Genomic DNA, 56137 nt, shown 5'->3' with positions numbered 1-56137 from the left:
CCGCAGACGGGCACGGGACGCGTACGGGCCGCCGTGTTCGGGCTGCTCGCCGGGTTCACGACGATGGTGGCCAACGCCGGTGGCGCCGTCATGTCGGTCTACCTCCTGTCGGCGGGCTTCCGGAAGCTGGAGTTCCTCGGCACCGCGGCCTGGTTCTTCCTCGTCGTCAACGTCTTCAAGGTGCCGTTCAGCGCGGGGCTCGGCCTGATCGACGGCGACTCGCTCGGGCTGAACGCCGCGCTCGTCGGGGTGGTGGTCGTCGGCGCCGTGCTGGGGCGGGCGGCCATCAAACGCGTGGACCAGGGACGTTTCGAGAAGCTGGTGCTGCTGTTCACCGTCGTCTCCAGCCTCAACCTGCTGCGCTGACGTGCACATGGGCCGCCCACAGCGTGGGCGTGGCGCCGTACCGCTCGCGCAGCTCGCGTACGGCCTCGTGCAGGGCGCGCCCGGGATCGGCGCCCGCGTCCCACGCCAGGTAGAAGGCACGGGCCGCCTCGGGCGCGAGACGGTCGCTGACGGGCCACAGCGTGCCGACCACGTGCGGGTAGCCCGCGAGCTGGAAGGCGCCGGTGATGTGCACCGCCTCGTCCGCCAGGTCCGGCCGGGCCAGGGTCGTGGCGCAGGCCGAGAGGTACGCGAGCCGCGCGGACGGCAGGCGTAGCGCGGCGATGTCGGGGACGGTCAGCCTGCGTGTCCGGTGGTCGTGCAGCAGCACGGCGTCGGGGCTTTGCGCGTGGCATGCGAGGTGGACCCAGTCGTGCGCGGGCAGTGTGGCGAGCAGGGCGTCGCGTGTCGCGTCCTGACCGCTCAATACGCGGGCGCCGGGGCGCAGCGAGGTGAGGTGCGCCGCCTCCTCCGGCACGTACGGCAGGTCGGGCGCGCCGGGTGTCGTGGGCAGTGCGACGACCAGGGGATCGGCGCCTGCGGGAGTGACGTCGCGGGCGGCGGGGGCGCGCAGCAGGCTGCGCAGTGTGGGCGCGTAGCTGGAGATGACGCGGTCGAGTACGGCGCCGTCGGCGCGCTCCGCGGCCTCGGCGGCGTGCAGCGGCAGCGCGGTGAGCGGCCCGGTGGGCACCCAGCACAGGCGGGGCCACGCGTCCGCACCATCGGCGGGGGGCGCGGTGTGGCCCAGGGCGGAGAGGACGGGCTCGGCGAGGCCGTGCCACAGCCAGGCGAGGGTGTCGCGGATGGTCCGCTGGTGGGTGATGCGCGCGGCGCGGGACAGGCCGGAGTGGGCGGCGCCCGCCACGGCCGTGTGGAAGGCGTCGGCGCGCTCGGTGACGGTGGCCAGGTCCATGGCGGGCAGCGGCAGTGCCGTGACGCGCCCGTGGGCCAGCAGCAGGGCGTCGCTGCGCAGGCCGCTGATGTTGACGACGGCCACCACTGTGCGGTCCGGGAGCGCGGCGACCAGGTCGGCGGGCTCGGGCGGCAGGAGGAAGTCGGCGAAGCCGGGGCGTCGGCGGACGTCGGCGACCAAGGAGTCCCAGGCCTGGGCTGCGGCGTGGCGGTCGTCCGGAGTGTGCACGGAACCCGGTCCCGGCCCTGGCGCGGGGTCGAGGACGGCACGGAGCGCGGTGAGTTCCCGCGCGGCCTCGGGGTGGGCCTCACGCAGCCGCGTCAGGTCGCCCCGGGTGTCGAAGGTCTGGCCGAGCAGCACACCACGGCCCGCCTCCAGCAGCGCCAGGGCACGTGTCGGGTCGCCGCAGGCGACGGCGCACGCGGCGGCGTCCGACGCGAGACCGCCGAACGACGCGAGGTGCCGCTCCTGGTCGGCGCGCCCGATACGGCGCGGAGCCGTGCGCGCCAGCAGTTCGACGGCGAGGGCGAAGGGGCCGAGCGCCGCGTCGGGGCCGTGCCCGAGGTACGCGACGGCGGCCCACCTACGGGCGGCGGCCACGCGTTCGCGTATCGGTCCTGTCGGGTTGGTGGCGGCCTGCCGCAGCGTCTCCTCCGAGGCGGCGAGCAGGTCGTCGTCCCCGGCCTCGATGGCCTTGCGGGCGAGCGCCCAGGCGTGCAGCGAGCGGAGGTGGGTGTGGGAGATGTGGCCGCGCGGCGCGGCCTCCTCCGCCTGCCGGGCGGCGCGGATCAGGTCGTCGAGACCGGCAGGGGTGGGTGAGATCTCGTGCAGCAACGCACGGGAGGTGGCCAGGGAGCCGAGGCGGGTGACGCGGTTCGGGTGGTCGAGCGGGGTCACGGCGACGGCCTGCGCGGCGTGGCGGGCGGCCTCCTCGGCGTCGGCCGGGTCGCCGGTGAACGCGTGCCGGGAGCCGAGGCAGATGGCCAGGTTGGACAGGAACCGCGCGTGCAGGAGATGGCCGGGCGGGGTCGCCGTGACGGCGGCGCGCGCGAGCGTGACCGCCTCGTCCAGGTCGGCGTGGCTGACGCCGGGCCGCATCCGGAGACCGATCGCCAGGTTCGAGGCGACGCCGGGGCCGTGTGGCGAGGCCAGGCCCAACAGGTCGAGTGCCTGCCGTCGGTAGGTGAGCGCCTCTTCGAGCGCGGCCGTGTCGCCGTACGCCTCGTGGCGCGGTGTCAGCGCCGACGCCAGGGCGTCGAGGCGCAGCGCCCGCATGGGGTGGCCGGGCTTGGTCCGGGCGAGGGCGGCGCGCTGGTGGCGGACGGCGATGTCGAGGTCGTCGGGGTCGCCGACCTGCTCCCAGCGCAGCCGGTACAACGAACCGAGGGACGTGCGGGCGGTGCCCGCCAGCGGATCGGTGGCGGGCATCTCGGCCAGCAGTGCGGCGAAGAGGTTGAGCGCCTCGTCCAGGTCGGCGCGGGCGCCGGTGCGTTCGGCGAGGGACCACAGGGCGGTGGCGAGCTTGACGCCGATCTCGCGGCGTGCGGCGGGGTCGCGCGCGTCAGCGTGGGCGGCGCGGTAGATCCCCAGCGCGCGGTCGAGGTCGGCGGCGGCACCGGTCGTCTCGTAGCGGACGAGGAGTTGGTCGGCGGCGTCGGTGCCCGTCGTCGGCCGGGGCGGCGGCGTGTCCTGGAGGATTCCGGCGGTGCGGAGCGCGTCGAGGATCTGCTGGTCGGAGAACGGGTGCGCGAGCCCCGTTCCCGTCGCCTGGGGCGGGGACGGGGCGCTGCTGGTGGGACCGGCGGCGCGTAACGCGTCACGTGTCCGGTGGGCGAGCCGCCGGTTCGCCTCGATCCCCGCGCGTGACGGATGGCCCGCGGGAAGGGCGCGCAGCGCGCGGTCGTACGTGGCGGCGGCCTCGTCGGCGATGACCTGACTGGGACGCGCGCGCAGCAGCGTGAGCAGCCCTGCGGCGAGGTTCACCAGGTAGGAGGCGCGGCGCGGGTGGCCCTCGGGTGTGGCGCCCACCACCTCGCGGCTGGCGAGGACGGACTCGGTGAGCAGGTCCTCGTCGGGTGGTCCGTCACCGGCGGTGGCGCGTGCCAGCAGGGCGTTGGCCAGGTTGGACTGCGTGGGGACGCGCTCGCTGTGCTCGTCGGGCAGGAGGTCGAGGGCGCGCCGCTGGAGGGCGACGGCCTCGTCTATGGAGAACAGCTGCCGCGTGCGGGTGTATTCGTCGTACAGCGTGTTGCCCAGGCTGGAGAGGTGCGAGGCGAAGGCGGGGTCCGTGGGCCGGGAGTACGAGATGGCGGCGCGGCCCGCTGTGATGGCCGCCTGGAGATCGGCGGGGTGGGCGTCGCGCTCGTAGCGCGTGCGCAGCAGTACGCCGTGCAGGGTGAAGGCGTCGGCGCGTTCGGTGCGGGGCAGATCGGTGCGCAGCAGTTCGGTCACCATGCCGATGCCCATGGCGAGGAACCTGGGGTCGCCGGTGGACAGATAGCGGTCCTGGGCCTGGAGGGCGCTGGCGAGCGGTGTGGCGGGGTCCAGCGTGAGGGGGGCGGCGGGCTCGGGCGGGGGTGTACGGGCGGGCGCCCGGAGCAAGGGCGCACGAGAAGGGGGCACTCGGTTCGGGGCGTCCTTTTTCGGGCGCCCGCGCGGGGCGCCCGCGTCCTTCCGCACCGACTCGGCCATCACCCCGCCCAGCGGATGCCCGGCGCGTTCCGCCGCGCGGAACCACTTGAACGCCGCGACACGGTCGCCGTCGGCCAGGCGCAGCGTCCCCGCGTTCATCATCCCGTCCACGTGCCCGGCGGTCGCCGCCTTCTCGTACCAGGGCAGTGCCTCGTCCAAGCGGCCGCTCTGGTGCAGGAGCCGCGCGTAGGTGTGGGTCGCGTCGAGGTCGCCCTGCGCGGCGGCGGCGCGCAGCCAGCCACCCGCCTCCGCGAACAGGCCGAGCTGCTTCAGGACGACGCCGAGGTTGTTCATCGCGTCCACGTGCCCGGCCAGGGCGGCGGGCCTGTAGTAGACCTGCGCGAGGTCGAGGTCGCCGACACGTGTGTGGAACGCGTGCCCGACCAGGTAGGACGTGCGCGGGTCGGCCGTCGCGTCCCCCGCCCGGCGCAGCCAGCGCCGCGCCCGCCCCGCCTTCCCCCGCGCGAGCAGCTCCGCCGCCTTCTCCAGCGCGCGCCGCGCCGTCACCTCGTCACCGGTCGCCATACGACCACCCCCGTCCAGTGTGTCGCCACGGCTGTCGCCAGGTACAGGGCTTCACCGCATCAACGCACCACCCCCGCAGCTGACTTGACGTCGTATCGGCCGCGGTGAGCGCCCGAGCCCGTAGGAAGGGTCTCTCCGGCGTCCCGCCGAGCGGCGGCCGTCTGCCGATCGAGTTGGAAGGGGGCCGGAGCAGGCGTGTCCGAGGGGGAGAGGGGCAGGGTCTCCTGAACCATCGCCTTGCCTTCGTGACACCGCCGCGCGAAGTCCGGAACGTCTCGCCTCCCCAAGGACTCGCCATGACCGACATCGCGTACCGCACAGCCGATATCGACGGCCTGACGGTGGCCTACCGGGAGGCCGGTCCCCCCGAGGCGCCGACGCTGCTCCTGCTGCACGGGTTCCCGTCCGCGGGCCACATGTTCCGGGACCTGATCCCGCTGCTCGCCGACCGGTTCCACCTCGTCGCCCCCGACCTGCCGGGCTTCGGCCGCTCGGACATGCCCGCGCGCGGCGAGTTCGTGTACACCTTCGAGAACATCACCGACGTCATCGACCGTTTCACACAGACGCTGGGACTGGAGCGCTTCGCCCTGTACGTCTTCGACTACGGCGCCCCTGTCGGCTTCCGTATCGCCACCCGGCACCCCGAGCGGATCAGCGCGATCGTCACGCAGAACGGCAACGCCTACGAGGAAGGCCTGAGCGAGGGCTGGAACCCCGTCCGCGCCTACTGGGACGACCCGACGCAGGAGAACCGCGACGCGATCCGCACCCTGATTCAGCCGGAGACGACGGTCTGGCAGTACACCCACGGCGTGCCCGACACGACGCGGGTCGGCCCGGACGGCTACGGGCTGGACACCTTCTACCTCGCGCGCGAGGGCGCGGACGAGATCCAGCTCGACCTGTTCCTCGACTACGCGAGCAACGTCGCCCTGTACCCGACGTTCCACGAGTACTTCCGCACGAGCGGACCGCCGCTGCTCGCCGTGTGGGGGAGGAACGACCCGTTCTTCCTGCCCGCGGGCGCCGAGGCGTTCCGGCGGGACCTCCCGGACGCCGACGTCCGTTTCCTGGACACGGGCCACTTCGCCTTGGAGACCCACGCCGCCGAGATCGCGTCCGCGATCCGCGCGTTCCTCGCCGCCTGACGCGCCGAGGTGCAACGTTCTACCCGGCCGACGACGGCGCGGGGGCGAAGCTCATCGGTCGCACCGGGACTCCTCCGCACCGTCCGGTGGGACCGCCACACCCCGGCGCCGCGCCTCGCGGACCAAGAGGCCGGACTCGTGGACGACGACGTACCAGGGGACGGGATGCACCGATCCGCCCACGCGCCCTCCCGCCAAGGCGGCCACGCCTTCCGCAGGTTGCGGGGCGGCACGCGCCGGTGACCAGTGGGCGACGGTGACCATGGTCAGGCGCAGCTGGGTGCGCGCCCCGACCGGCCGGGGGAGGACGGCGGATGTCCGCGCCGCCGACCGATGTCTGCCGCGCGGGGGCACGAGTCGGCCCAGCAGCGCGAGGCACCACCCGTGGACGCGGGGCCGGGCACCGTCCGCCCGCACCCTCAGCACGGCTCACCCGCGTCCCGGCGGCCTTTCCTCCGGAGGCGGTTCGCGTCGCCCTGCTTGCGAAGGGCGACGCGCCATTCGATGAGTCGTGAGCGCAGGAAAGGCGTCGAGACATGCAATTCCTTGGCCAGTTCGGCGAGACTCGTGGTGGCGTAACGGCGCACCACCTCATCCCGATTCGCTTTCACCCACCGTCGTGCCCGCGCCCGGATCTCCCTCTCGTCCATCGGTGGGAATGACCTCCTTCTCGACAATCGACTTCGCATACAGAAGCGCGCCGCAGGACGCGCAGCAGGTTCCCCGGTCGGTCACCCGCAGATCACCCAGATGCACACAGGGCATGGCCGTTCACTTTCCGCGGACGCCGCGGCTCCCCCGGGTTCGGCCGGAGGGCTCCCGTGGCCGGGGAACCGCGCGGGTCAGAGCGGACCTCACGGATGCCCCTTCGCACGGGCGTTCTGACCTCAGTCCCGCTGCGTCCCGGTCCTCGCGCCGTGGAGCACGGCGGTAGCGTCCGAACTGAAGAACTACGAATCCTGGGACTTCTCCAGACAGAGGCACACGCGGGTGCCGTCGTACAAGGCACACTTCCGCTCGCCTCGCCGAGCGAGGTGGAGGTGCGCGTCCGCGCGCGCATAGAGCGTCAGACCGTCATCACGAGGACCGATCCGGTCCGCCTGCGCGCGGCGATGGACGAGGCGGCGCTGTGCCGTCCGGTCGGCGGTGCCGACGTCATGCGCGAACAACTCGACCACATCGCCGAGAAGGCACGCGAACCCCATATCCGCGTGCAGATGATTGCGTTCACCGCGGGAGCCCATCCAGGAATGCCCGGATCATTCGTGCTGATGAACTTCTCGCACCGCGCCGAACCGGAAATCATCTGGGTTGACAGCCACGCGGGGGATCTGTTCCTTGAGAAGCAGGTGGAGATCGCCAGGCTGCGTACGGCGTTCGACGAGCTGATCGCCCAAGCGCTGAGTCCGGCCCAGACGCTCGCCAAGATCACTACCTTGCGCAACAGGATCGGCGCCTCGGCGGATGGAGGGTGATCAAGTGGCAGCAGCCGGAGTCGGTCCGGAGTGGCGGGCGAGCAGTTACAGCAGTGGCAGCGGCCAGTGTGTGGAGTTGGCCACGAACGCGCCTGGTGTCGTGCCCGTACGTGACAGCAAGCGAAGCGACGAAGCCGTCGTCGTCATGGCGGCGGGCGCTTGGGGACGGTTCGTCGCGGCGCTCCGGAACGACCGGATCGGCTGAGCTGCCGAACCCGCCCCAAGGTCCCCGCGCGATCCCCCTCCGGGCGACGCGCGGGGGCCCCGCCGTCGCGGCGCCGTCGCGCTGTTCCGCCAAGGACGTGGCTCAAGTCACCGGTGTCAACGACGTCACACTGCGGCGGATCGAAGCGCGGCAGGCTCGGCCGCAGGGGCGCACCTTGATCGTCCTGCTGGACGCCTACTCGGTGCGCGGGGACAAACGCGAGGAGATGATCGCGCTGGCCAAAGGGGCGCAGGAACAAGGGTGGATTCGCCCGTTCGACTCGGAACTGCCGGACGAGTACAACACGTGTATCCAGTTCGAGTCCGAGGCGTCCGAACCACGCTACGTGACGTGCTCGGCAGTTCGAAGGGCGGAGGGTAAGCAGGTGGAGTCATCGGGCGTCCCTGAATGGCGGACGAGCAGCTTCAGCAGCGGCAGCGGGGAGTGCGTGGAAGTGGGGACGAATCTTTGCCACACCGTGCCTGTCCGCGACAGCAAGCGGCACGACAGCCCAGTGGTCGCCGTACCGGTCGGAAGCTGGGAACACTTCGTCAGTGCGCTCGGAAACCGCAAGATCGGCTGAACCTCGCAAGGCCCCCGCGCGATCGCCCTCCGGGCGACGCGCGGGGGCCCCGCCGTCGCGGCGCCGGGCCGCCCGGCGCGCGGAACGGGCCGGGCGCGGCCACCATGGAGGCATGCTGCTCGCCGAGATCGCGCGCACCTCGCGGGACGTCGCCGCCACGCCCGCGCGGTCGGCGAAGGTCGCGGCGCTCGCCGCGCTGTTCCGCGACACCGCGCCCGACGAGGCGCCCGTCGTCACGGCCTACCTCGCCGGGCGGCTCCCGCAGCGGCGGCTCGGCGTCGGCTGGGCCACGCTGCGCGACCGCCCGCCACCCGCCGCGTCGCCCACGCTGACCGTGCGGGACACCGACGCCGCGCTGTCCCGGATCGCCGCCGTGTCCGGCACCGGCGCGGGCGGACGGCGGCTCGCGCTCCTGACCGACCTGCTGGCCGCCGCGACCGCCGACGAGCAGGACTTCCTCGTCCCCCTGCTGGCGGGCGAACTGCGCCAGGGCGCCCTGGACGCGTTCGCCGCCGAGGGCCTGGCCGCCGCCGTGGACGCGCCGCCGGACGACGTACGCCGCGCCGTGATGCTCGGCGGATCGCTCGGCGCGGTCGCCCGCGCGGTCCTGGCGGACGGCACGGACGCGCTCGCCACGTTCCGGCTGACGGTCGGCCGCCCCGTGCTGCCGATGCTGGCGCGCCCGGCGCGCGACCTGGACGAGGCCCTGGACAAGCTGGGCCCCTGCGCCGTCGAGGAGAAGCTCGACGGCATCCGCGTCCAGGTGCACCGCGACGGCGACGACGTCAGGATCTGGACGCGCACGCTGGACGAGATCACCGACCGCCTCCCCGAGGTGCGCGCCGCCGCGCGCGAACTGGCCGCCGAGCACGCCGTGCTGGACGGCGAGGTGATCGCGCTGGACGACGAGGGGCGGCCACGCCCCTTCCAGGAGACGGCAGGACGCGTCGGTTCGCTCGCGGGCACGCTGCCGCTCTCGCCCGTCTTCTTCGACCTGCTCGCCGTGGACGGCCGCGACCTCCTGGCCCTGCCCACCGCCGAGCGGATCGCCGAACTGGCCCGCGTCGCGCCCGAGCCGCGCCGCGTACGGCGGCTGCCCGTGCCCGACCCGGCGGACGACGGGGCACGCCGCGCCGCCGCCGACTTCGCCGCCGCCGCCCTGGCGCGCGGGCACGAGGGCGTCGTCGTCAAGGCGCTCGACGCGCCGTACAGCGCGGGGCGGCGGGGCGCGTCCTGGCTGAAGGTGAAGCCGGTGCACACGCTGGACCTCGTCGTCCTCGCCGCCGAGTGGGGGCACGGGCGGCGCACCGGCAAGCTGTCCAACCTCCATCTGGGCGCGCGGCGGCCCGACGGGACGTTCGGCATGCTCGGCAAGACGTTCAAGGGGCTGACGGACGCGCTGCTCGCCTGGCAGACGCGGCGGCTCGGCGAACTGGCCGTGGAGGAGGGCCGCGGCGTGGTGCGCGTACGGCCGGAACTGGTCGTGGAGATCGCGTTCGACGGCGTACAGCGCTCGACGCGGTACCCCGAAGGGGTGACGTTGCGATTCGCACGCGTGGTGCGCTATCGGGAGGACAAACGCGCCGCCGACGCGGACACCGTCGAGGCGGTGCGGGCGCTCCTGCGGTAGGCGTGGGGCGGAAGGGGTGAATCGTGCCCGCTTCGTTATGGCCCGGGGCGCAACAATCGGGGCGGTAAGCGCATCTTTACCGGTGAGGCACCGCTTCACCACCACTGTCGATCATGCCCGGTATTCCCAGGGGGGACCACCCATGCGCTCCGCGCTCTTCCACGGCCGCTTCCGCCGCCGAACCGCCGTCCCGGCAGTCGTCGGCGCGGCCCTCGCCGCCCTTCTCCTGAGCGGCTGCGCGTCGGACGCGAACGGCAACGAGACGGACGGGCCCGCCGCCTCGTCCTCCGCCGACGCGTCCGCCGGGGGGTCGGACGACGGCGAGGGCGGCGACGGCGCTACCGACGAGCCCACGGAGGACGAGACCCCGGCCGAGCCGGTCGTCATGGCGTTCGGCGACGAGACCGACCAGGTCAGGGAGTTGCAGGCGCGGCTCGCACAGCTCGGCCACTTCGCCGCCCAGCCCACCGGCTACTACGGCGACGTGACGCTCGGCGCCGTCTCGGAGTACCAGCGCGCGGCCGACATGGAGGTCTCAGGCACCGTCTTCGAGAGCACCTGGTCCGCGCTGACCGGCGCGACGAGCGCCCCCAGCCAGGAGGAACTGTTCCCGCCGCAGCAGATCCTCGGCTACGGCGACAACTCCGAGCAGGTACGCGAACTCCAGGCCCGACTCAAGCAGCTGGGCCACTTCGAGGAGAACCCGACCGGCTACTACGGCGACGTCACGACGGAGTCCGTCCGCGCCTACCAGGAGGCCGCAGGTCTCGAGGCGACCGGCACCGTCTTCGAGGACACCTGGACGGCCCTCACCGGCGAGACGGAGACGCCCACCGAGGAGGAGATGTTCCCGCCGGTCGAGATCCCCGAGGTGGAACCCGCCGCGCTGGACGACCGCTGCCTGACCGGCCGCGTCCTGTGCATCTCCAAGACGAGCAGCACGCTGTCCTGGGTGATCGACGGCGAGGTGCAGACGACGGTGGACGTGCGCTTCGGCGCCGAGCAGACGCCCACGCGCGAGGGCGAGTTCGAGGTCTACTGGAAGTCGCGGAACCACCACTCGACGCTGTACGACTCCCCCATGCCGTACGCGATGTTCTTCGACGGCGGCCAAGCGGTGCACTACTCCCAGGACTTCGCCGCGAACGGCTACAACGGCGCGTCCCACGGCTGCGTCAACGTCCGTGACGAGGACGCCATCGCGTCGCTCTTCGACGAGGTGAACGAGGGCGACAAGGTCATCGTCTACTGGTGACCCCCACCGCCCGGCGCCGAGCGGGTGTTTGAATGGCGTGCATGCGCTACATCATCATCGGCGCCGGTGCGGTCGGCGGGGCCATCGGCGGCCGTCTGCACCAGGCCGGACACGACGTCGTCCTGGTGGCCCGCGGCGAGCACGCCACCGCCCTGCGGGAGAAGGGGCTGCGCCTGCGCACGCCCGACGAGGACGTGACGCTGCGGGCGCCCGTCGCGACCGGCCCCGACGAGGTGGAGCCGCGGCCCGACGACGTCCTGCTGCTCACCGTGAAGACGCAGGACACGGTCGCGGCCCTCGACGCCTGGGCCCCGGCCGCCGCCCATCTGCCGCTGCTGTGCGTGCAGAACGGGGTGGCGAACGAGGAGATCGCCCTGCGCCGCTTCGCCCGCGTGTACGGCGTGTGCGTGTGGCTGCCCGCCCAGTACCTGGAGCCGGGGGTCATCACGGCGTCCGCCGCCCCGCTGACCGGCATGCTGCACATCGGCCGCTACCCGCAGGACGGCACGACGGACGACACGGCGCGCGCCGTCTCGGCCGACCTGGAGTCGGCGAGGTTCCTGGCGCCGGTCGTGCCGGACGTGATGCGCTGGAAGTACGCGAAGCTGCTGTCGAACCTGGGCAACGCCGTGCAGGCGCTGTGCGGCATGGACCAGCCGGATTCGGCGGAACTCCTGCGCCGCGCGCGGGCGGAGGGCGAGGCGGTCCTGGCGGCGGCCGGCATCCCGTTCGCGGGCGAGGAGGAGCAGGCGGAGCTGCGCGGCGACCGCGTGAACATCCACACGGTGCCGGGCACGGAGCGCGGCGGCGGCTCGACCTGGCAGAGCCTGCGGCGCGGGACCGGCTCGGTCGAGGTGGACTACCTGAACGGCGAGATCGTCCTCCTCGGCCGCCACCACGGCGTCCCGGCGCCGGTGAACGAGGCGCTGCGCCACGGGACCAACGTCCTCGCCCGCGAGGGCCGTCCGCCGGGCTCCACGTCCGCCGCCGAGCTGCTGGCGTCCCTCCCGTCCTGACGCGCCCGACGGACCGGCGCCGTGCGCACCCGCGTGTATCGATACACCACGGGGGGGCGCGGCGCTGCGGGACCTCGGCGCGCTCCTGCGGCGCCCCGACCTTCGTCCGGCGGACGTGAACCGCCGGTACGGGGAAACCTGTTAGCCCGGGGACGGGCGCGACGTGATCATGGGGGCACCGTCCGACCGCCACCAGAGGAGCCGCGCCGTGCCACCGTCCGCCCCCGTCCCCGCCCCCGTCCCCGCTGATCCGACCCTGGTCCACCCGATGCCGGGCCAGCCCCGCGTGGTGCTGCTGAAACCGCTGATCACCTCGCCGTTGATCGAGGTCGGGGAGTTCACCTACTACGACGACCCGGACGACGCGACCGCGTTCGAGAGCCGCAACGTGCTCTACCACTACGGCCCCGAGCGGCTGGTCATCGGCAGGTTCTGCGCCCTGGGCACGGGGGTGCGGTTCCTGATGAACGGCGCCAACCACCGGATGGACGGCGCCTCGACGTTCCCCTTCCCCATCATGGGCGGCTCCTGGGCCGAGCACTTCGACCTGATCACCGGCCTGCCCGCCCGGGGCGACACCGTGGTCGGGAACGACGTCTGGTTCGGGAACGGGGCCACCGTGATGCCCGGGGTCCGCATCGGCCACGGGGCGATCGTCGCCTCGGGTTCCGTGGTCGTCTCGGACGTCCCCGACTACGGCGTCGTCGGCGGCAACCCCGCCACCCTGATCCGGCGCCGCCACAGCGACGAGGACATCGCCCGCCTCCTCGCCGTGGCCTGGTGGTCCTGGCCGCTCCAGCACATCACGGAGCACGTCAGGACGATCATGACCGGCGGCGTCGATGACCTGGAGGCCGTGGCCCCGCACCGCGGGTGACCGCCCGGGTTCAGGCGTCGGGGGACAGGGTGGTCGTCGCGTCGTCGTCGGGGACGCGGCCCGACAGGCGGGTGTAGCGCTGGCGGGCCGCCTGGGGGGTGCCCAGGCCGAGGCCGAAGGCGATCTCCTGCCAGGTGAGGCCGCGTCCGCGCGCCATCGTCAGCAGTCCCGCCTCCAGTTCGTCCATCTCGGCACGGGCGCGGGGGACGAGGCTGAGCGCCGCGGTGATGTCGGCGCGGTCCACCTCTGGCTCGTTGTCGTGCCGGAGCGCCGCGCCGCTCAGGAGGAACGAGACGAGGCGCACGGCCTCGTGCGGCGCGAGCACATAGGGGTGGATCTGCCGGGCGCGCTGCTCCGGGGTGACGGCGTGCCGCTCGGCGATGCGGAAGAGCGCGGCGTACGCGCGGTGTTCGCGCGCGGCGGCGGGGTCTGGCGGGCTGAACGGGTCAGCGGCGGAGTCGGTCATGTTCCCATCGTGCGCGGGGGAACAGTCCGACGTCAACAACTTATGTTGAACGAAACGTTTATTCAGTGGGGGGCGTCGGCTCCGCTGCCCTCCCGCCGGGGGCGTCCGATCAGAACTTGTGCCCGCAGGCGAGGCACTGCTTGCGCTCGTCGGGACAGGTCGCGCCGCAGTCGGGACACTGCTTGAGGGCCAGGGGGCGGCTCAGGACGGTCAGTTCGGTGGTCATAGCGGTATGTCCCCTTCTCACGTGCTCCGGGCGGCGGCGCGCCGGACCGGACGCGGACCACGGGTGACGCGCCGCCCGCGGCCCCGGCCCGGCACGCCACCGCCGATGCGTCGCCCGGACCCCGCCGACCGCTGTCACGGCGCCTCGTACCCAGCGACCGTACGGCCTCGGTCGGCCCGCGCGCCATCGCCCGGTCGCCGGGGAGGACCGGGAACGGACGTTCGCCGAGCGGCGAGCGAGTACATCAGCGGTACGCCGGGATGCCCGGCGGGGAAGGGCGTGACTCGTGCTCGTGCAGGAACTCAAGGCGCAGCCGCCTCGGCCCCCGGTCGAAGGAGTCGCCCGCCACGGCGCGCCCGTCGTCGGCCGGCGTCCCCATCGGCGGGTGGAACTCGGCGAGGTGCAGCCGCCCACCGTCCGCCAGCAGCCCGGCGACGACCTCCGCCCGGCGCGTGAGGTCGCCGGCCGGGCCAGGGCCCCGATGCCGGTGTAGACCACGTCGAAGCGCTCGCCCGCCGGCACGGCGGGGGCGTCGTAGACGTCGGCGCGGAAGCCCGGCAGGCCGTGAAAGGCGCCGACGGCGAGGACGGGGACCCGTCCGTCCCGGTTCCTCCGGTTGCGTTCCCGGCGCGGCGTGGCATCGCCCATGTGTTCGACCGTAGGGAACGTGTCACAAGGAAGCAGAAGGATTTCCGTAGGGTGGCGCGGAGGCGCAGACTGGACGTCATGTGCCGCAGCATCAAGACGCTCCGCCCGCCCGCGACGCCCGGCGTGACCGACGAGGACATTCGGGCGGCGGCCTTGCAGTACGTCCGCAAGGTGTCCGGCTTCCGGGCGCCGTCCGCGGCCAACGCGGCGGCGTTCGACGCCGCCGTCACCGCCGTCGCGGACGCGACCCGCACGCTGCTCGACGGGATCACCGTCCGTGGCGGCGGGAGCAGCGGCGGCACCACGACGCCGGACGCCTGACCGGCGACGCACGGGCGCCCGCCTCCGGGACAGGGAGGCGGGCGCCCGTGCGGTCGGCGCCGTCCGGCGCGCGCGTCAGCGCAGCCGCGCCAACTCGTCGGCCAGGTCGTCAAGGCCGAGGGAGCCGAGCGACAGCGCCGCCATGTGCCACGACTTGAGGTCGAACGACGCCCCCGCCGCCGTCCGCGCCGCCTCGCGCCCCGCGACCCACGCCCGCTCGCCCAGCTTGTAGCTGATCGCCTGCCCCGGCATGCCGAGGTAGCGGGTCAGCTCCGACGTGGTGTACCCGGCGTCGTGCCCGGTGTGCAGGGCGAAGAACCCGGCCGCCAGCTCGGGCGTCCACACCTCGCCCGGGTGGTACTCCTCCCCGGCCGGGACGCGCAGCCCGAGGTGCATGCCGATGTCGATGATGACGCGGACCGCGCGCAGCATCTGCCCCGACAGGTAGCCCATGCGGCGGGCCGGGTCGGTCAGGAACCCCAGCTCGTCCATGAGCCGCTCCGCGTACAGCGCCCACCCCTCGGTGGCCGCGCTGACGCCGCCGACGCTCACCTGGAAGCGCGACAGCCGGTCCTGGACGTGCACCCACTGCGCGAGCTGGAGGTGGTGCCCGGGGACGCCCTCGTGGTACCAGGTGGAGACCAGGTGCCAGACGGGGAAGCGCGTCGCGCCCTGCGTCGGCAGCCAGGTGCGGCCGGGGCGGGCGAAGTCGAGCGACGGGCGCGTGTAGTACGGGGCGGCGGCGCTGCCGGCCGGCGCGATCATCGCCTCGACGTGGCGGATCGGCGGGGCGAGGTCCACGTGCGTGCCGTCGAGCGCGTCGATGGCCTCGTCCATGAGGTTCTGGAGCCAGACGCGGATCGCCTCGACGCCCTCGACGGCCTCGCCGTCGCGCTCCAGGTGCTCAAGCGTCGCGGCGACGCCCGCGCCGGGGAGGATCTCCTCGGCGACCCGGCGCATCTCGGCGCGCAGGCGGTGGAACTCGTCCCAGCCGAAGGCGTACGCGTCCTCCAGGTCGAGGTCCGCGCCGGTCCACAGGCGGGCGCCGGTGAGGTAGCGCTCGCGGCCGACGGCGTCCGGCGTGCCGACGCTCTTCGGCAGGTACGTGTCGCGCAGATAGGCGCGCAGGCCCACCAGGGCCTCGGTGGCGGCGGTGGCGCCCGCGTCGAGGTCGGCGCGCAGCGCGTCGGGGCCCGCGGTGGTGAAGTCGCGGTACCAGTCGGCGGCGAGCCAGTCGTCGAGCTGGGCGGCGACGGTCTCGACCTGGCGGGGCGCGGCGGTGAGGCCGCGCGCGAGGCCCGCGTCGAGGGAGGCGGTGTAACCGGCGAGGGCGCCGGGGACGTTGCCCAGCCGACGCGCGATGACGGCCCAGTCGTCGTCGGTGGCGGTCGGCATGAGGAGGAAGACGGACCGGATCTGCTGTACGGGGGAGAAGAGGTTCGAGACGTTCCGGAGGGTCTCGCCGGTCGTGTCGAGCGCGAGGCGCGCGGTGAGGCGTTCGCGGAGCAGGCGGGCGGCGCGGCGCTCGACGTCGGGCAGGCCGTCGGTGTCCACGGCGTCGAGGCGGGAGAGCGTGGCGCGCTGCGCGTCGGCGACGGCGGCGAGGCCGTCGGGCGAGACGTCGGGCAGCGCGGCCACGCCGGGCCGGATGCCCAGCTGGGTGCCGACCAGGGGGTCGAGGTCGGCGAGGGTTTCCACGTAGGTGTCCGCGATATCACGGGGGGATGAGTCGTGCATTGTGCCATCCTCGTACAGCGGATGGCGCAAGGGAAGGAACACGTGTTCGACCAGTTGATCGGCCGGGAACACGCGGCGGGGGTGCTGGGCGCCGAGATCGGCCGCGCCGTCACGGGACGCGGCGGGCTGGTGCTCGTCACCGGCGAGCCGGGGATCGGGAAGACGTCCCTCGTGGCGAACGCCGCCGAGGAGGCCAGGTCACGCGGGGTGCTGGTGCTCGGCGGCTCCTGCTGGGACTCCGACAACGCGCCGGGCTACTGGCCCTGGGTGCAGGTGCTGCGCGCGCTGCGCAGGGCGGACGGCGGGGCGGCGCCCTGGCCGCCCGCGGCGGCGGCGCTGCTGGCGGGCGGCACCGGCAGCGGCGGCGGGGAGGCCGGGGCACGCCCGGCCGGTGAGTCGTTCGAGCTGTACGACGCGGTGACGACGACGCTGGTGGACGCCTCCCACGCACGCCCGGTGATGGTCGTGCTGGACGACCTGCACTGGGCCGACCCCGCGTCCCTGCGGCTGCTCGCGTTCGCCGTGCAGCACACCGGCTTCGAGCGGCTGCTGCTCGTCGGGACCTACCGCGACGCCGAGATGGAGACACCGGGCCACCCCGCGCGCGACCTGCTGCCGCCGCTGCTCGGCCGGGCGACGACCGTCAGCCTCGGCGGGCTCGCGCCGGACGGCGTGGCCGCGCTGATCGAACGGACGGCGGGCCGTCCGCCGGACCAGGACGCCGCCGCCGAGGTGCACAGGCGCACCGGCGGCAACCCGTTCTTCGTCGAGCAGGCCGCGCGGCTGTGGCACAGCGGCGGGCAGATCACCGCCGTGCCGCCCGGCGTGCGGGACACCGTACGGCGGCGCCTCGCGCTCCTGCCGCCCGAGGTCGCCACGCTGCTGAAGCGGGCCGCCGTGCTCGGACGCGGCTTCCACCGGCAGGTGCTCGCCGTGGCGGCCGGGCTGCCGGGCACCGAGGTGGACCTGCTGCTGGCGACGGCGGTGGCCGCGCGGCTGGTCACGACGCCCGACGAGACGGTGGAGGGCGTCTTCCTCTTCGCCCACGACCTCGTGCGCGAGACGCTCTACGCGTCGCTCGACGAGCCCGCGCGCCGCCGCGCCCACGCGTCCGTCGTCCAGGCCCTGCACGACGCGCCGAGCCTGGCCGACCGCGTCCCGCCCTCCGACCTGGCGCGCCACACCCACCTGGCCGGGGACGAGATCACCCCCGCCCGCGCCCTGGGCCTGCTCCTGGCCGCCGCCGAGGACGCGACGGGCCGCATGGCGTACGAGGAGGCCGTCGGCCACCGCCGCCGCGCGTACGCGACCGCCACCGCCGTCGGCCCGCGCGACCGGCTGCTCGCCGGGGTGAACCTGGCGGTCGAGCTGGACATGATCGGCGACGGCGCGGAGGCGTGGCGTGTGCTCGCCGAGGTCGGCGCGCTCGCCAGGGAGCTGGGCGACCCCGACCTCATGGCGCGCGTCGCCGTGGCCGTCGAATGGGGCGCGGGCCACGGCCGGCGCGACGCCGGACGCTCCGCCCTGCGCGCCGAACTGCTCGTGGCGGCGCACCGGTCCCTCGGTCACGACCAGCCGCCGGTGGCGCCCGACGACCACGCGACGCTCCGGCGCCTCGCCAGCGACCTGAGCGTCCGCACGGCGGTCCGCGCCCGGCGCGGCGGGAACGACGAGGCACTGGGCTTCAGCCTGCGCTCCCGCCACGACGCCGTGTGGGGCCCGGGCACGGCGGCCGAACGCGTCGCGCTCACCGAGGAGATGATCGCCGTCGCCCGGCGCACGGCGGACCAGGACCTCGAACACTTCAGCATGTCCCTGCGCTGGGTGGCCCTCCTGGAGAACGGCGACCCGGCCTACGTGGCGCAGCTCGCCGACTTCATCCGCGCCGCGCGGCGGGCCAAGGTCCCGCGTTTCCTGCTGGGCGCGCAGGTGGACGAGTGCGTCGTCGCCATCTTCCAGGGCCGCTTCGAGGAGGCCGAGAAGTGCCGCCGCCAGGTGGCGGACGGCGGCTCCTTCGGGACGATCAGCCCCCCGGACTCCGAGCTGCGCGGCTACCTGGAGCATCTGCGCTGGTCCCAGCTGCTGGCGCGCGGCGCGTACGAGGAACTGGAGGAGTTGCACCGCGCGGCCGGGCGTGAGTGGACGCACCCCTGCGCCGATCTGCTGGAGGGCATCACGGCCGCGCGGCGCGGCGACGTACGGACCGCCGTGCGGCTGTGCGACGCGGCCGAGGCGCGCGACGACCACGCGCGCCATGCCCAGGCGCTGCGCCTGCGGCTCCAGGCGGCGACGGCCGCCGCCACGCGCGACCCCGCCCGCTGCGCCCGCGCCAGGGCGCTGCTCGCCCCGCTGCTGGGCACGTGGGCGGTGGCGCTGTACGGCTTCGACCTGGGCGGCCCGATCACCCTGTGGTCGGCGCAGCTGGACGCCGCCGAGGAGCGGTGGGACGACGCGATCGGCGGTTTCACGGCCGCCGCCGGTTCCGCCGACACGATGGGCGCGCGGCCCTGGGCCGTCGAGGCGCGGGCCGGTCTCGCGGCGGCCCTGGCGGCGCGCGGCGCGCCGGGGGACGCGGAGGCCGCCGCCGCGCTGCGCGTCGAGGTGGCGCGGGACGCGGCCGAGCTGGGCATGCGGCACATCGCCGCCGAGGTGACGCAGGGCCGCCCGGCCGGGCCCGACGCGGAGTTCCGCTCGGACGGCCAGGTGTGGACGCTGCGGTACGCGGGCCGCACCGTCCGGCTGCCCGACGCGAAGGGGCTGCGCGACCTGCGGACGCTCCTGGCCAACCCGGGCCGCGAGATCCCGGCGCTCCAGCTCCTCGACCCGGCCGCCGGGGACCGTCCGACGCACGGCGCGGACCCGGTCCTGGACGACGAGGGCCGCGCCCGCTACCGGCGTCGGCTCGACGCGCTGGACGCCGAGCTGGACCTGGCGGCGGGCGACGCGGCCCGTACCGCCGCGCTGGACGGTGAACGGGCCGCGCTGCTTGGCGAGTTGCGCGCGGCGGCCGGGCTCGGGGGCCGCGCCAGGCTGCTGGGCGACGAGGCGGAGCGGGCGCGGAAGACCGTCACGGCGCGCATCCGTGACAGTCTCCGGCGCCTCGACGCCCACCACCCCGAGCTGGCGGCGCACCTGCGCGCCACCGTGACGACCGGCCTGCTGTGCGCGTACCGGCCGCCGGACGGCACGGCTCACTTCCGGTTGTAGAGCCGCATGGTGATCGTGCCGAAGACGGCGATCAGCAGGGCGCCCGCGACGAGGACCCAGGTGATCTGACCCAGCTCCGCGTCCCCGTCCATCAGGCCGCGCACGGCCGCCACCAGACGCGTCACCGGGCTGACGTCCACGCACGCCTCCAGCCAGCCGGGCATGGTCTCCGGCTCGACCAGGATGTTGCTGAGGAACGTCAGCGGCATCAGCACCATCATGCTCACCCCCATGACGGACTTCTCGGAGCGCAGCAGCAGGCCGAACATCGTCCAGACCCAGGAGAAGGCGAACGAGAAGCCGACCAGCAGCAGGATCGCCGCCGCGGTGCCGAGCACGCCGCCGTCCGGCCGGTAGCCGAGGACGAGGCCGACGCACAGGATGACGACGGACGCCAGGGCGTAGCGGAAGAGGTCGCCCAGCAGGTAGCCGACCATGGCGGCCGGGCGCCAGACCGGCAGGGTCCTGAAGCGGTCGAAGACGCCCTTGTCGATGTCCGTCTTGACGGCGATGCCGGTGTACATCGTCGTCATGACGACGCTCATCACCATGATCCCCGGCAGCAGGTACTGGAGGTACTCGCTGGTCGAGCCCGCCAGGGCGCCGCCGAAGAGGTAGGTGAACATCAGCGTCATCATGATCGGGAAGACCGTGACGTCGAACAGCTGCTCGGGCACGTGCTTGATCTTCAGCATGGCGCGCCAGCCGAACGCGAGCGACGCCGCGAGGGGGCTCGGGCGGGGCGGGCGCGGGCTGTCGAGCAGCGCGGCCAGGGCGACGCCGCTCGGGGTGTAGGCGTCCTCCTCCTCGGTGCCCTTGGTGACCTCGACGGTCCCGGGACCAGGCGTGCTTTCCGTGATGCTCATATGACGGCCTCCTGCCGCTGCTCGTCGTCCGTCAGGGCGAGGAAGACCTCGTCCAGGGTGGGCTGGCCCAGCGAGAAGTCGTCCACGGTGATGCCGAGCACGGCCAGTTCCGCGAGGGCGCGGGAGGCCAGCTCGGCCGGTCCCGTCCCGCCGTCCGCCATGACGCGGGCGGTGAGGGTGACCGGGTCGTTCCCCGGCTGCACCGGGACGTCCAGCACGGCGGCGAGGACGCTCCTGGCCTCCTCGCGGCGGTCCGCGTCCCGCAGCCGCACCTGCACGGAGCCCGCGCCGACCGACGACTTGAGCTGCCCTGGGGTGCCCTCGGCGATGACGCGGCCCCGGTCGATGACGGCGATACGGCCCGCGAGCCGGTCGGCCTCGTCCAGGTACTGCGTGGTGAGCAGCACGGTGGTGCCCAGCTCGACGACGGTGCGCACGATGTCCCACACCTGGTTGCGGCTGCGCGGGTCGAGCCCGGTCGTGGGCTCGTCGAGGAAGAGCAGGTCGGGGGTGTTCAGGATGCTCGCGGCGATGTCGAGCCGCCGCCGCATGCCGCCCGAGTACGCCTTGGCCTGCTTGCCCGCCGCCTCGGCGAGGCCGAACGCGTCGAGCAGCTGCCCGGCGCGCGTCCTGGCCGCCGGCTTGCCGTGGCCGAGCAGCCTGGCGAGGAGCACGAGGTTCTCCTCGCCGGTCAGGTCCTCGTCCACCGACGCGTACTGGCCGGTGAGGCTGACGCGGGCGCGGACGGCGTCCGCCTCGCGCACGACGTCGTGCCCGAACACGCGGGCCTCGCCGCCGTCGGGCCGCGTGAGGGTGGCGAGCATCCGCACCGCCGTGGTCTTGCCCGCCCCGTTCGGCCCGAGCACGCCGTAGACCATCCCCGACGGCACGGAGAGATCTATGCCGTCCACGGCGCGTTTGTCGCCGAACGTCTTGACCAGCCCGACGGTCTCGATCGCCGGCCCGCCCCTGGGTTCACTCATCGGTGTGTCCTGCCTGTTCCTTCGTCGGTTGTCCGGTCCTTCGCCATGAGGACCCGGGGGGCGGGCGGAACTCATCGGTTTCCGGCCGGTCCGCCGCTCCCCTCATGAAGAAGGCGCGACATCCGGTCAGGCGCCCGCTGGATCGGGTCCAGCGGCGGCGGCGGGAACCGCCGGGCGGTCGCGAGGCGTGCAGGGATACGGACGATCCGTGAGAACACGCGAGCGGCCCGGGGGGGCCGGTGGGGGGGCGGCCGTATGGCCGGACGGCTTGATGCGGACGCGCGGCACAGACGCAGACGCAGCGTGTGGGGACGAGCGGTCGGCGGCCTGGTGCTGCTCGTGGCCGTGGGGTGTCTCCTCGTCCCGCTGCCCCGGGAGATGGCCTCCGAGCGCGCCTACGGCTTCGCGTCCGCGTGCGATCCCGGGCTGTGGCTCGACAGCTGCGTGGGCGTCACCGAGGGGTCGGTGGCGGTCCGCGACGCGGAGCGGGACGACGGCTACTGGCTGACCCTCGTGGACCTGCGGACCAAGGCCAGGTACGACGTCGAGATGTCCGGCCGGGGGCCGGTGTGGGAGGTGGTCAGGCGGGGGGACCGCGTCACGCTGCTGTACTGGCGGAGCGAGATCCGCGCCGTGGGGTTCGACGAGGCCCGCCAGGACGTGGCGGGTGCTCCCCCGGAGTACTGGCTGCTGGCCGGGGTCCACGCGGGCGCCCTGGCCCCCGCCGCTGTGTATCTCCTGTGGGCGGCGTGGTGGGTGGGCCGCCGGTACCGGGCGGACATGCTCGCGCGTCCCTGGCAGGTCAGGGCGGCGAGGCACGCGTGCGTGGCGCTGATGTGGGTCGGTGGTTCCTGCGGGCTGGCGGCCGGATCGGTGGCCTTCGTCTTCCTGATCCCGGCGGCGGCGCTGCCGGTCGTGGCCGTCGCCGCGCTCGTGGCCCGATGGCGGCAGCGGCGGTTCGTGGGGAAGGTGGCCGCGGTCGTCCCCGAACGCCCGGCGCGGCGGGCGGTGCTGCGCGTGAGGGTGCACGGCGACGTCCCCGGTGTCGTGAACGGCTCCGGTTTCCTCGTGACGGGCGGGAGGACGTCCGCCACCCGGCAGGACCCCGCCGCCCTTCCGGGACTGCTGTCGCCGACGCTGACGGCGGTACGTGTCCGCCCGGTCCTGCGCGACGATCCGCCGGGCCTCGTAGGGCCGTTCGCGAAGAGCGGCGTCGTCATCGAGTGCCGGGACGGCGACACGCCCGTCCTCCTCGCGACACGGCTGCGCGACGCCCCTGTGGTCCTGGGCGCCCTGCCGGGGGCCGTTCCGGCCATGCGGTGACGCGGGGGCCTCTCAGCCGTGGAGCGGCCATACGTCGGGGCCGCCGCCGCGCCACTCGATGAGCGTGGGGTCGTCGAGCCGTATGTCGTCCGGGTCGAGCCCGGCGCGGCGCAGGAACTCGACCAGCTCGGCCGGGGAGCGCGCGAGCCCCAGGTCCTCGCCGCCCGCGCGGACGCGGCGGCCACCGGGGGAGGGCGGCTGGACGACGATGCGTGCGAGCGGTGCCATGCCTCCAGCGTGCGGCATCGCCCGTTCTTCGGCAGCCGGGCGGCCCCGCGGGCGGCGGCCCGCCACGGCGGCGGACACGGTGCGTGAGCGCCGGGCCGGGGTGCCGACCGCGGCCGACGGACGCCACCCGCGCGGCACTTCACCCCAACGGGTCACACCTCACCGGAACCCACTGCGGTCCGTGACCGTTGAGCGAGCGAGGACACCGGATGCGGGAGGCGCGGGACGATGGCGATGTGGGACAAGCTCAAGGGCGCGGCGGCGGGACGGACCGGCAGCGGCACGGGGCACGGCGCGCCGCACGGCGCGGGGAAGAGCGGCGGCACCAAGACCGCGATCATCGGGGCGCTGAAGTCGCAGCTCAGCGGCATGAAGACGGAGCTGAAGAGCGGCGGCTACCGTGACGCGAGCATGGCGATGTGTGCGCTCGTCGCCGCGGCGGACGGATCGGTCGATCCCGCCGAGCGGCAGAACGTGGAGCAGATGATCCTGACCAACGACGTGCTCCAGAACTTCCCGGCCGACCAGCTGCGCCAGCGGTTCAACAAGCACGTGGACCACCTGGTGCGCAGCTTCGTCACCGGGAAGGCCGAGGCGATGCAGGAGATCGCGAAGGTCGCGAAGAAGCCGACGGAGGCGCGCGCCGTGATCCAGACGGGCATGGTCGTCGCCGGTGCGGACGGGTACTTCGCGCAGGCCGAGGCCCAGGTGATCCGCGAGGCGTGCGCGGCCCTCGGACTGAACCCCACGGAGTTCGGTCTGTAGTCCGCGGTCCCCCCGCCCGGCCGTCGGCGTGGGTGCGCGCCCCTGGTTCGCCATCGCCGGGGAGCGGCGGCCGCGGTGCGGGGTGGCCGTGTGCGTCACGCCGGGCCCGGGGGCGGGCCCGGCGTGACGGTCGGCGCGGGTCAGGACTGCTTCTGCTGCGCCTTCGCGGAGGGGCGCAGGGACAGGTGCAGCTCCCGCAGCCGCGCCTCGTCCACCGCGCTGGGGGCCCCCATCAGGAGGTCCTGCGCGTTGCCGTTGAGCGGGAACGCGATGGTCTCGCGGATGTTCGGCTCGTCCGCGAGCAGCATGACGATGCGGTCCACGCCCGGCGCGATGCCGCCGTGCGGCGGGGCGCCGAAGTGGAACGCGCGGAGCATCCCGCCGAACTCGCGCTCGACCTCCTCGCGGCTGTAGCCCGCGATCTCGAACGCGCGGTACATGATCTCCGGCTCGTGGTTCCTGATCGCGCCCGAGGACAGCTCGGTGCCGTTGCAGACGATGTCGTACTGCCAGGCGAGGACGTCCAGCGGGTCCTTGCCCTCCAGCGCCTCGATGCCGCCCTGCGGCATGGAGAACGGGTTGTGCGAGAACTCGATCGCGCCGGTGTCCTCGTTCCGCTCGAACATGGGGAAGTCCACGATCCAGCAGAACCGGAAGACGTTCTCCTCGAAGTGCCCCGCCCGGCGGGCGGCCTCGACGCGCACCGCGCCCATGATCTTCGAGACCTCGTCGAACTCGCCCGCGCCGAAGAACACGGCCGTGCCTGGGCCCGCGTCCAGCGCGGTGAGCAGCGCGGCGGTGTCGTCCTCGGTGAGGAACTTGGCGATCGGCCCGGTCAGCGTCCGGTCCTCGCCGACCCGCACCCAGGCCAGGCCCTTGGCGCCCAGGCTCGTCGCGAACTCGCCGAGCTGGTCGAAGAACTTCCGCGGCTGCGCCGCCGTGTCCGGCACCGCGAGAGCCCGCACGTGCTTGTCCGCGAACGCCTTGAACCCGGAGCCCGCGAAGATCTCCGAGACGTCGGTCAGCTCCAGCCTGGCCCGCAGGTCCGGCTTGTCGGAGCCGTACCTGAGCATGGCCTCACGGAACGGGATGCGCGGGAACGGCGAGGTGACGTGCCGTCCGCCGCCGAACTCCACGAACAGCTCGGTCATCACCTTCTCGATGACGCCGAAGACGTCCTCCTGCTCGACGAAGCTCATCTCGACGTCGAGCTGGTAGAACTCGCCGGGCGACCGGTCGGCGCGCGCGTCCTCGTCCCGGAAACAGGGCGCGATCTGGAAGTAGCGGTCGAAGCCCGCGATCATCAGCAGCTGCTTGAACTGCTGCGGCGCCTGCGGCAGCGCGTAGAAGGTGCCGGGGTGCAGCCTTGAGGGCACCAGGAAGTCACGCGCGCCCTCGGGCGAGGTGGCGGACAGGATCGGCGTCGTCAGCTCGTTGAACCCCTGCGCCGTCATCTTCTGCCGGATGGCGGAGATGACGGCGGAGCGCAGCATGATGTTGCGGTGCATGCGCTCGCGGCGCAGGTCCAGGAAGCGGTACTCCAGGCGCCGCTCCTCCCCCACGCCGTCGTCCGCGTTGATGGTGAACGGGATCTGGTCCGCCGCGCCGAGCACCTCGACCTCGGTGACCTCGATCTCGATCTCGCCGGTGGCCAGCTCCGGGTTCACGTTCTCCGCGCCGCGCCCGACGACCGCGCCGTCCACCCGCACGACGCTCTCCTTGGACAGCGAGCCGAGCCGCTCGTTGACCGCCGCGTAGCCCGCCGAGCCGGGGCGGACGACGAGCTGGACGATGCCGTGGTGGTCGCGGAGGTCGATGAAGAGGATGCCGCCCAGGTTCCGGCGATTGTGCAGCCAGCCCGACAGCCTGACGTCCTGGCCGATGTCCGTCGAGCGCAGCTCGCCGCAGGTGTGGGACCGGTACCGATGCATCGTTCGTCCAAAGTCGTAGGCGGGGCGGGGGACGGCTCCTCAGACTACCGGCCCACCTTCGCTCGCCGCTTCGGCGGAAAAGTGCATAAAGTGAGGCATTATGCGCACCGAGGATGTGCTGGCGTCCGCCGAGGTCGGCACCTGGAGCTGGGACGACAACCGTCGTCTGCTGACCCTTGACGGCACGGCCGCGGGGCTCGTCGGACTCGGCGCCGAACCCATCACGCTGTCGGAGGCGGCGATCCGCTCGCGGACGCCCGTCCAGGACTACATCGGCCTCCAGCGCGTCTTCGCGATGGCGGAGGCCGAGGCGCGGATCGCCGAGGCCGAGTTCCGTCTCGTGACGGAGGACGGCGAGGTGCTGCGGACGCTGCGCCTGCGCGTGGGCATCCCGACGCGGCGGCCCGACGAGCAGGAGGGCGGCGGCGGGACGGTGGGCGGACCGGTCGGGACGGTCGTGCGTGTGGAGCGCAACGAGGGGGCCGTCCACGGGGAGGGGCAGGAGGACGGCCAGCGGATGGCCGCCGAGGACTGGGACTGGCGGCGGGCGCGCGAGGCGTTCCTGCTGGACGCCGGGCAGGCCCTGTCGGAGGCGCACAGCACGACCGAGGCGCTGCGGACCGCCGCGTCCCTGGCGATGCCGGGCTTCTCCCCCGACGGGATCGCGGTCTTCACCCGGGAGGGCGACCGGATCTGGCTGGCCGAGTACCACGGCACCCCGCTCGACACCGCCGGTTTCGGCTTCCCGCTGCCGCTGACCAGCCCGTACCCGGGCGCCGAGGCCATGCGCACCGGCCGGGCCGTCTACATCGCGACGCCGGAGGAGTACGAGGAGAAGTACCCGGACTTCTGGCCGGTGGTGAGCGCCTACGACCACGAGTCGTGGGCCTACCTGCCGCTGGTCGTCGCCGGTCGGATCATCGGCGTGTGGCTGGTGGCGTTCTCCTCGCACGTCGCGTTCACGATCGACGACCGGGCGATGCTCTCCACCCTGGCGCGGCTGCTCGCACAGGCCCTGTCGCGCACGTTCCTCCAGGACACCGAGCGCGAGCTGACCGCCGACCTCCAGCACACGATGGGCCCGGGACCCACCCCCGTCGTGCCCGGCGTGCTGGTCGCCGCGCGCTACGTGCCGACCGGCGGCGGGCTCCAGGTGGGCGGCGACTGGTACGACGTCATCCCGCTGCCCGACGGCGGCGTGGCCCTCGTCATCGGCGACGTGCAGGGCCACGACGTGCGGGCGGCGGCCGTGATGGCGCAGCTACGGATCGCCGTGCGCGCGTACGCCTCCGAGGGCCACCGGCCGGACGCCGTGCTGAGCCGCGCCGCGCGTTTCCTCTCCGGCCTGGAGAACGCGCGCGACGACCCGCGCTTCGCCACCTGCCTGTACGTCCAGGTCGATCCGCCGACCGGGACGCTGGACATCGTGCGCGCCGGGCACCCCGACCCGGCGATGATCTTCGAGGACGGCACGCTGGTGACGCGCCCCACCGCGGGCGGCCTGCCGCTCGGCGTCGCCCAGGAGGACGACTACCCGACGACGCGGCTCGTCCTCCAGCCGGGCGAGACGCTGGTGCTCGTCACGGACGGGCTGGTCGAGACGGGCCACCACGACCTCGACACCGGCTGGGCGCGGCTGGCGAAGGCCGTCCGGGGGCTGCGCGGGATACACCTGGAGGACCTGGCGGACACGCTCGTGGACACGGTGCAGGGGCCGCCGTCGCCCGGTCAGGTCGGCGTGGACAAGAACGACGACCGGGACGACATGGCGCTCCTGCTGCTGCGGCGGCGCGCGGCGGAGCGCCGCGAGGACACCGGCGAGCCCGTGCGCCGGGTGGTGCTGACGGTCGAGCAGGACGAGCCCGCGCGGATCTCGCAGGGGCGCCGCCAGGTGTCCGAGCTGCTGCGCGACTGGACCGACCCCGAGCGGGTCTTCGGGGCGGTGCTGATGCTGTCGGAGATCACGACGAACGTCCTCAAGCACACGGACGGCGACGCGCTGCTCGTCGCGGAGCTGAGCGGGCGGACCGGCGAGCGGCTGCTGCGCGTCGAGGTGAGCGACCCGAGCGACCAGCTGCCGCACCTGCGCGACCCCGGCGAGCTGGCGACGACGGGCCGTGGCCTCCAGCTGATGGAGTCGCTGGCCGACGCGTGGGGCTGCCAGCCGCGCGGCATGGGGAAGACGACGTGGTTCGAGCTGCGCGAGGGACCGGCGAGCGCGGGCTCGTGAGCCGGGCGCGGGCACCGGGCCGTCCGGTGTCCGCGCCCGTGCGCCTCGGCTCAGAGGTGGTCGGCGGGAATCCGGCCGAGCCGCCCGGCCTGGAAGTCGTCGAACGCCTGCGTCAGTTCGGCGTGGCTGTTCATGACGAACGGGCCGTAGTGCGCGAAGGGCTCCCGGATCGGCAGGCCGCCGAGGAGGATGACGTCGAGCGAGGGCGTGTGACCGTCCTGCCGCTCGTCGGCGCGCACGGTGACGGTGTCGCCCTCGCCGAAGACCACGGCCTGGCCCAGCTCGACCGGCCGCCGCCCGGCGCCCGCGCTGCCGCGCCCGGCCAGGACGTACGCGAGCGCGTTGAAGTCGCGGCGCCAGGGCAGCGTCAGCTCGGCGCCAGGCGCGACCGTCGCGTGGACCAGGGTGATCGGGGTGTGGGTGACGCCCGGCCCCGCGTGACCGTCCAGCTCGCCCGCGATGAGGCGGACGAGGGCGCCGCCGTCCGACGAGGTGAGCAGCTGCACGTGGGTGCCGCCGATGTCCTGGTAGCGGGGGGTGGTCATCTTGTCGGCGGCGGGCAGGTTCACCCACAGCTGGATGCCGTGGAACAGGCCGCCCGAGACGACGAGCGACTCCGGCGGGGCCTCGATGTGGAGCAGCCCGGAGCCCGCCGTCATCCACTGGGTGTCGCCGTCGTTGATGACGCCGCCGCCGCCCTCGGAGTCGCGGTGGACGAAGGTGCCGTCGAGCAGGTAGGTCACCGTCTCGAAGCCCCGGTGCGGGTGCCATGGCGTGCCCTTCGGCTCACCAGGCGCGTACTCGACCTCGCCCATCTGGTCCATGAGGATGAACGGGTCGAGGTGGCGCTGGTGGATCCCGGCGAAGGCCCGGCGGACCGGGAAGCCCTCGCCCTCGAAACCGGCGGGCGCCGTGGCGACGGCGCGCACGGGGCGGGCGGTGGCGTCGGCGGGGGCCGTGACGCGCGGCAGGGTGAGCGGGTTCTCCACGGTGATCGCGGGCATGGGGACCTCCTGGGTGACTGCCCACAGAATAGTTGAACGGTGAACATCCGTCGAGGGTCCGCGCATTCCCGTGCCCGGATCGGCCGGGCGACGGCGCGCGCCTCAGCCGTACATGCGGCGCATCGTGTAGTCCACCATCTCCTCGACCGACTCCGCGTCCAGCACGAGCCGGTGCTCGCCCTCCATGTCGAGCGCGAAGCCGTACCCGGTCGGCAGCAGGTCCAGGACCTCGCCGCCCGTGACCGTGAAGTAGCGCGACTCCTTGCCCGCGTAGCGCCGCAGCTCCTTGAGCGACGAGAACAGGGGGATGACCGGCTGCTGCGTCGTGTGCAGCGCGAGGAAGCCGGGGTTCTCGCCGCGCGGGCAGTAGATCTTGGCGCCGAGGAAGAGGTCGTGGAACTCCTCGCTCGACATGGCGCCCGAGGTGTACGCGCGCAGGGCGTCGGCGAGCGACGGCGGGGCGGGCGGAGCGGCGGGACCTGCGGGCTGCTGCTGCTCCGGATAGAGCTGCTGACCCCCGTACCCGGCGAGCGGCTGCTGCTCCCCGTAGGGCTGCTGCTGGCCCTGATAGGCCGACTGGTTGTCGTAGCCGTACATGCCGGTAAGAGTACTGACCCACACTTGACTCGTTTCCGCTTGCTTCTTATTACCGGCGGGTAGCACTATGGGTGTTACCTGCCGGTACGAAAGCCCGGCCGCCGCACGCGCACCGCACCGACATCTACGGAGTCGCCGCCATGGGTCACTACAAGTCGAATCTCCGCGACATCGAGTTCAACCTGTTCGAGGTCCTGGGCCGCGAGACGGTGTACGGCACCGGGCCGTTCCAGGAGACCGACCCCGACACCGCCCGGAGCATGCTGGCGGAGATCGCCCGCCTCGCCGAGAACGAGCTGGCCGCCTCGTACGTCGAGGGCGACCGCACACCCCCCGTCTTCGACCCGGAGACGCACACGGCGCCGCTGCCCGAGTCGTTCAGGAAGAGCTACCGCGCCTACATGGACGCGGAGTGGTGGCGGCTCAGCATCGGCGAGGAACTGGGCGGGCTGACGGCGCCGCGTTCCCTCGTCTGGGCGGCGGGCGAGAACATCCTCGGCTCCAACCCGGCGATCTGGATGTACGGCTCAGGCCCGACCTTCGGCCGCGTCCTGTACGACGAGGGCACCGAGGAGCAGGGCAAGATCGCGCAGCTCATGGTGGACAAGGGCTGGGCCTCCACCATGGTGCTCACCGAGCCGGACGCGGGCTCCGACGTCGGCGCGGGCCGCGCGAAGGCCCTGCCGCAGCCGGACGGCTCCTGGCACATCGAGGGCGTGAAGCGCTTCATCACCTCGGGCGAGCACGACCTCTCCGACAACATCATCCACTTCGTGCTGGCACGCCCCGAGGGCCACGGCAGCGGCACCAAGGGCCTGTCGCTGTTCATCGTCCCGAAGTACGACTTCGACTGGGACAGCGGCGAGCTGGGCGGGCGCAACGGCGTCTACGCCACCAACGTCGAGCACAAGATGGGCCTCAAGATCTCCAACACCTGCGAGCTGACGTTCGGCGCCCACGGCACCCCGGCGCGCGGCTGGCTGCTCGGCGAGAAACACGACGGCATCCGGCAGATGTTCAAGATCATCGAGTTCGCCCGCATGATGGTCGGCACCAAGGCCATCGCCACGCTGTCCACCGGCTACCTCAACGCGCTGGAGTACGCCAAGGAGCGCGTGCAGGGCCCCGACCTGACGCAGTTCGCCGACAAGAGCGCGCCGCGCGTCACCATCACGCACCACCCGGACGTCCGCCGCTCCCTCATGACGCAGAAGGCGTACGCCGAGGGCATGCGCGCGCTCGTCCTCTACACCGCGTGCGTGCAGGACGCGATCCTCGTCAAGGAGTCGGCAGGTGAGGACGCCTCGGCCGACGAGGCGCTGAACGACCTGCTGCTGCCCGTGCTCAAGGGCTACGGCTCGGAGCGCTCCTACCAGCAGCTCGCCGAGTCGCTCCAGACGCTGGGCGGCTCCGGGTACCTCCAGGAGTACCCGATCGAGCAGTACATCAGGGACGCCAAGATCGACACGCTGTACGAGGGCACGACGGCGATCCAGGGCCAGGACTTCTTCTTCCGCAAGATCGTCCGCAACCAGGGCGTGGCGCTGACGTCGCTGGCCGAGGAGATCAAGAAGTTCCTGGCCGAGGCGCAGGGCGGCGCCGAGCTGGCGGGCGCGCGGGAGCAGCTGACGCGTGCGGTCGGCGAGCTGGAGCGCCTGGTGGGCGTGCTGCTGACGGACCTGGCAGGCACGGAGAAGGACGTCCGCTCCCTCTACAAGGTGGGGCTGAACACGACGCCGTTCCTCATGGCGGCGGGCGACGTCGTCGTCAGCTACCTGCTGCTGCGCGGCGCGGCGGTGGCGGCGGCGAAGCTGCCGGGCGCGAGCACGAAGGACCAGCCGTTCTACGCGGGCAAGATCGCCGCCGCGCGGCACTTCGCGGCGACCGTCCTGCCGAACGTCGCGCTGGCCCGCGAGGCGGCGGAGCGCACCGACCTGTCGCTGATGGACCTGGACGAAGCGGCCTTCTGATGGCGGCGGGCGGGCGGGGTCCACCGGCCGGTGGACCCCAAGTTCAACCGGCCGGGGCTGTCGGCCGCCCCGCCCCGGCCGACAGCATGGGGACATGACGATATCCCCAGGTCAGACCCCCTCGGCCCCCTCGGAACCGCCCCGCGACGCGGACGTGGACGCGGACGTTGACGTGGTCGTCCGCCTCGACGACGTGCGGAAGGTGTACGGCGACGCGCGGCGGCCGGTGGCCGCGCTCGACGGCGTGAGCGTCGCGCTGCGGCGCGGCAGCTTCACCGCCGTGATGGGCCCGTCGGGCTCGGGGAAGAGCACGTTCCTGCACTGCGCCGCCGGGCTCGACCGGCCGACGTCGGGCGCCGTCCACCTCGACGGCGTGGCGCTCGGCCCGCTGCGGGAGCGGGCGCTCACCGAGCTGCGGCGCGAGCGGATCGGCTTCGTCTTCCAGGCGTTCAACCTGCTGCCCGCGCTGAGCGTGACGGACAACGTCACCCTGCCGCTACGGCTGGCGGGCCGCCGCCCCGACCGGCGTGCCGTGCGCGAGGTGCTGGAGCGCGTCGGCCTCGGCCACCGGCGGCACAGCCGGCCCGGCGAGCTGTCGGGCGGCCAGCAGCAGCGCGTCGCCGTGGCGCGCGCCCTCGTCACCCGGCCCGCCGTCCTGTTCGGCGACGAGCCGACGGGCGCGCTCGACAGCACGACCGCCCGTGAGGTCCTCGGGCTGCTGCGCGAGGCCGTCGAGGAGGCCGGGCAGACCGTCGTCATGGTCACGCACGACCCGGTGGCCGCCGCCCGCGCGGACCGCGTGCTCTTCCTCGCCGACGGGCGGCTCGCGGGCTCGCTCGACGCGCCCACGGCCGACCGCGTCGCCGCGCGGATGACGCGCCTGGGCGCGTGGCGCGACGCCGCCGCCGGGAGCGCTGTCACGGCCGGGGCGGAGGCCGCACGGTGATCGGGATCGCGCTGCGCACCCTGCGCTTCCACAAGGGCGGCTTCGCCGCGTCGTTCGTCGCGCTGTTCCTCGGGGCCGCGCTCGTCATCGGTTCAGGCGGCCTGCTGGAGACGGGCGTGCGGCTCGCCGCGCCGCCGGAGCGCCTGGCCGCCGCCCCGCTGGTCGTGACCGACGACCAGCGGTACGCGGGCACCGCGGCGGACGTCGTCTTCCCCGGGCGCGTGCGGACGGACGCCGCGCTGGTGGACGAGGTGGCGGCCGTGCCGGGCGTCGCCGCCGCGCTGCCTGACGTGTCCTTCCCCGTCCTGCTCCCGGCGGAGGACCGCACGGCGGCCACCGAGGGTACGGACGGCACGGACGGTCTTGAGGCGACCGGGCACGGCTGGTCGGTGGCGCGGCTCGCGCCCCTGCGGCTCGCCGAGGGCGCGCGGCCCACCGGGGACGGCGCGGTCGTCGTCGGCGACGCGCTCGCGGCCCGTGCGGGCCTGCGCCCCGGCGACCGGCTCGGCCTGGTGGCGGGCGGCGTCCGGCACACGTACACCGTCTCGGGGCTGGCCTCGGGGCCCGGCGCGGCGGCGGGCGTCCTGTTCACCGACGCGGAGGCCGCGCGCCTCGCGGGCCACCCGGGCACCGTGGACGCCATCGGCGTGCTCACCGCGCCGGGCGCGGACGTCGGCGCGGTCGCCGACGCGCTGCGGGACCGGCTCGCCGGGCGCGGGGTCACCGTGCTGGACGGCGACGCGCGCGGGCGCGCCGAGGACCCGGCCGTCCTCGCCGAGGGCGAGGACCTGGTGCCGCTCGCGGCGGCGTTCGGCGGGCTGGCCGCCCTGGTCACCGTCTTCGCGGTCGCGGGCGCCGTCTCCCTGTCGCTGCGGCGGCGGCGCCAGGACATGGCGCTGCTGCGGGCGATCGGCGCGACGCCGCGTCAGGTGCGGCGGATGATCCTTGTCGAGACGTCGGTCCTGGCCGTGTTCGCCACGGCGCTGGCCTGCGTCCCCGGCCCGAGGGTGGGTGAGTGGCTGCTCGCCACCTTCGCCGACAACGGCGTGGTGCCCGCGTCGATCGCGTACCGCTCCGGCGCCGTGCCGCTGATCGCCGGGGCGGGGACTGCGCTGCTCACCGCCCTGTGCGCCGCCTTCCTCGCGGCGCGCGCGGCGGGGCGTACGCGTCCGGTCGAGGCGCTGGCCGACGTCACGGCGGACCGCGCGCGGTTCGGCGTCGTCCGGCTGATCGCGGCGCTGGCCTGCCTGGGCGGCGGGACGGCGCTGGCCGTCGTCACGGCACGGACGCCAGGGCCCGACGCGGACAGCGTGGCGACTCCGGCGGCGCTGCTGTGGACGTCCGGGTTCGGGCTGCTGGGGCCCGTCCTGTCCCGGGCCTTCACCGCCGTGCTGCGGCGGCCGATGCGGGCGGCGGGCGGCCTGGCGGGCGACCTCGCGACGCTCAACGCGCGCGCCGGGGCCGCCAGGACGGCGAACGCGGTCATGCCGGTCATGCTCGCGACCGGCCTGGCGCTGTCGCTGGTGTACCTCCACACGACGCAGGCGGCGGGTGCGCGGGAGGCGTTCGACGCCAGCCTGCGCGCCGACCTGGTCGTGACGGCCGGGGCGGGCGGGCTGCCGCTCGACACGGTGGGGGCGGTCGCGGCGCTGCCGGGCGTCGGCGCGGCGTCGGCACAGATATCGGGGCTCGGCTGGATCGAGCCGGACGAGCCGCTGGCCGCGTCGCGGGGCGGGGAGAGCGGGGAGGAAGGGGAGGACGCCGGGCCGCAGCCGACCGAGGTGGCGCTGCGCGGCGTGACGGCCGGTGCGGTCGAGGCGACGACCGCGTTCCGCGCGGTGGACGGCGACCTCGGCGCGCTGCGCGGCGACACCGTCGCCCTTCCCCGGGCGCTGGCGGAGGGGCGTCGCCTGGGGGACGCCGTCCCGATGCGCCTGGGCGACGGGAGCCGCGTGACGCCCGTCCTGGTCGCGACGGTGGACGGCCGCCGGGGCTACGAGACGGCGCTCCTGCCCGCCGACCTGCTCGCCGCCCACACGGACACCGGGCTCGTCCCGCAGATCCTCGTCACGGCGGCGCCCGGCGCCGACACGGGCGCACTGGCCGCCTCGCTCGCGGCCCTCGCCACGGACCACCCAGGTCTGCAGGTCGCCGACCGCGACGCCCTCGGCGCGGCGCGGGCCGAGCAGGACAGGACGCAGGCGTCGATGGCCTACCTGGTCGTCGTCATGGTCGTCGGCTACGCGGCGATAGCCCTGGTCAACGCGCAGATCCTGGCGACCGGCGAACGGCGGCGCGAACTGGCCCTCCACCGCCTCGTGGGCGCCACGCGGCGCCAGGTGACGCGGATGATGACGTGCGAGGCGATCCTCACGGCCGTCTCCGGCACGGCCCTCGGCGCCCTGACGGCCGCGTGCGTCCTCGTCCCCGCGAGCCTCGGCATCGCCGACAGCCCCCTGCCGACCGGCTCCCCGCTGATCCTGCTGACGGTGACCGCGACCGCCGTCACCCTGACCGTCGCCACGACACTCCTCACGACCCGCGCGGCCCTGCGCACGCCCCCGGGCAGGGTGGTGGCGGGGCTGTCCCGGGCCGGGTGACCACGACGGCGGCCTTCCGCCCGGTGAGGAGGAGTCGCGGGCTGCGGACGACATGACGTGGCGAGCGTCCGTCCACCCGTGCGGGAAGAAGTACGGGGATGCGCCCTGTCTCAGCCTCTCGGCCCCTCACCCGGTGGTCGTCCGCACGGCCGGCCGCATCGCCGGACCGCTCTCGCCGGTGACCGTCGCGCACGGGCGGTGAACGCCCGCCCGTGCGAGCGGCTCGGTCTCCTCGCCCCGGCCGAACTCCGCGGCGTGATCGGCACGAACGTCCTCATCGCCGATGATCACGCGCTTTTCGGACAGATGTCTTGAACTCGCCCTGTTCACCCCACGTATCGACAGGCACCCTCGAAACAATCCCTCCGGCGAGGGCGTGCGTGCGTGGCTCCTTGGGGCGGCGATGGCGTATGTACCGATCCTGAAAGGAAAACGAGGCGAACTCACGGCGCTCGGGCGGATGACGCCCGACGTGCGGGCCGGGATCCTTCCGATCCTGGAGGTGGCGCACGGTGAGCGCCCGCAGAAGGGCGTGGAGACCTTCCTGACGAACGCCCGCAGTCGGCTGCCGACCGAGCTGGACGTCGCGGTGGACTGCGCCGACCTCTGGCGCCACGGCGCGGTCGGCGAGGTCCTGGCCGGACGGCCGATGACCTGGATCGGCGAGGAGTTCGGGGCCTGGCCGGTCGCGCTGCTCCCCGTCTTCCGCGCGGACGATCCGCCGGAAGCGCTGGCCGAGGTGCGTGACGTCCAGCGGGCGCACGGGCGCGGGGCGGTCCTCCGCGTCGATGCGCTCGCCGCTCCGGCGGCGGCGCTCCATGTACCCGACGCCCTGCGCGCCGTGGACCTGGCGCCCGAGCAGGTTGACCTCGTCCTGGACGCGGGTCACGTGTCCGGGGACGCGGCGGTGGCGGAAGCGCTCCCGCCGATGCTGGACGCGCTGCACCGGGCGCGGCGGGCCCCGTGGCGCGCCGTGGTGGTGGCGTCGGGCGCGTTCCCGCAGACCCTTGGGAACCTGGCGCGCGGCGACGTCCCCAACAGGCTCCACCGGTGGGACGCCGCGCTGTGGCGCAAGGTGGCGAGCGCGACGGACGGCGGACCGCCGCCGTACTTCGGCGACTACGGCGTCAGCCACACGGCCATGCCCCCGCCCGACCGCCGCGGCGGCATCCCCAACATCCGGTACACGGTCGGCGAGGACTGGCAGGTCCGGGTGGCCCGCCGCAGGCTGCCGGGCAACGACGACTTCTTCACCATCGCCCGTGATCTGCTCCGCTCGGAGCACTGGCCTCCGCGCGGCGAGGACACGTCGTGGGGGGACGGCGAGTTGGCGAGGTGCGCGCGCCGCGAGCGGCCGAAGGCGGGCAACGGAACGGACTGGCGCGCCTGGACCACCTCCCACCACCTCGCGGTCGTCACCGACTCCCTGCGCACCATGGACCAGCCATGACCCGCCACATCACGCCCGGCACGACGGCCCGCCGAGCTACCGGTCCCCCCCCGCAAGGGCGACACCGGACTCCGTGAGCGGCCAGGTCAGCTCCTCCTCGACGCCGATGACCTCGATGAGGCAACGCGGCTTCTGGACGCCGCGCTTGATTCGTGCGTCCGTGGTGAGGAAGGGGACACCGAGGGTCTCGGCGAGGGCGACGTAGGTGGACAGGTCGGCGGGTGCCGCCTCGTGGCGCAGGGCGGTGTACGTCTTGATGTGCTCGTCCAGCGTGGCCTTGTCGAGCCTGGGGATGGCCGCTTCGCGTGCCGCGTGCCATGCCGAGGAGCGCGGACGCGACCTCCGTGTCCGGGAGGTGGGGAGCGTGCAGGTGTCCTCCTGGACGACGCGGGCGCGGATCCGCCGGCCGATGGTCCCGCTGTCGGTGAGGAACGTGACGAGGGCCGAGGCGTCGATGACGGTCAGCGGGCTGCTCGTCCTTCGTCGAGCAGTGCGAGCACGTCGTCGTTGTCGATCTCACCGGTCGCGTACTGCTCGGCCCGCCGCGCGATCTAGGCGAGCGTGGGCCGGGTGGCTTCCCGGGTGACGAGGGTGAGTAGGGAGGTCTGGAGGGACTGACCGGCTTCCGCGGCGCGAGCCTTCACCCGCGTGGCGACGTCGTCGGGCACTTCTCTGATGGTGAGGGCAGTCATGCCTGCCTCATAGCGTCAGTGCAGTCATAGTGCAGTCCACGCATGACCGCCTTCGTCTCCGGCCGCCCTGCCCGACCCGGCTCGCGGGACTCCGCCTCTGATGCAGCCGTCGTGGGGCCGGTCCACGACCGCATGACCTGCACCCGCCGCCGACACACCTCAACCTGCCAGGTCACGCCGCACCACGCATGAGGGAAGATCCGCCGCCACCAGTGTCCTTCTGCCCGGCGAGATGGCGAGGCAGTGGTCAGGACATGGCCTTTGCCAGGCGGCGTAGGCCTTCGGTGATGTCGGGGGGTGTGTGGCCCGTGAAGCTCATGCGGAGTGTTGCCGTGTCGGGGGTGCCTGCGAAGAAGGGGGTGCCGGGGACGAAGGCGACGTCGTGTTCGATGGCGCGGGGGAGCAGGGCCGACGCGTCGGTGCCCTGGGGCAGGTGTGCCCAGACGAACATGCCGCCCGCCGGGCGGTTCCAGGTGCTGCCGTCCGGGAGGGCGTCGGGCAGACCGGCCAGCAGGGCGTCCCGGCGCGTGCGGTAGTCGGCGCGGACGCGTGCGAGGTGCGCGTCCAGGTCGTTGTCCCGGAGGTAACGTGCCGCCGCGGCCTGGTCGATGGTCGAGCTGTGCAGGTCGGCGGCCTGCTTGGCCACCGCGCAGTGGCGCCGCAGCGGTTCAGGCGCGCGCAGCCAGCCCAGGCGCAGCCCCGGGGCCATGATCTTCGAGAAGCTGCCGAGCAGCACCGTGCGGTCCGCCGCCTCGGGGAAGGAGGCGATCCACGGCTCGGGCTCGCCCTCGAAGCGCAGCTCGCCGTACGGGTCGTCCTCCACGATCCACACGCCGTGGCTCTCCGCGACGGCGGCGACGGCGCGGCGGCGGTCGGCGGTGAGTGTGTTGCCCGTCGGGTTCTGGAAGTTGGGGACGACGTAGAGCAGCTTCGGGCGTTCGCGCTCGATCAGCCGGGCCAGCGCCTCCGGGTCGATGCCCCCGTCGTCGGAGGGCACGGGCACGGGGCGTGCCCCGGCGAGCGCGAAGCACTGGAGCGCGGCGAGGTACGTCGGGTCCTCGACGAGCACGGTGTCGCCCGGCTCCAGCAGCGTGGTCGCGAGCAGGGTCAGGGCCTGCTGCGAACCCGCCGTGATCAGCAGGCTGTCCGCCTCCGTCGGCAGGCCGCGCGCGGTGAGGCGGTCCGCGACGGCGCCGCGCAGGGCCGGGTCACCCTCGGTGGTGGAGTACTGGAGGACGCGTTCCGGCGTCTCCGCGAGCACCCGGTCGTAGGCCGCGCGCAGGCCCGTCGCGTCGAACAGCTCGGGGGCGGGGAGGCCGCCCGCGAAGGAGATGACCTCGGGGCGGGCGGTGAGGGCGAGCAGCCCGCGGATCGGCGATGCGGGCGCCCCGGTGGCGCGGCTCGCGAGCGCGGGGACGTCGGCGCGGTTCGGCATGCGCACAGCCTACGGAACAGATGGTTGTATGCACCAGGTACTGTCTCAGTCTTCAGTGAAACCTGTCCGCCATGTGGGACGGCCCGGGTGCCAGCCACGGGAGCGCGCGAGGGTGTTGCGCGCGCCACGGGCCCAGCCGGGGCGTTCGTCCGACGCCACCGGTTCGGGGGCGGGCGCGCCGACGGCGGCGGCGAGGGCCGGTACCCAGTCACGGGCGGCGGCGGGTTCGTCGTCCACCACGTTGACCGGCCCGGCGGGCCAGTCCAGCGCGGCGACGGCGGCCGACGCCGCGTCGTCCACGTGCACGAAGGAACTCACCGCCGCGTCGGGCGTCACGCTGCCGAGGAACCGCGCGCCCGGCTCGCCCCGCAGCGTCGCCGACGCCGCGCCGTCCGGGGCGTACCAGGTGCCGGGACCGTAGAGGAGGCCGAGGCGCAGGACGACGGCCTGCGGCAGTTCGGCCGAGATCCGCTCCAGCGCGGCCACCGCGGCGACGGTCGCGCCGCGCGTCGCGGGGGCGTCGAGGTCGAGCGGGTCGGACTCCCCGGCCGGGTCGGGGCCGGGGGCGTAGGCCCAGGAGATGGACTGCGCGACGAGACGGCCGACGCCCGCCGCGCCCGCGGCGTCCACCAGGTTGCGCGTGCCCTCGTGGCGGAGCCTGCTGTTGGCGGGCCCGTCCGCGGCGGACAGGTCGGTCAGCATGTGGAACACGGCGTCGGGCGCGGCCGTGACGACCGCCTCGCGCAGGGCGGCGGCGTCGAGGGCGTCCACACGGACCGCCTCCGCGCCCGCGGCGCGCACCCGCTCGGCGCCCGCGTCGCTGCGCGAGGTGCCGGTGACGCGGTGGCCCGCGGCGAGGAGCCGGGGGAGGAGGGCGCGGCCGACGGCGCCGCCCGCGCCCGCGACGAAGAGGTGCATGGGACCAGCCTTTGAGGGGGGCGGGATGCTCGGGACGACGAGCAGCGTACGCCCTGCCCCGTGCCGCTCAGCTCCGTTCCGGCCCGGCCGCTCGGGTGTAGCGGGCGGCCTGCGCGCGGACGGCCTCGGCCAGTTCCGGGGTCCCCGACACGTCGAAGTCGGCGTCGATGACCGCGAGCCACCGGGCCATCGTCCCGGGGGAGTCGGCGCCGAACGTCACGGCGCACGACGTGTCGTCCAGCGGCTCGACCTGGTCGGGCTGGCCCCAGTAGCCGAGCCGTTCGAGGACGGTCGCGGCCGGGGCGTGGACCGTCACCCGGGCGCTGAACCGCGCCTGGGCCCGCCGCACGCCCCGGCCGACGTAGGCGGCGAGGTCTTCCTCGGGCAGCGGCCTCGGGGTGAAGCGCGGGCCTGTCGGGACGCGCGGCGTCAGCCGGTCCACGCGGAACGTGCGCCAGTCGTCCCGGCCGGTGTCCCAGGCGATGAGGTACCAGCGCCGTCCCCGGTTGACCAGCCGGTACGGCTCGACGTCGCGCAGGCTGGCCTCGTCGCCGTGCGTCCGGTAGTCGAAACGCAGCCGCTCCCGGTCACGGCAGACGCCCGCGAGCAGCGTCAGCAGATCGGCGGGGACGCGTGGCCCCGGGGCGGGGGCCGTCGTGACGGTGTACGCGCCGAGCGCGGCGACGCGCCGCCGCAGCCGTGGGGGGAGCACCTGCTCCAGCTTGGCCAGCGCCGACAGTGACGACTCCTCGACCCCGGCCAGGGAGCCACCGGCCGCCGTCCGCAGGCCGACCGCGACGGCGACGGCCTCCTCGTCGTCCAGCAGCAGCGGGGGCAGGGAGGAACCGGCGCCGAGGCGGTAGCCGCCCGCCGGGCCGCGGGTGGCGTGGACGGGGTAGCCGAGGCGACGGAGGCGTTCGACGTCGTTGCGGATGGTCCGTGGGGTCACGTCGAGGCGGGCGGCGAGGTCGTCGCCGGTCCACTCGCGGGGTGTCTGGAGGAGGGACAGCAGACGCAGCAGGCGTGCGGAGGTTTCCAGCATGCCGCCATTGTCGGCCGGTATAGCGGAAAGAACCGTTCCTGAATGGCTGGGAACGTGGTGCCCATGAACGAGAACTCGCCCCGTGAGGGGGCTCAGGACCGCCGCTGGCTCGGCCTGTTCGCGGTGCTCGCCGCGATGATCATGAACCTGCTGGACAGCACGGTCGTCACCGTCGCGGGCCCGGCGATCCAGGAGGACCTGGACGGCTCGACGGCCGACCTCCAGTGGATCGCCGCCGCGTACACCCTGGCGCTCGCCGTGGGGCTGCTGACCGGCGGGCGGCTCGGGGACATGTTCGGGCGGCGGCGCGTGATGATGCTGGGCATCGGCGCCTTCCTGGCGGCCTCGGTCGTGTGCGCGCTCGCCTGGTCGCCCGAGTCGCTGATCGTCGCGCGGGTCGTGCAGGGGCTGGCCGGGGCGGTGATGATCCCCCAGTCGTTCGGGCTGATCCGGGACCTCTTCCCGCCCCAGCAGCTGGGGAAGGCGTTCGGCGCGCTCGGCCCGGTCATCGGGCTGTCCACGATCCTCGGGCCCGTGGTCGCGGGCGTCCTGGTGGACGCCGACGTGTTCGGCACGGGGTGGCGGATGGTGTTCCTCATCAACCTGCCGATCGGCGTGTTCTCCCTGGTCGCGGGGGCGCGGTCGCTGCCGCGCGGCGCCGGGCGGCCCGGGCTGCGGCTGGACGGCGTGGGGGCGCTGCTGGCCGGGGCCGGCATGTCCCTGATGGTGTTCCCGCTGGTGCAGGGGCGTGAGCTGGGCTGGCCCGGGTGGCTGTGGGCGGTCGCCGCGGGCGCGGTGGTGTCGCTGGCCGGGTTCGTGGCGCAGCAGCTGCGGCGGGCGCGGACGGGGCGTACGCCGCTGGTCGAGCTGAGCGTGCTGCGGCTGCGGTCGTACACCTCGGGTGTCGTCTTCACCGTCGTGTTCTTCGGTGCGGTCGTCGGGTTCTCGCTGACGCTGGGGCTCTTCCTCCAGCTGGGGCTCGGCTACGGGCCGCTGCGGGCGAGCGTGACGATGGCGCCGCTGGCGGTCGGCGCGTTCTTCGGGTCGGGGTTCGCGGCGGCGTTGATGGGGCGGCTGGGGCGGCGGATGCTGCACCTCGGGCTCGCGCTGATGGCGGTCGGCCAGGTGGCCGTGTGGGTGGTGCTCGGGGAGGCAGGGACCGACGTGGGGCAGGGGGACCTGGCGCTGCCGCTGCTCGTCTACGGCTTCGGGATGGGGCAGATCTTCGTGCCGCTGTTCGACATCGTGCTGGGGGACGTGCGGGATCACGAGGTCGGGTCGGCCTCGGGGCTGCTGGAGTCGTTCCAGCAGACGGGGGCGAGCCTGGGGGTCGCGGTGCTCGGCACGGTGTTCTTCGCCGGGGTCGCGGCCGAGGCCGGGACGGGGGCGGCTCCCGTGGTCACGGTCGCGGAGTTCGTCTCGGCGCAGCGGGACGTCACGCTGCTCGCCACCGGGCTGGTCGTCCTCGCGTTCGTCCTCGGCTTCTTCCTCCCGCGCCGGGCGCGGCAGGAGGGCGGCGCGGCCGACGCCCCGCCGGAGACGGCAGGGGCCGGAGGACGGGGGCCGGTGGGGGACTCGGGTGACCTCGCCGAGGCGGAGCCGGTGGCCACGCCGGTCTGAGGGGCGGTGGGCGAGTGCGTGCGGTGGGCGGGACCGGGGATGCCTCCTCGGGCCCGCCCACGCCGTTCAGGCGGTGACGTTCAGGCGGTGACGTTGAGCCGCTCGCGGAGCACGGGGTGGGCGAAGTCGAGACCGGCGGCGTACCGGCCCGCCTCGTCGGCGGCGAGCTGTCCGAGGCGGTGGACCTCGTTGCCCACGGAACCGGCGAAGTGCGGGCTGATCAGCACGTTCTCGCAGTCCCACAGGGGATGGCCTGGCGCCAGCACCTCGGGTTCGGTCACGTCGAGGATCGCGTTGATCCGTCCGGCGGCGGCCAGCTCGGCCAGCGCGTCCTGGTCCAGGACGGCGCCGCGCGCGGTGTTGATCAGCGTCGCGCCGGGGCGCATGGCCGACAGCAGCTCGCGGTTGACCATGCCGGTCGTCGCGGGCAGCAGCGGCACGTGGAGGCTGACGACGTCGCTCTCCCGGAACAGTTCCTCCAGGCCCACCGGCCGCGCGCCCAGGGCCCGCGCCTCCGCGTCGCCGACGTACGGGTCGTGCAGCAGCGGCGTCAGGTCGAACGGGCGCAGCAGTTCCAGGACGCGGCGGCCGATCAGGGACGCGCCGAGGATGCCGACGGTCCTGCCGTAGTTCCCGAGCCCCGGCGTCTCCTCGTCCCAGGCGCGCCGCGCGCGGGTGCGCTTGTACTCGGCGGAGATCTCCAGCAGGTGCTTGTTGGCGAGCAGGATCATGGCGAGCGTGTACTCGGCCACCGGCAGGGCGTTGGCCGCGGCGGCGGACGACACGCGGATGCCCCGTTCCCAGCACGCCTCGGTGACGTGGTGGCGGATCGTGCCCGCCGCGTGGACGATCGCGCGCAGCTTGGGGGCGTGGGACAGCGCCTCGGCGTCGATGGGCGGGCAGCCCCAGCCCGTCACCAGGATCTCGGTGTCGGCCAGGACGGCGCGGGCCTCGGGCGTGCCGAAGTCGTCCAGCAGCGGCGGGTAGACCAGATCGGTCGCCGACCGCAGCGCGGCGAGGGTCGAGTCGGTCAGCAGCCGGTCGGTGCCGGACCCGCTCATCGCGAGCGCCGCGGTGGGGCGTGCGGAGGGCTTCGCGGCTCCGGAGGTGTGCGCTGAGTGGGGGGCGGGGCTCGGGGCGCGTTCCGGTATGTCGTGCATGAACCCCATCCAACACTGTCCGAACCTGGGGAAGAAGTGCGCCCATGCCGCTCGGCGACCGGATCGTTCCCGGACGTCCGGGGCGGTGCCCGGCACGAAGGGGAACCGTGCCCGTGCCGCCGGGAGAGGGAGGGGGGGTTAACCCCACCCCCGACCGGGGGGCGGGCCAGCTGTGCACAGATCTCTGTGCACAGGATCATGTGTACATGCCGTTCATCCCTTCCCTCGCCGCCCTGAAAGCGCTCGCCCAGCCGCGTCGTCTCCAGATGCTGGAGCACCTCACGCTGCACGGCCCGGCGAACTCCAGCACCCTCGCACGAGCCCTCGGCCTGAACACCGGGGCCACCAGCTACCACCTGCGCGAGCTGGCCAGGTACGGCTTTGTCGAGCCCGCCGACCCGCCGCCAGGTGATCCCGGCGGCGGTCGGCGCCGCTGGTGGCGGGCCGTCGCCCAGGACCTGCGTTTACCGCGGCGCAGCCGCCAGGACGCGGAGACCAGGGCGGTGGTGGACGAGATGAACCACCTCGCCTACGCCTCCGACATCCGGCTCCTCGACACCGTCCAGCGCGAGTCGCACCTCCTCGGCGACGAGTGGGAGGACGCCGTCCCCTACTCGCGCGGCACCATCCGCCTCACCCCGGGCGAGATGCGGGAGCTGTTCGAGGACTACATCGCCCTCCTGAACCGCTTCAAGCGCCCCGACGACGAGACGCCGCCCGGTGCCCGCACCGTCCTCACCCGCTTCTTCGCCTTCCCGGCCCCCGAATCCCCGCAGCCCCCCGAAGGCCCCGAGCCCTCCGAGTCCCCCGAGTCCCCCGAGAACCCCGTCTCCACCGACCACACGGAGCCCTCCGCATGATCACCCAGAACGTCACCCGGACCAGCGCCGTCCGGCTCGACTCCGTCACCAAGGTGTACGGACGCGGTGCCTCCGCCGTCCGCGCCCTCGACGGCGTCTCGGTCGCGATACCCACCGGCTCGTTCACCGCCGTCATGGGGCCCTCCGGCTCCGGCAAGAGCACGTTCCTCCACTGCGCGGCCGGGCTCGACCGGGTCACCTCGGGGACCGCCTCCATCGGCGACACCGACCTCAGCGACATGAACGAGACCCAGCTCACCCGCCTGCGGCGGCAGCGGGTCGGCTTCGTCTTCCAGTCGTTCAACCTCGTCCCCGCCCTGTCCGTCCGGCACAACATCGGCCTCCCGCTGCGGCTGGCCGGTCGCCGCCCCGACCGGCACGCGATCGCGGCGATCCTCGACAGGGTGGGTCTCGCCGGGAAGGCCGACGCCCACCCCGCCGAACTCTCCGGTGGCCAGCAGCAGCGCGTCGCCATCGCCCGCGCGCTGATCACCGCCCCCGACGTCGTCTTCGGCGACGAGCCCACCGGCGCGCTCGACACCGTGACCGCCAAGGAGATCCTGGGCCTGCTGCGCACCTGCGTGGACGAGTCGGGACAGACCGTCGTCATGGTCACGCACGACCCGGTCGCCGCGTCGCACGCCGACACCGTGCTGTTCCTCGCCGACGGCACCATCGTGGACGAGATGGCGGCCCCCACCGCCGACCGCGTCGCCGACCGTATGACGCACCTGGGTGCGTGGGCCTGATGCTTCGCTACGCACTCGCCACCCTGCGCGCCCGCAAGTCCGGATTCGCCGGTGCGTTCCTCGCCCTCTTCTGCGCGGCTGCCCTCGTCACCGCCTGCGGCTCCCTGCTGGAGACCGGCCTGCGCGGTGACATCCGCACCGAGCGCTACGCCGCCGCCCCCGTCGTCGTGACGGCCGACCAGAACGTGCACCACACGACGCAGAAGGGCGACAAGACCAAGCACAAGGCGAAGCCCGTCTACGAGCGGGTCTGGCTGCCCGCCGACACGGCCGACAGGATCGCCGCCGTGCCGGGCGCCGCGTCCGTCGTGCCGGAACTGACCTTCCCCGCCGAGCCGCTCGACGCCGCCGGTCAGCCCTGGGACGGCCCGGAGGCGCAGGGGCACGCCTGGTCCTCCGCGTCCCTCACCCCCTTCACCATCGGCGAGGGGCGCGCCCCCGAGACCGACGCCGAGATCGTCCTCGACCGGGGTCTCGCCGACCGCGCGGGGCTCGCTGTCGGGGACGAGGTCACCGTCCAGTCCACCGACGCCCCCGCCACCTACACGGTCGCGGGTGTCGCCGAAGGGGACGTCACCGAGCAGGCGGCCGTCTTCTTCACCGACACCGAGGCCCGCCGCCTCGCCGGTCACCCCGGCCAGGACGCGATGATCGGCGTCGTCCCGGCACCCGGCACGAGCACCGCCGAACTGGCCGACCGGATCGAGGACGCGCTCGACGGGACGATCGCGCGGGTCCACACCGGCGGGGACCGGGGACCGGCCGAGTTCCCCGACGCCGCCCAGGCGCGGATCCAACTGGTCAGCATGGGCGGTGCGATCGGCGGCACCGGTCTCCTCGTGGCCGTCTTGGTCGTCGTCGGCACCTTCGGGCTCACCGCCCGCGCCCGGCACCGCGAACTCGCGCTCCTGCGCGCCATCGCCGCCACACCGCGCCAGACCCGGCGGCTGATCGGCCGCGAGGCGCTGCTCGTCGGCGTGGTCGCCGGACCGCTCGGCGCGATCGCCGGGCTCCCGCTGGCCGGATGGATCTTCGACCGCTTCATCGGCCTCGGCACCGTCCCCGAGACGCTCGGCCAGGTCCGCAGCCCCTTCCCGATGGCCGCCGCCGTCCTCACGACCCTGCTGGCCGCCTGGCTCGCCGCCCGGGTCTCCGCGCGCCGCACCGCCCGCATCCGCCCCGCCGAGGCCCTGACCGAGGCGGCGGTGGAGCCGCGCCGCACCCCGGTCGCGCGGCTGATCGCCGGATTCCTCACCCTGGCCGGCGGCCTGGTGCTGCTCTACGTCCTCTCCCTGCTGCACGTCGAGCCCGCCTCCACCCCGGTCACCTATCTGACGGTGCTCCTCCTGTCGGTCGCGGTCGCGCTGCTCGGCCCGGTCCTGGCACGGGTCGCGTTCACGGTGATCGGCGCGCCGCTGCGGCTCTCCGCGGTCCCCGGTCACCTGGCCGCGCACAACGCCAGGGCCGGCGCGCGGCGCCTCGCCGCCGTGATCACCCCGCTGACGCTGCTCGTCGCCATGGCCTGCACGATCGTGTTCACCCAGACGACGCTGGGCGACGCCGCCGAACGGCAGGCCAGGGACGGCGTGCTCGCCGACCGCGTGATCGCGGCGGCCGGGCCGGGCGTCCCGCACGCGGCGGCCGAGGCGCTGCGCGGCACCGAAGGCGTCACCACCGTCACCGAGATCGTGCACTCGACGGTCCGCACGCCCGGCCTCGACAAGTACTCCGTGCAGGGCGTCACGGCGGGCCCGGGACTGGACAGCACACTCGACCTGGACATGACCGAGGGCTCGCTCGACGGGCTGGCCGACGACGGCGTCGCCGTCAGCACCGTCATCGCCGACAGCAAGGACCTGCACCCCGGCGACACCCTGGACCTGGTCCTCGGCGACGGCACGCCGGTCACCACCACCGTCACCGGGGTCTACGACCGGGAGCTGGGCTTCGGCGAACTGACCCTCTCGCACGACCTGCTGGCCGCCCACATCGACAACCCGCTGGCCGACGCCCTCCTGCTCGACACCGACCTGCCGGACGACCGGCTCGGCGCCGCCCTGGCGGACTTCCCCGGCCTCGCGGTCCGGGACGGCGGTCACATCGCCGACGTGATGGCGCAGCAGCGCGAGACCAGCGCCGAGGTGGCGTTCCTCGGAATGGGGTTGGTACTGGCCTTCACGACCATCGCGGCCGTCAACACCCTGGCGATGGCCACGGCCGACCGCCGCCGCGAGTTCGGGCTGCTGCGCAAGGTCGGCACCACGCGACGCCAGGTCCTGCGCATGCTGAACCTGGAGGCGCTGACGGTGGCGGTCACGGCGGTGCTGCTCGGGACGGCCATCTCGTTCGCCGTGCTGACCTCCTTCAGCGCGGGGATGATCGGCGAGGCCGCACCCGCGATGGCGCTCACCCCCTATCTGCTGATCGTCGGCACGGTGACGGCACTCACGCTCGTCTCGACCGGAATCCCGGCCCGTCTCTCCCTGCCGCGCCGCGGCCCCGCCTGACCCGGGGCGCCACCTGCCGGGCCCGTCCTCACTCCCCTGGGGCGGGCCCTCCGGCATTGCGGGGGCAGGCGCGCCGCGCCGGAAGTCCCGTGCCCCCGGCCACCGATTCGCTGACTCAGAGTAACCATTCATGGGTCTACCGTAAGCGGTGCGTAGCCGCTTCGGTATCGCTCGTGAGGGTGAATCAGCCTGCCTGCCCCCGTCCGCCCCCGCTCGTGTCCCGCCGTCAGCCGAGGCGGTGGGCGGTCCGCAGCTCGAACAGGTAGCGCTTCGTGATTCTTCCCCCGTGCCGCCCGTCGATGAGACCGGCGAGCGACGCCAGCAGGTCCGCGCGCACCTCGGGCACCAGGTCCAGGTGGTTCGAGTACGTGTTCAGGACGTCGAGGTACTGGGCCGTCGTGTACGAGATGTCGCACGGGTAGCGCCGGAAGGCGGCCGGACCGAACAGCCCGGACGCGTCGATCTCCGCGCTGTCCCGGGGCACGGAGTCGGCCGGGGTGAGCCGTAGATCCTTGGGCGTGGACGGGATGAACCGCTCGTAGAACTCCTGCGAGGCGCGGAAGAACTCGTCGTCCCCGCCCGCCACATGGTGCGTCGCCACCGTCGCGAGCACCCCTCCGGGCCGCAGCGCCGCCGCGGCTTTGCGCACCCGGACCGTGGGATCGACCCAGGCGAAGGCCGTCGCCGACACCACCGCGTCGAACGGCTCGGCGGGGAGCGTCCAGTCCTCGAACGCCGAGACCGTCACCTCCGCGTCCGGCCACCGCGCGAGGTTCCGCCGTGCCACGGCCGCCATACCGGCGCCGAGTTCGACGGCCGTCACCGCGTATCCCCGCCGGGCCAGCGGCACCGTGGCCTGTCCTGTGCCGCAGCCGATCTCCAGCACCCTGCTGCCCGGCGTGAGCCCGGCCGACTCCGCCAGGTCCGTGAACAACTGCTCCGGATACCGGGGCCGCGCCCGGTCGTACAGGTCGGCGACGCCGTCGAACGTCGCGCGCGGCCGCTCGCGGGCGGCGTCCGGCGCGGTGCTCACAGCGGTACCGGGCCGTGGCCGAAGGGGGCTGGCCCCGGGGGAAGTTGACTCATGAGGATGGCTCCTGTCCGTGCCGGTCCGAAGGGCGGATCCTGCCATGGTGGAGCGCGAGGGCGTGCAGGGTTTTCGGGGGCGGTCCGGCCCAGGCGATACGCGGCCGTCCCGCGTGCCGAGCGCGGGATTATCGTCCTTCGCATGGACCAAGTGCTCACGGCGGCCGTGGTGGTGGCCCCGGCGGTGGTCGCGGTACTCGCGCTCGCGGTCGCCGCCCTGCCCCGGCTGCGGCATCGCGCCGTCCCTGCCGTGGGCGCCGTGCTGGTCGTGTCCGGTGTGAGTCTGCCGTTCGGGCCCCACTCCGACGCGGACGCGTACGCGGGCGCGTTCATGCTGGTGGAGGCCGCCGCCACGCTCGGTCTGACGTTCCTCGTCGCCCGGCACGTGCCCGCGCGCACGGCCGTCACGACGTGTCTGCTCCTCGGCGCGCTCGCCGCCGCCGTCACCCTGCGCGTGCGGACACCCGCGACCGCCGCCGAGGCCGTGGAGCAGTGCTCGTTCTTCGCGCTCGGCGCCGCCCTCGCGACCGGCGCGGGCTGGTACCTGCGCGTCATGGAGGAACGCGAGGTCCGCGCCGTGGACCGCACACGGCAGGAGGAACGGCTCCGGCTCGCCCGTGACCTCCACGACTTCGTGGCGCACGACCTCTCCGGCATCGTCGCCCTGGCCCAGGCCGCGCGGGTCGTCGGCGCAGAACGGCCTGGCGAGACACTGCCGCTGCTCGGCACCATCGAGTCGCTGGGTCTCCAGGCGCTCGCCACGACGGACCGCACCGTCCACCTGCTCGGCGCCACCGACCCGGCGCACGGGCTCGACGACATCGCCGACGCGGTCGTGAGCTTCCGGGCCACCGTCCCTGCCCAGGTCGTCCACGACGCCGCGCTGTCCGGGGACCAACGCGCCGCCGTTCCCCGGGAGATCGCGGCCACGGCGCACCGGATCGTGGTCGAGGCGCTGACGAACATCCGACGCCACGCGCCCGCCACACCCCGCGTCACCGTCGCGCTCACCCCTGACACGACGACGGGACGGTCACCCGCGCTCGCCGTCACGGTGGCCAACGCCGCGGTTCCCAGCCCTCGTTCGGGTGCCGGTCCCGGCCACGAGCCCGCGCCGGGCGGGCGCGTCGGCACGTCCCGGCGCGGCGGCACCGGCCTCGTCGCGCTCGCCGAACGGGCCCGCGCCCTCGGCGGCGACCTCACGGCAGGTCCCGACGGGACGGGCGGCTGGCAGGTCACCGCCCGGCTCCCGTACGCCTGAGCGCTCAGCCACGCCCGCAGCGTCTGCACGCCCCGCGCCGCCGCAGGTAGTACGCCAGCGTCGCGAGCCCGAGGGCCACCCCCCACACCGGCCAGATCGTCTCCGGCACGCTGGCCCCCCAGTCCCCGCGCGGATTGTCGAACGCACCCGTCAGGTGCAGGCGTATGTACATCACCCCGGCGATCGTGGTGAGCACGGCGACCACGGACGCCGGGATCGTCGCCAGCGTGACCGGCACCCGCCTGCCCCGCAGGCCCACCATCCAGCGGGGGAACGTCTCCCCCCAGCGCTGGACCAGGCCCAGCGTCAGGAGCGAACCGAGCGCCCCCATCGTGGCCAGCAGCCCGCCGTAGAACCAGAGATTGTCCTCCTGGCCCTCCTCCCACAGCTCGTCCGATATGCCGAGCGGCCATCCGAACAGCCAGGCCCACCGCGTCGCCGCGTAGAACAGGGGCACGACGATCGCCGTGTACGCGGCCCTGCGCCCCCAGCGTGCCGCCGCCTCCGGTGTCGCCCAGCCCGCGCCGCCACTGCGCCGCCCGCACCGGCCGCACGCGTCCGTCCTCCGCCGGTGGTGCGCGACGGCGGCGCCCACCAGCAGGGCCACGCCGACGACGGCGAACAGCTGGTTCAGCACGGACCAGTTGATCGCCCCGAAGCGGAACATCAGCGCGTACGCGAGGTTGCCCAGGAGCCGGAAGTCGGTGAGCGTGCACACGACTGCCGTCGCGTACAGGGCCGTCGCCCCGTACAGCGCGCGTGCCGCGACGCGGGACAGGCCACGGCCGGTCGGCGCCAGCAGCGCCGCGACCACGCTGGCGGACAGGAATCCGGCCGCCAGCCAGGGCGCGAGCCGGTCACGCCCCACATGTTCGAACGCGGAGTACTCGGGGTTCGCGTCGTCGGCGCCGAACGGGAAGCCGGCCCCGCCCAGGGACCAGTACGTCTGCGCCGCCCCGTACAGGAACAGCGCGGCACACGCCGCGTAGGCGAGCGGCACGCGGGTCTTCGATGTCACGGTGGTGACCTCCAATCGGTCTCCACCCTGGTCACCGCCGCGCCCGCGCACATCTGCCGAACGGGAGACGCCCGCGCGGCCGTGGGGCGTTACCGTCCCCGGTATGACCGTCCGCATCCTGCTGGCCGACGACCAGGCGGCCGTCCGCACCGGCTTCCGTATCGTGCTCGACGCGCAACCCGACCTGGAGGTCGTCGGCGAGGCGGCCGACGGACGGGAGGCGCTGGCCCGCGCGGCGGAGCTGGAGCCGGACGTCGTGCTGGCCGACATCCGTATGCCGGGCCCGGACGGTCTTGAGGTGACCCGGCTCCTCGCCCCCGCGACGCGCGTCATCGTGGTGACGACGTACGACCTGGACGCGTACGTGCACACGGCGCTGCGCAACGGCGCCTGCGGGTTCCTGCTGAAACGTTCGGGCCCCGCCCTGCTCGCCGAGGCGGTACGGGCGGCCGTCTCCGGTGAGGCCCTGATCAGCCCGTCCGTGACGGTGCGTCTCCTGCGCCATCTGCGGCCCCCCGTCGGCGAACGGGCCCCCGCCCCGTACGAACGCCTCACGGAACGGGAGAACGCGGTCGCCCGCCTCGTCGCCCAGGGCATGACCAACACCGAGATCGCCGCAGAACTCTTCATCACCCCAGGCACGGCGAAGACCCACGTCGCCCATATCCAGCGCAAGCTCGGCACCCGCAACCGCGTCGGTATCGCGGCCCATGTCTGGGACAGCGGGCTGGCCCCCTGACCCCTGCTCCTCGTCTCATCGCTCACAGAGAGTGACGATAGGTGATGCCACTGACAACGGGCGCGGGACGCCAGGGGAGGGCGGGGCGGTCAGGCGGCAGCGGCCCCATGGGCGCCCGCGATGCGGGTGACCTCGCGGGCGAGCGCCGTGTCGTGGGTGGTGAGGGCGCCGTTCGCGGCGTGGGTGTTCACGGCGACGGTCAGCGTCGTGTGGAGGACGGTGATCCGGGCGTGGTGGTCCGCCGCGTCCTCGGCGCGGTTGATCTCCCGGTAGAGGGAGGGCAGTTCCGCCCGGGAGACGGTGAACCGCGCCGTCAGCTCACCCGACGTGACGCGCCAGCCGGGCAGTTCCCGGAGCGCGTCGGCGAGTTCGGCCTCGGTGAGCCGGGTGTACGCACGGGGCACGGCGGTTCCCTCCACGTGGGGTCGGCGCAGGCGGCGGGCGCGCCACGCAACGTCACCGGCCGCCCGCCCCGGCGCGGACGAGCCGGCTGGTGAACCCCGCGGCGCACAGCCGGTCGAACGCCGCCGAGACGTCCCCCGGCACCGTCTGCTCGATCATATGACCGGCGGCCGGGTAGAGCACGAGCCGCTGGAGCGCCCCCACCAGCATGTCGATGACCAGTCGCTCGTCACCGATGGACTCCGCGTACGCGCCGAAGGCCAGGGGCGTGGACGCGCTGACCACCTCGACGTCCGGCCACAGCTTGCGCGCGGTCGCGTACGTGCGCCGCTCCTCGTACGGCTTGGTGACCAGCAGGACCGAGGAGACGGTGACCCCGGCCGTCGCCAGCAACTCACGGGTGAACGTGATGTTCTGGCCGGTGTTCCGCGCACGGGGCTCGACGAGGACGGCGGACGCGGGCACGCCGAGCGCGAGCGCGCGCTCCCGGTAGTGGACCGCCTCGCCGCGCGGCATGCGCTCCCGGGTCGTCGGGCTGTTGGCCCCGGTGAAGACGAGGAGCGGCGCGTGACCGGCCTGGTAGAGGTCCACCGCCGTGTCGGCGACGCCGAGGTCGTGGCTGCCCAGGCCGACCAGCACCGAACACGCGCGCGGCGGGTGGTGCATCCGGTGGTAGGACCACAGCAGTCGCGCGTCGTCCCGTGCCTGGTCGGAGATCACGTCAGCCTCCCGTCGTCCCGTCGTCCCGCGCCGAGTCCGGCAGCTCGAAGGAATGGTCCCAGGAGAAACCCGCGTGCGGTGACCGCCGGGGCCCGGCGGTCACCGCACGCGTCGCAGGCGTGGCGTCCGGTTCAGGCGACGGCCACCACCGCCGGGACGCGCAGCGCGCGGCGCGCCGTCAGCAGCGTGGTCAGCATGGTCGCCGCCGCGCCCACCACCACGATGCCCGCCCAGATCAGCGGCCCGCTCCCCGGCATCTCCGCCCCGGTCCTGACCGACACGAAGGCCAGCAGCCCGGCGTACCCGGCGAGCGTGCCGAACAGGACGCCGGTCACCGTCAGCAGCGCCGCCTCCACGCCCACCCCGCCGACGACCTGACGCGGCGTCGCCCCCGCCAGCCGCTGCCCGCCGAACTCCTTCACCCGGTACGACGTCGCCGCGTACAGGCTGTTGATCAGCATCACGCAGCAGAAGGCGACGATGATGCCGACGACGATCGTGTTGAGCGTCTCGACGTTCTTGTCCTCGACCGACTTGACCAGCCCGGACGCGTCGATCGCCGCCGACTCGACCGCCTGGATGCACAGGGTCGCGAAGCCGATGCCCGTGAAGAGGATCAGCGGCATCAGGATGCCCGCCTGGTGCTCCGCCCGGCGCCGCAGCGCGTTCACCGCCAGGTAGCCGCTGCCCCCGGTGAGCAGGCCCAGGGGCCGCGCCACCAGCACGAGCAGCGCGCGCAGCAGGCCCGTCGAGAACGCGGCGAAGCCGACCGACAGGAGGATCGCCCCGTACGCGGGCCCCATCATCAGCACCGGCTCGTCGCCCTCCATGGCGAACGTCGAGGAGATGCCGCCGATCCCCGCCAGCAGCGCCAGGGTGCCGCCGATCGTCCGCATCCTGGCCCGCGGCGCGCGCTCACCCGCCGCCGCCCTGGTCGCCCTGCGCACCGCGAGGTAGGCCGCGCCCGCCGACGCCAGCAGCGTGATGCCGAATCCGGCGCCGAGCGCGATGGGCCCGAACACGTAGTCCACGCCCGCCGCGACCTGGTCGGTGTCCTTGAACATCTCCAGCAGCGCGTTCCCCGCCAGCATGGCGGGCACGATCGCCAGGATCGCCGCGACCAGCGCGATGACGGCGGCCTCGCCCGTCACCATGCGCTTGATCTGCGCGGGCGTGGCGCCGGTGCTGCGCAGCAGGGAGATCTCGTCCGTGCGCTGGCGGACGTTCACCGTGAGGGTGGAGGCGACGGCGAAGAAGACCAGCAGCGTGCTGTAGCCGCCGACCACGCCGCCCGACAGGCCCAGCGTCTCCGCGCTGCTGTCATCGACGCCCGCGCCCCCCGCCGTGTCGTGCATCGAGTTGAACGCCATGGTGATCACCGCGCCGAGGAAGGCGGACAGCAGTGTCCCCGCGAACCGTCCGGGGCGCCTGCGCACCGAACGCATGGCCAGCATGAACATCGCTCAGACCTCCGCATCCACGGTGTCGCCCAGGTGCGCCAGCCGCTCGGCGACCGCGTCGGCCGTCGGCGCGTGCATCCATCCGGCCAGCCGCCCGTCCGCGAGGAACACCACGGCGTCCGCGTACGAGGCCGCCACCGGGTCGTGCGTCACCATGACGACGGTCCTGCCGTGCGTGCGCACCGCGTCCCGCAGCAGGGCCAGCACCTCGCGGGCGCTGCGCAGGTCGAGGGCGCCGGTCGGCTCGTCGGCGAAGATGACGCTCGGCCGCGTGACCAGCGCGCGGGCGATGGCGGCGCGCTGCCGCTGGCCGCCCGACAGCTCGTCGGGGTAGTGCCCGAGCCGGTCGCCGAGGCCGACGCGCCCCAGGATCTCGCGGGCCCCGGCCCGGTCGGGGCGGCGCCTGGCGAGCTTGAACGGGAGCAGGGTGTTCTGGAGCACGGTCAGCGTCGGCAGCAGGTTGTACTGCTGGAAGACGAAGCCGATCCGCGACCGGCGGAACTTGGTCAGCTCCGCCTCGCCCCCGGCCGTCATCTCCGCGCCGTCCACGACGACGATCCCCTGGTCGGGCCGGTCGAGTCCCGCGGCGCACTGGAGCAGCGTGGACTTGCCGGAGCCCGACGGTCCCATCACGGCGGTGAAGCTCCCGGCGGGCAGGCTGAGCGTGACGTCGTCGAGCGCCGTCACCGCGTTCTCCGCCGTCCCGTAGGTCTTGCTCACCTTGACCAGCCGCAGGGCCTCGGGGCCGGGCGCCGACCCCGGGGCCCGCTCGTGTCGGAACATCGTCCTCCGCCTCCTTCGGCACCCCCGTGGCGCCTCACCTACGAACGTAGGGTTCGCGGCGGCGCCGCACACGGGGTCCACGGCCCGGACGGGTGGGGTGTTCCGTACCGCCGGGGGTGGTGCTGGATACACCGTCGGGGCAGGGGAGTTCGCGGTTCTCAGGGGGCCGGGCGGCGGGCGAGCAGCAGCAGGTCGAGGAGGCGGTCGAGGTCCCGCTCGGTGGCGGCGGCGCCCGCGAGCCCGGCCAGGGCGCGCAGGGCGGACGTGAGCCCGGCCGTCACCTCGGCGGCGGACGTACGGCCGTCCGCCGCGAGCAGCGCGGCGACGTCGCGGGCGCGCGGCGAGGCGGCGAGCCGCGCGGCCGGGTCACCCGGGGCGTCGGCGGGCTCGGTGACGTCAGCGGCCGGGGCCAGCTCGACGGTCAGCCGGGTGCCGAGGGCCGTGGCCAGGCGGTCGAGGGCGGCGAGTGTGGGATTGCCCCGGCCGTTCTCCAGGTTGGCGATGTAGGGCACAGAGAGTCCGGCGTCCACGGCGACGGCCGCGATGGTGCGGCCCGTCTCCTTGCGGCGCGCCCGCAGCGCGCGGCCGAGGTCCGCCCCGTTCACCTTCAGCTTGATCATCTCCACACGACCGGCCGTCGAGAACGCTCTTGCCGCGCACCGTCCCCAGGAAACGGTCCCGCCGGGTGAAGCGCTCCGTGCCGTCCCGCCTCCTCCGGGCCGCCGACGCGGCGGCGGTCCGCGCGCTCCTCGGCGCCGCGTGGGGAGGGAGCCTCCGGCGCGGTGGAACGGGGACGCGGCGGGGTATCTGTCTCCTCAGCCGCCGGGTGGTCCCGCCCGGCGGCCCAGGTCGGCCGGAGGAGGCAGCTTCGGTGTTTGCGGAAGGCTCAGGGACGCGTGACGTCCCGGACATGACCCGGTTATCCCCGACCCAGCAGATGGGCATCGCCTGCATCCGCTGCGGACGCCGCCTCGGCGCCTCGGGGCGGCGCGCGGGCACGGTACGCGACCGGTGGGGGCACCGCTTCGTCCTGTGGATCTGCTCGCACGGCTGCTTCGTCGGCGGCCGTACCCGCTGACCGCCCGCGCTGCGTGATCCGCCGCGCGCCTCTAGCGTGGAAGCGAGGAGGGGGCGCACGACGAGGAGGCACGAGGCATGGCTGACATCCGCGAGGGCGCGCCCTGCTGGGCCGACGTGACGCTGCCGGACGTCGAGGAGGGCAAGCGCTTCTACGGGCAGCTCTTCGGCTGGACGTTCGACCGCGCCGCCGACGAGTTCGGCGGCTACGCGCAGGCGTACGCCGACGGCGCCGCCGTGGCCGCGCTCGCGCCGCAGATGCCGGGCCAGGGCGCCATCGCCCCCGCGGCCTGGAACCTCTACCTCGCCTCGGAGGACGTCCCCGCCGCCGCCGACCGGGTCCGCGCGGCGGGCGGCGACGTCCTCGTCGAGCCGATGCTCGTCGGCGACTTCGGCAGCATGCTC

49 protein-coding genes (2 of these 49 running past the window's edge) are annotated in these 56137 nt (G+C 74.1%); 26 read left to right on the top strand and 23 right to left on the bottom strand.

The features are described from left to right. Nucleotides 1-366 carry the 3' portion of a sulfite exporter TauE/SafE family protein gene (locus tag IF27_RS00790; RefSeq protein WP_052847264.1) on the top strand. It extends 366 nt beyond the left edge of the window, so 366 of the gene's 732 nt are visible here — the last part of the coding sequence; its start codon lies beyond the left edge, outside the window; it ends in the stop codon at nucleotides 364-366. On the opposite strand, the gene IF27_RS00785 is transcribed toward IF27_RS00790, so the two are convergent. Further along, a complete protein-coding gene (locus IF27_RS00785) occupies nucleotides 350-4513 on the bottom strand; it encodes a CHAT domain-containing protein (protein ID WP_052847263.1) in 4164 nt (1387 codons plus the stop codon). The two genes, IF27_RS00790 and IF27_RS00785, sit on opposite strands and share 17 nt — an antisense overlap. Before the next feature lie 296 nt (nucleotides 4514-4809). Between IF27_RS00785 and IF27_RS00780 the strand changes: the two genes are divergently transcribed. Then, nucleotides 4810-5664, top strand: coding sequence for an alpha/beta fold hydrolase (locus tag IF27_RS00780; protein ID WP_052847262.1), 855 nt, complete (start codon nucleotides 4810-4812; stop codon nucleotides 5662-5664). Nucleotides 5665-6083: 419 nt separating this feature from the next. Here the strand turns inward: IF27_RS00780 and IF27_RS30735 are convergent, their stop codons facing one another. Next, a complete protein-coding gene (locus tag IF27_RS30735) occupies nucleotides 6084-6314 on the bottom strand; it encodes a hypothetical protein (RefSeq protein ID WP_190232747.1) in 231 nt (76 codons plus the stop codon). 210 nt (nucleotides 6315-6524) lie between these two features. Here IF27_RS30735 and IF27_RS00770 point away from each other — a divergent pair, with 210 nt between their 5' ends. From IF27_RS00770 to IF27_RS00745, 7 genes are all read left to right on the top strand, one after another. Then, nucleotides 6525-7139, top strand: coding sequence for a DUF5753 domain-containing protein (locus tag IF27_RS00770; RefSeq protein WP_223290858.1), 615 nt, complete (start codon nucleotides 6525-6527; stop codon nucleotides 7137-7139). Next, nucleotides 7129-7344, top strand: coding sequence for a DUF397 domain-containing protein (locus IF27_RS29810; RefSeq protein WP_110945407.1), 216 nt, complete (start codon nucleotides 7129-7131; stop codon nucleotides 7342-7344). The genes IF27_RS00770 and IF27_RS29810 overlap by 11 nt, the downstream gene beginning before the upstream one ends. A gap of 97 nt (nucleotides 7345-7441) precedes the next feature. Further along, nucleotides 7442-7927, top strand: a complete 486-nt coding sequence (locus tag IF27_RS00765; RefSeq protein WP_052847259.1) for a DUF397 domain-containing protein — start codon at nucleotides 7442-7444, stop codon at nucleotides 7925-7927. Between the two features lie 112 nt (nucleotides 7928-8039). Next, nucleotides 8040-9557, top strand: a complete 1518-nt coding sequence (locus tag IF27_RS00760; protein ID WP_052847258.1) for an ATP-dependent DNA ligase — start codon at nucleotides 8040-8042, stop codon at nucleotides 9555-9557. Nucleotides 9558-9699: 142 nt separating this feature from the next. After that, the gene (locus IF27_RS00755) at nucleotides 9700-10812 is read left to right on the top strand and encodes a L,D-transpeptidase family protein (RefSeq protein WP_223290857.1); all 1113 of its coding nucleotides are present in this window, start codon (nucleotides 9700-9702) and stop codon (nucleotides 10810-10812) included. A 41-nt stretch (nucleotides 10813-10853) separates the two neighbouring features. Then, nucleotides 10854-11828, top strand: coding sequence for a ketopantoate reductase family protein (locus tag IF27_RS00750; protein ID WP_052847864.1), 975 nt, complete (start codon nucleotides 10854-10856; stop codon nucleotides 11826-11828). Between the two features lie 268 nt (nucleotides 11829-12096). Continuing rightward, on the top strand, nucleotides 12097-12705 hold the full coding sequence (locus IF27_RS00745; protein WP_052847863.1) for a CatB-related O-acetyltransferase: 609 nt from the start codon (nucleotides 12097-12099) through the stop codon (nucleotides 12703-12705). Nucleotides 12706-12715: 10 nt separating this feature from the next. On the opposite strand, the gene IF27_RS00740 is transcribed toward IF27_RS00745, so the two are convergent. Together IF27_RS00740 and IF27_RS31755 are read right to left on the bottom strand one after the other, a co-directional pair. Next, complete coding sequence (locus tag IF27_RS00740) at nucleotides 12716-13171, bottom strand: hypothetical protein (protein WP_052847257.1); 456 nt, start codon at nucleotides 13169-13171, stop codon at nucleotides 12716-12718. A gap of 470 nt (nucleotides 13172-13641) precedes the next feature. Further along, a complete protein-coding gene (locus IF27_RS31755; protein WP_263053829.1) occupies nucleotides 13642-13776 on the bottom strand; it encodes a hypothetical protein in 135 nt (44 codons plus the stop codon). A 347-nt stretch (nucleotides 13777-14123) separates the two neighbouring features. Here IF27_RS31755 and IF27_RS00730 point away from each other — a divergent pair, with 347 nt between their 5' ends. Beyond that, nucleotides 14124-14366: a DUF2277 family protein gene (locus tag IF27_RS00730; protein ID WP_052847862.1), complete on the top strand. Its 243-nt coding sequence runs from the start codon at nucleotides 14124-14126 to the stop codon at nucleotides 14364-14366. A gap of 75 nt (nucleotides 14367-14441) precedes the next feature. On the opposite strand, the gene IF27_RS00725 is transcribed toward IF27_RS00730, so the two are convergent. Then, complete coding sequence (locus IF27_RS00725; protein ID WP_052847255.1) at nucleotides 14442-16103, bottom strand: DUF885 domain-containing protein; 1662 nt, start codon at nucleotides 16101-16103, stop codon at nucleotides 14442-14444. Between the two features lie 42 nt (nucleotides 16104-16145). Here IF27_RS00725 and IF27_RS00720 point away from each other — a divergent pair, with 42 nt between their 5' ends. Beyond that, nucleotides 16146-19310: an ATP-binding protein gene (locus tag IF27_RS00720; protein ID WP_223290856.1), complete on the top strand. Its 3165-nt coding sequence runs from the start codon at nucleotides 16146-16148 to the stop codon at nucleotides 19308-19310. Here IF27_RS00720 and IF27_RS00715 read toward each other — a convergent pair. Together IF27_RS00715 and IF27_RS00710 are read right to left on the bottom strand one after the other, a co-directional pair. Beyond that, on the bottom strand, nucleotides 19295-20176 hold the full coding sequence (locus IF27_RS00715) for an ABC transporter permease (protein WP_110945405.1): 882 nt from the start codon (nucleotides 20174-20176) through the stop codon (nucleotides 19295-19297). The genes IF27_RS00720 and IF27_RS00715 overlap by 16 nt on opposite strands. Continuing rightward, complete coding sequence (locus tag IF27_RS00710) at nucleotides 20173-21159, bottom strand: ATP-binding cassette domain-containing protein (RefSeq protein WP_052847254.1); 987 nt, start codon at nucleotides 21157-21159, stop codon at nucleotides 20173-20175. The genes IF27_RS00715 and IF27_RS00710 overlap by 4 nt, the downstream gene beginning before the upstream one ends. Before the next feature lie 303 nt (nucleotides 21160-21462). Here IF27_RS00710 and IF27_RS00705 point away from each other — a divergent pair, with 303 nt between their 5' ends. Then, nucleotides 21463-22482, top strand: coding sequence for a hypothetical protein (locus IF27_RS00705; RefSeq protein WP_190232745.1), 1020 nt, complete (start codon nucleotides 21463-21465; stop codon nucleotides 22480-22482). A gap of 12 nt (nucleotides 22483-22494) precedes the next feature. Here the strand turns inward: IF27_RS00705 and IF27_RS00700 are convergent, their stop codons facing one another. Next, nucleotides 22495-22710 carry a hypothetical protein gene (locus IF27_RS00700; RefSeq protein ID WP_052847252.1) on the bottom strand — a complete coding sequence of 72 codons (216 nt, stop codon included), beginning with the start codon at nucleotides 22708-22710 and terminating at the stop codon, nucleotides 22495-22497. A 228-nt stretch (nucleotides 22711-22938) separates the two neighbouring features. Here IF27_RS00700 and IF27_RS00695 point away from each other — a divergent pair, with 228 nt between their 5' ends. After that, the gene (locus tag IF27_RS00695) at nucleotides 22939-23475 is read left to right on the top strand and encodes a tellurite resistance TerB family protein (RefSeq protein ID WP_052847251.1); all 537 of its coding nucleotides are present in this window, start codon (nucleotides 22939-22941) and stop codon (nucleotides 23473-23475) included. Nucleotides 23476-23615: 140 nt separating this feature from the next. Here the strand turns inward: IF27_RS00695 and aspS are convergent, their stop codons facing one another. Further along, nucleotides 23616-25406 carry an aspartate--tRNA ligase gene (aspS, locus tag IF27_RS00690; RefSeq protein WP_052847250.1) on the bottom strand — a complete coding sequence of 597 codons (1791 nt, stop codon included), beginning with the start codon at nucleotides 25404-25406 and terminating at the stop codon, nucleotides 23616-23618. A gap of 100 nt (nucleotides 25407-25506) precedes the next feature. Here aspS and IF27_RS00685 point away from each other — a divergent pair, with 100 nt between their 5' ends. Continuing rightward, on the top strand, nucleotides 25507-27636 hold the full coding sequence (locus tag IF27_RS00685; protein WP_052847249.1) for an ATP-binding SpoIIE family protein phosphatase: 2130 nt from the start codon (nucleotides 25507-25509) through the stop codon (nucleotides 27634-27636). A 50-nt stretch (nucleotides 27637-27686) separates the two neighbouring features. On the opposite strand, the gene IF27_RS00680 is transcribed toward IF27_RS00685, so the two are convergent. Both IF27_RS00680 and IF27_RS00675 read right to left on the bottom strand, forming a co-directional pair. Next, nucleotides 27687-28640, bottom strand: a complete 954-nt coding sequence (locus IF27_RS00680) for a pirin family protein (RefSeq protein ID WP_052847248.1) — start codon at nucleotides 28638-28640, stop codon at nucleotides 27687-27689. Between the two features lie 102 nt (nucleotides 28641-28742). Beyond that, the gene (locus IF27_RS00675) at nucleotides 28743-29237 is read right to left on the bottom strand and encodes an SseB family protein (protein ID WP_052847247.1); all 495 of its coding nucleotides are present in this window, start codon (nucleotides 29235-29237) and stop codon (nucleotides 28743-28745) included. A 140-nt stretch (nucleotides 29238-29377) separates the two neighbouring features. On the opposite strand from IF27_RS00675, the gene IF27_RS00670 reads away from it, so the two are divergent. From IF27_RS00670 to IF27_RS00655, 4 genes are all read left to right on the top strand, one after another. Continuing rightward, complete coding sequence (locus tag IF27_RS00670) at nucleotides 29378-31207, top strand: acyl-CoA dehydrogenase (RefSeq protein ID WP_052847246.1); 1830 nt, start codon at nucleotides 29378-29380, stop codon at nucleotides 31205-31207. Nucleotides 31208-31301: 94 nt separating this feature from the next. Then, entirely contained in the window at nucleotides 31302-32153 is an 852-nt protein-coding gene (locus IF27_RS00665) for an ABC transporter ATP-binding protein (protein WP_110945404.1), read from the top strand. Beyond that, complete coding sequence (locus tag IF27_RS00660; RefSeq protein ID WP_190232744.1) at nucleotides 32150-34753, top strand: ABC transporter permease; 2604 nt, start codon at nucleotides 32150-32152, stop codon at nucleotides 34751-34753. Before IF27_RS00665 ends, IF27_RS00660 begins: the two co-directional genes overlap by 4 nt. Nucleotides 34754-35156: 403 nt before the next feature. Next, nucleotides 35157-36203 (top strand): beta family protein, encoded by a 1047-nt coding sequence (locus IF27_RS00655; RefSeq protein WP_190232743.1) that lies wholly within the window; start codon nucleotides 35157-35159, stop codon nucleotides 36201-36203. A gap of 551 nt (nucleotides 36204-36754) precedes the next feature. On the opposite strand, the gene IF27_RS31350 is transcribed toward IF27_RS00655, so the two are convergent. The 4 genes from IF27_RS31350 to IF27_RS00635 form a co-directional block, all read right to left on the bottom strand. Beyond that, nucleotides 36755-36895 carry a FitA-like ribbon-helix-helix domain-containing protein gene (locus IF27_RS31350; protein ID WP_223290855.1) on the bottom strand — a complete coding sequence of 47 codons (141 nt, stop codon included), beginning with the start codon at nucleotides 36893-36895 and terminating at the stop codon, nucleotides 36755-36757. 247 nt (nucleotides 36896-37142) lie between these two features. Beyond that, nucleotides 37143-38330 (bottom strand): aminotransferase-like domain-containing protein, encoded by a 1188-nt coding sequence (locus IF27_RS00645; RefSeq protein ID WP_052847242.1) that lies wholly within the window; start codon nucleotides 38328-38330, stop codon nucleotides 37143-37145. A gap of 45 nt (nucleotides 38331-38375) precedes the next feature. Further along, nucleotides 38376-39248, bottom strand: coding sequence for an NAD-dependent epimerase/dehydratase family protein (locus IF27_RS00640; protein ID WP_052847241.1), 873 nt, complete (start codon nucleotides 39246-39248; stop codon nucleotides 38376-38378). Nucleotides 39249-39315: 67 nt separating this feature from the next. Next, a complete protein-coding gene (locus IF27_RS00635; RefSeq protein WP_052847240.1) occupies nucleotides 39316-40290 on the bottom strand; it encodes a helix-turn-helix transcriptional regulator in 975 nt (324 codons plus the stop codon). A gap of 42 nt (nucleotides 40291-40332) precedes the next feature. Between IF27_RS00635 and IF27_RS00630 the strand changes: the two genes are divergently transcribed. Next, on the top strand, nucleotides 40333-41910 hold the full coding sequence (locus tag IF27_RS00630) for an MFS transporter (protein WP_110945402.1): 1578 nt from the start codon (nucleotides 40333-40335) through the stop codon (nucleotides 41908-41910). 80 nt (nucleotides 41911-41990) lie between these two features. Here the strand turns inward: IF27_RS00630 and IF27_RS00625 are convergent, their stop codons facing one another. After that, nucleotides 41991-42971, bottom strand: a complete 981-nt coding sequence (locus IF27_RS00625) for a hydroxyacid dehydrogenase (RefSeq protein WP_052847859.1) — start codon at nucleotides 42969-42971, stop codon at nucleotides 41991-41993. Nucleotides 42972-43276: 305 nt separating this feature from the next. Between IF27_RS00625 and IF27_RS00620 the strand changes: the two genes are divergently transcribed. From IF27_RS00620 to IF27_RS00610, 3 genes are read left to right on the top strand one after another with little or no spacing between them, the layout of a single operon-like run. After that, nucleotides 43277-43930, top strand: a complete 654-nt coding sequence (locus tag IF27_RS00620; protein ID WP_052847239.1) for an ArsR/SmtB family transcription factor — start codon at nucleotides 43277-43279, stop codon at nucleotides 43928-43930. Next, a complete protein-coding gene (locus IF27_RS00615) occupies nucleotides 43927-44679 on the top strand; it encodes an ABC transporter ATP-binding protein (RefSeq protein ID WP_052847238.1) in 753 nt (250 codons plus the stop codon). Before IF27_RS00620 ends, IF27_RS00615 begins: the two co-directional genes overlap by 4 nt. Further along, a complete protein-coding gene (locus IF27_RS00610; protein ID WP_190232742.1) occupies nucleotides 44679-47186 on the top strand; it encodes an ABC transporter permease in 2508 nt (835 codons plus the stop codon). The genes IF27_RS00615 and IF27_RS00610 overlap by 1 nt, the downstream gene beginning before the upstream one ends. Before the next feature lie 226 nt (nucleotides 47187-47412). Here the strand turns inward: IF27_RS00610 and IF27_RS00605 are convergent, their stop codons facing one another. Next, the gene (locus IF27_RS00605; RefSeq protein ID WP_052847236.1) at nucleotides 47413-48219 is read right to left on the bottom strand and encodes a class I SAM-dependent DNA methyltransferase; all 807 of its coding nucleotides are present in this window, start codon (nucleotides 48217-48219) and stop codon (nucleotides 47413-47415) included. Between the two features lie 195 nt (nucleotides 48220-48414). Between IF27_RS00605 and IF27_RS00600 the strand changes: the two genes are divergently transcribed. Continuing rightward, on the top strand, nucleotides 48415-49533 hold the full coding sequence (locus IF27_RS00600) for a sensor histidine kinase (RefSeq protein WP_110945400.1): 1119 nt from the start codon (nucleotides 48415-48417) through the stop codon (nucleotides 49531-49533). 4 nt (nucleotides 49534-49537) lie between these two features. Here the strand turns inward: IF27_RS00600 and IF27_RS00595 are convergent, their stop codons facing one another. Further along, the gene (locus tag IF27_RS00595; RefSeq protein ID WP_190232741.1) at nucleotides 49538-50551 is read right to left on the bottom strand and encodes a hypothetical protein; all 1014 of its coding nucleotides are present in this window, start codon (nucleotides 50549-50551) and stop codon (nucleotides 49538-49540) included. 103 nt (nucleotides 50552-50654) lie between these two features. Between IF27_RS00595 and IF27_RS00590 the strand changes: the two genes are divergently transcribed. Beyond that, nucleotides 50655-51290, top strand: a complete 636-nt coding sequence (locus IF27_RS00590) for a response regulator (protein WP_052847233.1) — start codon at nucleotides 50655-50657, stop codon at nucleotides 51288-51290. A gap of 89 nt (nucleotides 51291-51379) precedes the next feature. Here IF27_RS00590 and IF27_RS00585 read toward each other — a convergent pair whose 3' ends face one another. From IF27_RS00585 to IF27_RS00565, 5 genes are all read right to left on the bottom strand, one after another. After that, complete coding sequence (locus IF27_RS00585; RefSeq protein WP_052847232.1) at nucleotides 51380-51694, bottom strand: 4a-hydroxytetrahydrobiopterin dehydratase; 315 nt, start codon at nucleotides 51692-51694, stop codon at nucleotides 51380-51382. A 52-nt stretch (nucleotides 51695-51746) separates the two neighbouring features. Beyond that, nucleotides 51747-52412 carry a YdcF family protein gene (locus IF27_RS00580; protein ID WP_052847231.1) on the bottom strand — a complete coding sequence of 222 codons (666 nt, stop codon included), beginning with the start codon at nucleotides 52410-52412 and terminating at the stop codon, nucleotides 51747-51749. A 131-nt stretch (nucleotides 52413-52543) separates the two neighbouring features. Further along, complete coding sequence (locus IF27_RS00575; RefSeq protein WP_052847230.1) at nucleotides 52544-53872, bottom strand: FtsX-like permease family protein; 1329 nt, start codon at nucleotides 53870-53872, stop codon at nucleotides 52544-52546. A gap of 3 nt (nucleotides 53873-53875) precedes the next feature. Next, nucleotides 53876-54655, bottom strand: coding sequence for an ABC transporter ATP-binding protein (locus IF27_RS00570; RefSeq protein ID WP_052847229.1), 780 nt, complete (start codon nucleotides 54653-54655; stop codon nucleotides 53876-53878). Nucleotides 54656-54813: 158 nt separating this feature from the next. Further along, entirely contained in the window at nucleotides 54814-55275 is a 462-nt protein-coding gene (locus IF27_RS00565; RefSeq protein WP_190232740.1) for a helix-turn-helix domain-containing protein, read from the bottom strand. 290 nt (nucleotides 55276-55565) lie between these two features. Here IF27_RS00565 and IF27_RS30730 point away from each other — a divergent pair, with 290 nt between their 5' ends. After that, nucleotides 55566-55733 carry a hypothetical protein gene (locus IF27_RS30730; RefSeq protein ID WP_190232739.1) on the top strand — a complete coding sequence of 56 codons (168 nt, stop codon included), beginning with the start codon at nucleotides 55566-55568 and terminating at the stop codon, nucleotides 55731-55733. Nucleotides 55734-55810: 77 nt separating this feature from the next. Next, on the top strand, nucleotides 55811-56137 hold the start of the coding sequence (locus IF27_RS00560) for a VOC family protein (RefSeq protein WP_052847227.1). Its footprint extends 471 nt past the window's final position; 327 of the gene's 798 nt are visible here — the first part of the coding sequence; it begins with the start codon at nucleotides 55811-55813; its stop codon lies off the right edge, out of view.

This window comes from Streptomyces avicenniae, assembly GCF_000719135.1.
Lineage (GTDB): Bacteria > Actinomycetota > Actinomycetes > Streptomycetales > Streptomycetaceae > Streptomyces > Streptomyces avicenniae.
This window is presented reverse-complemented; position numbering and strand designations above follow the sequence as displayed.

What these genes read in the sequence shown, in the direction of transcription:
- IF27_RS00665 (WP_110945404.1), top strand. Translation starts at nt 31,302, where the DNA reads ATGACGATATCCCCAGGTCAGACCCCCTCGGCCCCCTCGGAACCGCCC.
- IF27_RS00750 (WP_052847864.1), top strand. Translation starts at nt 10,854, where the DNA reads ATGCGCTACATCATCATCGGCGCCGGTGCGGTCGGCGGGGCCATCGGC.
- IF27_RS00710 (WP_052847254.1), bottom strand. Translation starts at nt 21,159, where the DNA reads ATGAGTGAACCCAGGGGCGGGCCGGCGATCGAGACCGTCGGGCTGGTC.
- IF27_RS00630 (WP_110945402.1), top strand. Translation starts at nt 40,333, where the DNA reads ATGGCTGGGAACGTGGTGCCCATGAACGAGAACTCGCCCCGTGAGGGG.
- IF27_RS00645 (WP_052847242.1), bottom strand. Translation starts at nt 38,330, where the DNA reads ATGCCGAACCGCGCCGACGTCCCCGCGCTCGCGAGCCGCGCCACCGGG.
- IF27_RS30730 (WP_190232739.1), top strand. Translation starts at nt 55,566, where the DNA reads ATGACCCGGTTATCCCCGACCCAGCAGATGGGCATCGCCTGCATCCGC.
- IF27_RS00740 (WP_052847257.1), bottom strand. Translation starts at nt 13,171, where the DNA reads ATGACCGACTCCGCCGCTGACCCGTTCAGCCCGCCAGACCCCGCCGCC.
- IF27_RS00770 (WP_223290858.1), top strand. Translation starts at nt 6,525, where the DNA reads ATGCCCCTTCGCACGGGCGTTCTGACCTCAGTCCCGCTGCGTCCCGGT.
- IF27_RS00715 (WP_110945405.1), bottom strand. Translation starts at nt 20,176, where the DNA reads ATGAGCATCACGGAAAGCACGCCTGGTCCCGGGACCGTCGAGGTCACC.
- IF27_RS00575 (WP_052847230.1), bottom strand. Translation starts at nt 53,872, where the DNA reads ATGTTCATGCTGGCCATGCGTTCGGTGCGCAGGCGCCCCGGACGGTTC.
- IF27_RS00610 (WP_190232742.1), top strand. Translation starts at nt 44,679, where the DNA reads ATGCTTCGCTACGCACTCGCCACCCTGCGCGCCCGCAAGTCCGGATTC.
- IF27_RS00625 (WP_052847859.1), bottom strand. Translation starts at nt 42,971, where the DNA reads ATGAGCGGGTCCGGCACCGACCGGCTGCTGACCGACTCGACCCTCGCC.
- IF27_RS00760 (WP_052847258.1), top strand. Translation starts at nt 8,040, where the DNA reads ATGCTGCTCGCCGAGATCGCGCGCACCTCGCGGGACGTCGCCGCCACG.
- IF27_RS00675 (WP_052847247.1), bottom strand. Translation starts at nt 29,237, where the DNA reads ATGTACGGCTACGACAACCAGTCGGCCTATCAGGGCCAGCAGCAGCCC.
- IF27_RS00730 (WP_052847862.1), top strand. Translation starts at nt 14,124, where the DNA reads ATGTGCCGCAGCATCAAGACGCTCCGCCCGCCCGCGACGCCCGGCGTG.
- IF27_RS00620 (WP_052847239.1), top strand. Translation starts at nt 43,277, where the DNA reads ATGCCGTTCATCCCTTCCCTCGCCGCCCTGAAAGCGCTCGCCCAGCCG.
- IF27_RS00590 (WP_052847233.1), top strand. Translation starts at nt 50,655, where the DNA reads ATGACCGTCCGCATCCTGCTGGCCGACGACCAGGCGGCCGTCCGCACC.
- IF27_RS00785 (WP_052847263.1), bottom strand. Translation starts at nt 4,513, where the DNA reads ATGGCGACCGGTGACGAGGTGACGGCGCGGCGCGCGCTGGAGAAGGCG.
- IF27_RS00615 (WP_052847238.1), top strand. Translation starts at nt 43,927, where the DNA reads ATGATCACCCAGAACGTCACCCGGACCAGCGCCGTCCGGCTCGACTCC.
- IF27_RS00600 (WP_110945400.1), top strand. Translation starts at nt 48,415, where the DNA reads ATGGACCAAGTGCTCACGGCGGCCGTGGTGGTGGCCCCGGCGGTGGTC.
- IF27_RS00635 (WP_052847240.1), bottom strand. Translation starts at nt 40,290, where the DNA reads ATGCTGGAAACCTCCGCACGCCTGCTGCGTCTGCTGTCCCTCCTCCAG.
- IF27_RS00570 (WP_052847229.1), bottom strand. Translation starts at nt 54,655, where the DNA reads ATGTTCCGACACGAGCGGGCCCCGGGGTCGGCGCCCGGCCCCGAGGCC.
- aspS (WP_052847250.1), bottom strand. Translation starts at nt 25,406, where the DNA reads ATGCATCGGTACCGGTCCCACACCTGCGGCGAGCTGCGCTCGACGGAC.
- IF27_RS00680 (WP_052847248.1), bottom strand. Translation starts at nt 28,640, where the DNA reads ATGCCCGCGATCACCGTGGAGAACCCGCTCACCCTGCCGCGCGTCACG.
- IF27_RS00780 (WP_052847262.1), top strand. Translation starts at nt 4,810, where the DNA reads ATGACCGACATCGCGTACCGCACAGCCGATATCGACGGCCTGACGGTG.
- IF27_RS00755 (WP_223290857.1), top strand. Translation starts at nt 9,700, where the DNA reads ATGCGCTCCGCGCTCTTCCACGGCCGCTTCCGCCGCCGAACCGCCGTC.
- IF27_RS31350 (WP_223290855.1), bottom strand. Translation starts at nt 36,895, where the DNA reads ATGACTGCCCTCACCATCAGAGAAGTGCCCGACGACGTCGCCACGCGG.
- IF27_RS31755 (WP_263053829.1), bottom strand. Translation starts at nt 13,776, where the DNA reads ATGGGGACGCCGGCCGACGACGGGCGCGCCGTGGCGGGCGACTCCTTC.
- IF27_RS00725 (WP_052847255.1), bottom strand. Translation starts at nt 16,103, where the DNA reads ATGCACGACTCATCCCCCCGTGATATCGCGGACACCTACGTGGAAACC.
- IF27_RS00640 (WP_052847241.1), bottom strand. Translation starts at nt 39,248, where the DNA reads ATGCACCTCTTCGTCGCGGGCGCGGGCGGCGCCGTCGGCCGCGCCCTC.
- IF27_RS00670 (WP_052847246.1), top strand. Translation starts at nt 29,378, where the DNA reads ATGGGTCACTACAAGTCGAATCTCCGCGACATCGAGTTCAACCTGTTC.
- IF27_RS00685 (WP_052847249.1), top strand. Translation starts at nt 25,507, where the DNA reads ATGCGCACCGAGGATGTGCTGGCGTCCGCCGAGGTCGGCACCTGGAGC.
- IF27_RS29810 (WP_110945407.1), top strand. Translation starts at nt 7,129, where the DNA reads ATGGAGGGTGATCAAGTGGCAGCAGCCGGAGTCGGTCCGGAGTGGCGG.
- IF27_RS00655 (WP_190232743.1), top strand. Translation starts at nt 35,157, where the DNA reads ATGGCGTATGTACCGATCCTGAAAGGAAAACGAGGCGAACTCACGGCG.
- IF27_RS30735 (WP_190232747.1), bottom strand. Translation starts at nt 6,314, where the DNA reads ATGGACGAGAGGGAGATCCGGGCGCGGGCACGACGGTGGGTGAAAGCG.
- IF27_RS00745 (WP_052847863.1), top strand. Translation starts at nt 12,097, where the DNA reads ATGCCGGGCCAGCCCCGCGTGGTGCTGCTGAAACCGCTGATCACCTCG.
- IF27_RS00565 (WP_190232740.1), bottom strand. Translation starts at nt 55,275, where the DNA reads ATGATCAAGCTGAAGGTGAACGGGGCGGACCTCGGCCGCGCGCTGCGG.
- IF27_RS00700 (WP_052847252.1), bottom strand. Translation starts at nt 22,710, where the DNA reads ATGGCACCGCTCGCACGCATCGTCGTCCAGCCGCCCTCCCCCGGTGGC.
- IF27_RS00695 (WP_052847251.1), top strand. Translation starts at nt 22,939, where the DNA reads ATGGCGATGTGGGACAAGCTCAAGGGCGCGGCGGCGGGACGGACCGGC.